Origin of the sequence: Chromohalobacter sp. 11-W (assembly GCF_029889905.1) — a bacterium.
Lineage (GTDB): Bacteria > Pseudomonadota > Gammaproteobacteria > Pseudomonadales > Halomonadaceae > Chromohalobacter.
In genome coordinates this window covers 115,343-160,731 of record NZ_JARANZ010000009.1, presented here as the reverse complement: position 1 = coordinate 160,731, position 45,389 = coordinate 115,343, and the positions used below count along the sequence as shown (strand labels likewise).

At 57.8% G+C, this 45,389-nt stretch carries 38 protein-coding genes and 1 rRNA gene; 26 read left to right on the top strand and 13 right to left on the bottom strand.

Annotated features, from left to right (window positions below; all coding sequences use genetic code 11):
• The 9 genes from rrf to tusA all read left to right on the top strand — a co-directional run.
• Positions 1-107: ribosomal RNA gene (rrf, locus tag OP494_RS13740) — 5S ribosomal RNA — on the top strand; the annotation flags it as partial.
• Positions 108-408: 301 nt separating this feature from the next.
• Positions 409-1,122 carry a response regulator gene (locus OP494_RS13735; RefSeq protein WP_280541543.1) on the top strand — a complete coding sequence of 238 codons (714 nt, stop codon included), beginning with the start codon at positions 409-411 and terminating at the stop codon, positions 1,120-1,122.
• Between the two features lie 47 nt (positions 1,123-1,169).
• Entirely contained in the window at positions 1,170-2,561 is a 1,392-nt protein-coding gene (locus tag OP494_RS13730; RefSeq protein WP_280541555.1) for an ATP-binding protein, read from the top strand.
• Positions 2,562-2,920: 359 nt separating this feature from the next.
• A complete protein-coding gene (locus tag OP494_RS13725) occupies positions 2,921-4,174 on the top strand; it encodes an ABC transporter substrate-binding protein (protein WP_280541541.1) in 1,254 nt (417 codons plus the stop codon).
• A 72-nt stretch (positions 4,175-4,246) separates the two neighbouring features.
• Complete coding sequence (locus tag OP494_RS13720) at positions 4,247-5,176, top strand: sugar ABC transporter permease (RefSeq protein WP_280541539.1); 930 nt, start codon at positions 4,247-4,249, stop codon at positions 5,174-5,176.
• Positions 5,169-6,047: a carbohydrate ABC transporter permease gene (locus OP494_RS13715; protein ID WP_280541538.1), complete on the top strand. Its 879-nt coding sequence runs from the start codon at positions 5,169-5,171 to the stop codon at positions 6,045-6,047. Before OP494_RS13720 ends, OP494_RS13715 begins: the two co-directional genes overlap by 8 nt.
• Before the next feature lie 14 nt (positions 6,048-6,061).
• Positions 6,062-7,189: an ABC transporter ATP-binding protein gene (locus OP494_RS13710; RefSeq protein WP_280541536.1), complete on the top strand. Its 1,128-nt coding sequence runs from the start codon at positions 6,062-6,064 to the stop codon at positions 7,187-7,189.
• Positions 7,190-7,305: 116 nt separating this feature from the next.
• Positions 7,306-8,379 (top strand): 23S rRNA (cytidine(2498)-2'-O)-methyltransferase RlmM, encoded by a 1,074-nt coding sequence (gene rlmM, locus OP494_RS13705; RefSeq protein ID WP_280541534.1) that lies wholly within the window; start codon positions 7,306-7,308, stop codon positions 8,377-8,379.
• Positions 8,380-8,436: 57 nt separating this feature from the next.
• Positions 8,437-8,688 (top strand): sulfurtransferase TusA, encoded by a 252-nt coding sequence (gene tusA / locus OP494_RS13700; RefSeq protein WP_280541533.1) that lies wholly within the window; start codon positions 8,437-8,439, stop codon positions 8,686-8,688.
• 12 nt (positions 8,689-8,700) lie between these two features.
• Here the strand turns inward: tusA and OP494_RS13695 are convergent, their stop codons facing one another.
• The 6 genes from OP494_RS13695 to OP494_RS13670 form a co-directional block, all read right to left on the bottom strand.
• Positions 8,701-9,402 carry a hypothetical protein gene (locus tag OP494_RS13695; RefSeq protein ID WP_280541531.1) on the bottom strand — a complete coding sequence of 234 codons (702 nt, stop codon included), beginning with the start codon at positions 9,400-9,402 and terminating at the stop codon, positions 8,701-8,703.
• Positions 9,403-9,569: 167 nt separating this feature from the next.
• Positions 9,570-11,747: a TRAP transporter fused permease subunit gene (locus OP494_RS13690; RefSeq protein WP_280541529.1), complete on the bottom strand. Its 2,178-nt coding sequence runs from the start codon at positions 11,745-11,747 to the stop codon at positions 9,570-9,572.
• 86 nt (positions 11,748-11,833) lie between these two features.
• The gene (locus tag OP494_RS13685) at positions 11,834-12,811 is read right to left on the bottom strand and encodes a TAXI family TRAP transporter solute-binding subunit (protein ID WP_280541527.1); all 978 of its coding nucleotides are present in this window, start codon (positions 12,809-12,811) and stop codon (positions 11,834-11,836) included.
• Between the two features lie 311 nt (positions 12,812-13,122).
• On the bottom strand, positions 13,123-14,508 hold the full coding sequence (locus OP494_RS13680; protein ID WP_280541525.1) for a sigma-54 dependent transcriptional regulator: 1,386 nt from the start codon (positions 14,506-14,508) through the stop codon (positions 13,123-13,125).
• On the bottom strand, positions 14,501-16,414 hold the full coding sequence (locus OP494_RS13675) for an ATP-binding protein (protein WP_280541524.1): 1,914 nt from the start codon (positions 16,412-16,414) through the stop codon (positions 14,501-14,503). The genes OP494_RS13680 and OP494_RS13675 overlap by 8 nt, the downstream gene beginning before the upstream one ends.
• A gap of 101 nt (positions 16,415-16,515) precedes the next feature.
• Positions 16,516-17,973, bottom strand: coding sequence for an MATE family efflux transporter (locus OP494_RS13670; RefSeq protein ID WP_280541522.1), 1,458 nt, complete (start codon positions 17,971-17,973; stop codon positions 16,516-16,518).
• A 160-nt stretch (positions 17,974-18,133) separates the two neighbouring features.
• Here OP494_RS13670 and OP494_RS13665 point away from each other — a divergent pair, with 160 nt between their 5' ends.
• Positions 18,134-18,676, top strand: a complete 543-nt coding sequence (locus OP494_RS13665) for an elongation factor P hydroxylase (protein WP_280541521.1) — start codon at positions 18,134-18,136, stop codon at positions 18,674-18,676.
• A gap of 54 nt (positions 18,677-18,730) precedes the next feature.
• On the opposite strand, the gene OP494_RS13660 is transcribed toward OP494_RS13665, so the two are convergent.
• Complete coding sequence (locus OP494_RS13660) at positions 18,731-19,207, bottom strand: hypothetical protein (RefSeq protein ID WP_280541519.1); 477 nt, start codon at positions 19,205-19,207, stop codon at positions 18,731-18,733.
• A gap of 1 nt (position 19,208) precedes the next feature.
• Positions 19,209-20,015 carry a TatD family hydrolase gene (locus OP494_RS13655; protein WP_280541553.1) on the bottom strand — a complete coding sequence of 269 codons (807 nt, stop codon included), beginning with the start codon at positions 20,013-20,015 and terminating at the stop codon, positions 19,209-19,211.
• Between the two features lie 162 nt (positions 20,016-20,177).
• On the opposite strand from OP494_RS13655, the gene OP494_RS13650 reads away from it, so the two are divergent.
• Positions 20,178-22,127 (top strand): ATP-binding cassette domain-containing protein, encoded by a 1,950-nt coding sequence (locus OP494_RS13650; protein ID WP_280541517.1) that lies wholly within the window; start codon positions 20,178-20,180, stop codon positions 22,125-22,127.
• A gap of 61 nt (positions 22,128-22,188) precedes the next feature.
• On the opposite strand, the gene OP494_RS13645 is transcribed toward OP494_RS13650, so the two are convergent.
• The gene (locus OP494_RS13645; RefSeq protein WP_280541516.1) at positions 22,189-22,644 is read right to left on the bottom strand and encodes a universal stress protein; all 456 of its coding nucleotides are present in this window, start codon (positions 22,642-22,644) and stop codon (positions 22,189-22,191) included.
• A 96-nt stretch (positions 22,645-22,740) separates the two neighbouring features.
• On the opposite strand from OP494_RS13645, the gene OP494_RS13640 reads away from it, so the two are divergent.
• The gene (locus OP494_RS13640) at positions 22,741-23,241 is read left to right on the top strand and encodes a preprotein translocase subunit YajC (protein WP_280541514.1); all 501 of its coding nucleotides are present in this window, start codon (positions 22,741-22,743) and stop codon (positions 23,239-23,241) included.
• A gap of 52 nt (positions 23,242-23,293) precedes the next feature.
• Here OP494_RS13640 and slyA read toward each other — a convergent pair whose 3' ends face one another.
• Positions 23,294-23,740, bottom strand: coding sequence for a transcriptional regulator SlyA (slyA, locus tag OP494_RS13635; protein ID WP_280541513.1), 447 nt, complete (start codon positions 23,738-23,740; stop codon positions 23,294-23,296).
• A 79-nt stretch (positions 23,741-23,819) separates the two neighbouring features.
• A complete protein-coding gene (locus OP494_RS13630; RefSeq protein WP_280541511.1) occupies positions 23,820-24,950 on the bottom strand; it encodes a DUF5924 family protein in 1,131 nt (376 codons plus the stop codon).
• A 327-nt stretch (positions 24,951-25,277) separates the two neighbouring features.
• Between OP494_RS13630 and fadB the strand changes: the two genes are divergently transcribed.
• From fadB to OP494_RS13615, 3 genes are all read left to right on the top strand, one after another.
• Positions 25,278-27,461, top strand: coding sequence for a fatty acid oxidation complex subunit alpha FadB (fadB, locus tag OP494_RS13625; RefSeq protein WP_280541509.1), 2,184 nt, complete (start codon positions 25,278-25,280; stop codon positions 27,459-27,461).
• A gap of 26 nt (positions 27,462-27,487) precedes the next feature.
• Positions 27,488-28,666 (top strand): acetyl-CoA C-acyltransferase FadA, encoded by a 1,179-nt coding sequence (fadA, locus tag OP494_RS13620; RefSeq protein WP_280541507.1) that lies wholly within the window; start codon positions 27,488-27,490, stop codon positions 28,664-28,666.
• Positions 28,667-28,873: 207 nt separating this feature from the next.
• A complete protein-coding gene (locus tag OP494_RS13615) occupies positions 28,874-29,476 on the top strand; it encodes a Yip1 family protein (protein WP_280541505.1) in 603 nt (200 codons plus the stop codon).
• A gap of 108 nt (positions 29,477-29,584) precedes the next feature.
• Here the strand turns inward: OP494_RS13615 and OP494_RS13610 are convergent, their stop codons facing one another.
• Positions 29,585-30,469, bottom strand: coding sequence for a LysR family transcriptional regulator (locus tag OP494_RS13610; protein ID WP_280541503.1), 885 nt, complete (start codon positions 30,467-30,469; stop codon positions 29,585-29,587).
• 121 nt (positions 30,470-30,590) lie between these two features.
• Between OP494_RS13610 and OP494_RS13605 the strand changes: the two genes are divergently transcribed.
• The 7 genes from OP494_RS13605 (at position 30,591) to OP494_RS13575 (ending at position 40,992) form a co-directional block, all read left to right on the top strand.
• Positions 30,591-31,472, top strand: coding sequence for a hypothetical protein (locus tag OP494_RS13605; protein WP_280541502.1), 882 nt, complete (start codon positions 30,591-30,593; stop codon positions 31,470-31,472).
• 124 nt (positions 31,473-31,596) lie between these two features.
• Entirely contained in the window at positions 31,597-32,880 is a 1,284-nt protein-coding gene (locus OP494_RS13600; protein ID WP_280541501.1) for a Xaa-Pro peptidase family protein, read from the top strand.
• 50 nt (positions 32,881-32,930) lie between these two features.
• Positions 32,931-34,418 carry a CoA-acylating methylmalonate-semialdehyde dehydrogenase gene (locus OP494_RS13595; RefSeq protein WP_280541500.1) on the top strand — a complete coding sequence of 496 codons (1,488 nt, stop codon included), beginning with the start codon at positions 32,931-32,933 and terminating at the stop codon, positions 34,416-34,418.
• Between the two features lie 399 nt (positions 34,419-34,817).
• Positions 34,818-36,086 carry a hypothetical protein gene (locus OP494_RS13590; RefSeq protein ID WP_280541498.1) on the top strand — a complete coding sequence of 423 codons (1,269 nt, stop codon included), beginning with the start codon at positions 34,818-34,820 and terminating at the stop codon, positions 36,084-36,086.
• Between the two features lie 172 nt (positions 36,087-36,258).
• Positions 36,259-38,439 (top strand): AAA family ATPase, encoded by a 2,181-nt coding sequence (locus OP494_RS13585; RefSeq protein ID WP_280541496.1) that lies wholly within the window; start codon positions 36,259-36,261, stop codon positions 38,437-38,439.
• Between the two features lie 9 nt (positions 38,440-38,448).
• Positions 38,449-40,371, top strand: a complete 1,923-nt coding sequence (locus OP494_RS13580; protein WP_280541495.1) for a UvrD-helicase domain-containing protein — start codon at positions 38,449-38,451, stop codon at positions 40,369-40,371.
• Positions 40,372-40,602: 231 nt separating this feature from the next.
• Positions 40,603-40,992, top strand: a complete 390-nt coding sequence (locus OP494_RS13575) for a VOC family protein (RefSeq protein ID WP_280541493.1) — start codon at positions 40,603-40,605, stop codon at positions 40,990-40,992.
• A gap of 238 nt (positions 40,993-41,230) precedes the next feature.
• Here OP494_RS13575 and OP494_RS13570 read toward each other — a convergent pair whose 3' ends face one another.
• Positions 41,231-41,965, bottom strand: coding sequence for an SDR family oxidoreductase (locus tag OP494_RS13570; protein ID WP_280541491.1), 735 nt, complete (start codon positions 41,963-41,965; stop codon positions 41,231-41,233).
• Between the two features lie 92 nt (positions 41,966-42,057).
• Here OP494_RS13570 and OP494_RS13565 point away from each other — a divergent pair, with 92 nt between their 5' ends.
• From OP494_RS13565 to OP494_RS13550, 4 genes are all read left to right on the top strand, one after another.
• Entirely contained in the window at positions 42,058-42,423 is a 366-nt protein-coding gene (locus tag OP494_RS13565; RefSeq protein ID WP_133697208.1) for a helix-turn-helix domain-containing protein, read from the top strand.
• Positions 42,424-43,070: 647 nt separating this feature from the next.
• Complete coding sequence (locus OP494_RS13560; RefSeq protein ID WP_280541487.1) at positions 43,071-43,496, top strand: hypothetical protein; 426 nt, start codon at positions 43,071-43,073, stop codon at positions 43,494-43,496.
• A gap of 97 nt (positions 43,497-43,593) precedes the next feature.
• Positions 43,594-44,205, top strand: coding sequence for a hypothetical protein (locus OP494_RS13555; RefSeq protein ID WP_280541486.1), 612 nt, complete (start codon positions 43,594-43,596; stop codon positions 44,203-44,205).
• Between the two features lie 475 nt (positions 44,206-44,680).
• The gene (locus OP494_RS13550) at positions 44,681-45,250 is read left to right on the top strand and encodes a hypothetical protein (RefSeq protein WP_280541484.1); all 570 of its coding nucleotides are present in this window, start codon (positions 44,681-44,683) and stop codon (positions 45,248-45,250) included.
• Positions 45,251-45,389 lie beyond the last annotated feature (139 nt).

Below are 45,389 nucleotides of genomic sequence, written 5' to 3'. Positions count from 1 at the left end.
CATAGCGAGCGTGTCCCACCTGATCCCATGCCGAACTCAGCAGTGAAACCGCTTAGCGCCGATGGTAGTGTGGGGCTTCCCCATGCGAGAGTAGGTCATCGTCAGGCATTTATTTCGACACCCCCGGCCAGTGGTCGGGGGTGTTGTCGTTTATGGGGCTGAAAAACAATGGGATTGACTTGGGTGAATGAAAAGCTACTACGTTGAAGAGCGTTCAGGCGCCCATAAAACCCACCCATATTGCGTATGTACGTTATATTCCTCCCCCTTTGGTCTTGTCGCTCCATGATTCGCTTGATGCTCAGGAAAGGCCATCGCATCATCGATAAAGAACCGTGACGATAACCAACAAATATCCGCAGTGCCTTCTGTCGAATTGGGAAGCAGCGGCAGGGAGCGTCTCCCACTATGACGATGAATCATACGACACTAGCTGTCATCGATGACGACGTCGAAATTCGTGAATTGTTGCAAACTTACCTTGAGCAACATGGTTTCAAGGTCGTGCTGGGGGGTGACGGCGACGCCTTACCTACCTTGATACGTGATGAAGATCCCGATTTGCTGATACTCGACATCATGATGCCGGGAGAAGATGGGTTGTCGCTTTGTCGCGACCTTCGTCGCCATAGCAGCCTGCCCATCATCATGTTGACCGCCAGTGTGGATGAGACCGACCGTATTCTCGGACTCGAACTAGGAGCCGACGACTATTTGGCCAAGCCGTTCAATCCGCGTGAACTGCTGGCGCGTGTCAAGGCGATATTGCGCCGCGTCAAGCCATTACCGGCTGCGGCCACACGTATCGTCCGGTTCGGGCCCTGGTCACTGGATAGGATTACGCGTGAGCTGATCGACGATGCGGGTAACCGAAGTCATCTATCGGGCGCGGATTATCAGTTACTCGGCGTGTTTCTTGATCATCCCGAACAGGTGTTGTCTCGCGAGCGCTTGTTCGATCTTAGTCGGGGACGCCGCGCGCCCCCCTTGGATCGTTCCATCGATGTACACGTCTGCCGCTTGCGTCAGCGTCTAGGAGAAGATGCCCAGCATTCGCAATTGATCCGTACCGTGCGTGGGGCAGGTTATGTTCTGGCCACTCCCGTGGAATCGGTGGTGTGAAGCGATGGTGGCGTCCGCGTACCCTTAGGGGACGTTTCGTATTGATCATGTTGCTGGGCGTGTTAGGCGCGCAGATTGCCAGCTACGGGATCTGGAGTTGGCAGGAAAATCGCGAGCGCATGGTGAGGCTCGATACCCTATCGCGTCATCTCGCCGAAAGCTTGGCTGCCACCGTACGTTACTTCAGTTCCTTGCCGTATGAGTACCGGCATATCGTGCTCGATCAATTGCGGGATATGGGGGGAACCCGCTTCTTCGTCAGCGTCAACGATCATCGCATTGCCTTGCCGAGTACCAGTGGAGGCAACGCGCGCGAGATGGTGGCCGCTAATTTGCAAGAGGGACTCGTGCAAGAGCTTGGGCAGCGAGAGATGTACATCGGGTTTTCACGGCCCAGCGACCTGCGTGTGTTCAATAATGAGGTTCCCCTCGCGGAACTCCCTGCCCATTGGGCGCACCGTAGCTTGGCTATCACACCGTTGTCGACGCCCATTCTCGTCGTGCAAATGCCTCTCGAAGGGGGCAATTGGTTGTTCGTCGCGACCTCCCTTCCCATGGCGGAGTCCCTGGAAGACGCCACGTGGCTATCCGGTGACCGGCTGTTCGTCTCCATAGCCGTATTGCTGACGGTCATCGCACTGTCGTTATGCGGAATACGCTGGTTGACGCGACCGCTCTCGATCCTGGCCAAGGCGGCCAGGCGTCTGGGGGACGATCTAGAATCGCCGCCGCTTGCCGAACGCGGGCCCCGTGAATTGCGTGATACTGCGATGGCGTTCAACCGCATGAGTGAGCGGATTCGCCATCAGGTCGAGGAGCGTGAGCGTTTGTTTTCTGCCATTTCGCATGATCTCAAAACCCCCATCACACGCTTACGCCTACGTGCCGAGATGCTCGACTCATCCGCTCAGCGTGAGGCTTTCATACGCTCCCTGGATGAAATGGATCAGTTGGTGAAGGGCGCCTTGGCCTCAGTGAAAGGGTTGGACCTTCACGAGACGACTTCAGCGATCGACGTAGACACGCTGATGAAAGACATCATAGAAGAGCTCGCCGTACATGAAGGTGCTTCGGTCCACCTTGAAGGGCGTGCGGGATGGTTGTCTGCGAAGCCATTGGCACTCAAGCGTTGCTTGGCCAACCTCATCGAGAACGCCATTTTTTATGCGCAGCATGTGAATATCGCACTTCACCGGAATTACGAGCATATTGTCATCGGGATCAGTGACGATGGGCCGGGCATTCCTCAGGCACAGCGGGAGCGTGTCTTCGAGCCTTTCGTGCGGCTCGAGCCCTCTCGGAGTCGCCACACCGGGGGGAGTGGTCTGGGGCTTTCCATTGCTCGGCATATCGTGAGAGCCCACGGGGGGGAGATCTACTTGAATGAGTCCACTGAAGGAGGACTGAGCATCCGGCTAAGCTTCCCCTTGGCACATTGAGTTTCCTGCGGTTGTAGCAGGGTTGGATATTACAGAGCTGCAATATGTCGCCAAGACTTCGTAAGACTCGGTAACCCAAACGCATGTTGGCATACGCTACGCTCGAAGCCAGGGATCGGGGGCGTTCGATCCGCTGGCTCATGGTCGCCACTAAGGGACTGACGTCATAACGATAACGGCCGCGGATGGCGCCATTCATTCGAGTGTGAACAGTGCTGGGCGACCGTCCTTCGGGCCTTTTTTCTCCCTTCCTCGCCCCGTCGACGCTTCGCTGGCCGCTCCCGAAACTGGTAAGACACGAGGCATACCCTCGTGATTGAGCGACCCATGTCGCGATAACAACCATAAGGAGTTACGCCATGAAAACGATCCATGCGCTCGCCGCAGGTGCTCTGCTGGCTGCTGCCGTGGGACAGGCCAATGCCGCTGAAATCGAAGTCCTCCATTGGTGGACCTCGGGGGGCGAAGCCAAGGCCGCCAACTTGCTCAAGGAAAAACTCGAAGCCAAAGGCCACACCTGGAAAGATTTCGCGGTTGCCGGCGGTGCGGGCGATAGTGCCATGACGGTACTCAAGTCGCGTGCGATCTCAGGGAATCCACCGGCGGTGGCGCAAATCAAAGGGCCCTTGATTAAAGAGTGGGGCGACATGGGGTTCCTCGGAAACATCGATAAAGCCGCCGAAGCCGATGGCTGGGACGACTTCCTTCCCCAGGAAATCGTCGCCGCCGATAAAGTCGACGGTCACTATGCCGCAGTCCCCGTCAATATTCATCGCATCAACTGGATCTGGGCCAACCCTGAGGTGCTGGAAGATTCAGGCGTCGATCACGTGCCGCAGACCTGGGACGAGTTCTTTGATGCTGCCGACAAGATTCGCGAAGCGGGCTACATTCCGCTCGCTCACGGTGGTCAGCCCTGGCAGGATGCGACCGTTTTCGAAGTGGTCATGATGGGGATCGGGGGGGGCGATTTCTATCGCAAGGCGTTCGTCGACCTGGACCCTGAAGCGTTGACCAGCGACACCATGATCAAGTCGCTCAAGACCTTCAAGAAGCTACGCGGCACGATGGACGAAAACATCGCCGGCCGTGACTGGAACATCGCTACCTCGATGGTCATCAATGGCAAGGCGGCCATGCAGATCATGGGCGACTGGGCCAAGGGCGAGTTCACTGCCGCGGGCATGACGCCGGGCGAAGACTACGAATGCGTTGCCCCGCCGATGACCGAAAGCATGTTCTCCTACAACACCGATAGCCTGGCCATGTTCGACGTCGACGACGAAGGTAAGCAACAGGCCCAACTGGACCTGGCGAGTATTGTGCTGTCGAAGGATTTCCAGGTCCAGTTCAACCAAGCCAAAGGGTCGATTCCAGTGCGCCTGGACGTCTCTCTCGACGATTTCGATGCCTGCGCCAAGGCTTCGCGTGAGGCCTTCGATGTCGCCATGGACGAAGGTGGGCTGGTGCCTAGTCTGGCACATGGAATGGCGGTGTCGGATAGCCAGCAAGGTGCGGTGTTCGATGTCATCACCAACTTCTTCAATGATCCTGACATGAAGGCCGAAACCGCCTCAGAGCGACTGGTTAGTGCCGTGCGCGCGGCCGAGTGAGGTGAGTCGTTGCTCGCTGCCGAGACGTGAGTCGGTAGCGAGCAATCGTGTCTTGTCAAAAGGATATCGTTGATGCCATCAAATGTATCTGCGCCTGCTTCCGGAGAGCGACGACACCGTCGCTCTCTGGCGGGCCATATCGAACGTGTATTGCCCCGTCTGGTCGTCGCGCCTTCGCTCGGGGTGGCGTTGTTTTTCGTCTATGGCTACATGCTCTGGACGTTTCTGCTGTCATTGACCAACTCGCGGATGTTGCCGCAATACGATTTCGTGGGATTCGCGCAGTACGCGCGACTTTTTGCCAATGAACGCTGGCACGTAGCGGCTACTAATCTGGTGGTGTTCGGTGGCTTGTTCATCGTGAGCTGTCTGGTGATAGGGCTACTGCTAGCGATTTTTCTCGATCAGCGTATCCGACAGGAAGGCGCTTTGCGCACGATTTACCTGTATCCGATGGCGCTTTCCTTGATCGTGACCGGGGTCGTCTGGCGCTGGTTGCTCAATCCAGGGTTGGGTATCCAGGCGATGGTGCGTGGCTGGGGATTCGAAGACTTCACCTTCAACTGGCTCGTCGATAGCGACATGGCGATTTACACCCTGGTGATTGCTGCCGTATGGCAAGCGTCCGGGTTCGTGATGGCCTTGTTCCTGGCCGGTCTCAGGAGTATCGACGACAGCCTCTTTCAGGCGGCGGCGCTGGATGGCGCCAGTTTACCGCGTATCTACACACGCATCGTCTTGCCGAGCCTGCGCCCCGTAGTGTTCAGTTCCGTGATGATTCTCGCCCATATCGCCATCAAGAGTTTCGATCTGGTCATGGCGCTGACGGGAGGCGGCCCCGGCTACGCGACCGACCTGCCCGCCACTTTCATGTATGCACACACTTTTACACGAGGGCAGATCGGCCTGGGGTCGGCGAGCGCGATCATGATGCTATGCGGCGTGTTGGCGATCTTGGTGCCGTATCTGTATTCCGAATTGCGAGGGCAGCGACATGGCTAACATGGTACGTCGACATACAACCTCGGCACGGCTATGGCGAGCCGGGCTATATACGCTGCTGATCGTGGCGGCGCTGGTGTATTTATTGCCACTCGTGGTCATGCTTCTGACATCGCTGAAGCCCTTGGATGACATTCGTGCCGGTGGCCTCTTGTCGCTGCCCAGCACGATTTCCTTCGAGGCCTGGAGCAAGGCATGGGGTTCGGCCTGCACCGGTATGCGCTGTAATGGCATGTCGGGCTACTTCCTCAACTCGATAGCCATCGTCGTGCCCGCCGTGGCGATTTCCTCTTTAGTGGGCGCGCTTAATGGTTACGTGTTGACCAAATGGCGTTTTCGTGGCGCGAACCTGTGTTTTGCACTGCTGCTATTCGGCTGCTTCGTGCCGTTCCAGGTGGTGCTCATGCCCATGGCGAGGACGTTGGGCTGGCTGGGGCTGGCCAGTTCCACCAGTGGCTTGGTGCTTGTGCATGTGGTGTATGGCATCGCGTTCACGACGCTTTTCTTCCGTAACTATTACGTGTCGATACCCGATGAAATGATCGCTGCCGCCAAGCTAGACGGCGCGGGTTTCTGGCGTATTTTCTGGCGCATTCTGCTGCCGGTATCGGGCCCCATCATCACCGTGACGGTCATCTGGCAATTCACTCAGATCTGGAATGATTTCTTGTTTGGGGTGTCGTTCGCGGGCTTTGACTCGCAGCCGGTGACGGTAGCACTCAACAATATGGTCAACACCTCCACCGGCGTTAAGGAGTACAACGTCGACATGGCAGCGGCCATGATCGCCGCCTTGCCGACACTGGTGGTGTATGTGTTGGCCGGAAAATATTTCGTGCGCGGGTTGACCGCGGGATCCGTCAAGGGTTGATTACAGAGGTCATTATGTCCGCTTTGAACGTCCGTCACGTCAACAAGACATTCGGTAGCACGCAGGTACTCAAGGATATCTCACTGGCGATTGACTCCGGGGAGTTCCTGATCCTGGTCGGCCCCTCGGGCTGCGGGAAGTCGACCTTGATGAATACCATCGCAGGGCTCGAGCCCGTTACCAGCGGTGAAATACGCATCGGTGATGAAGATGTGACCTGGCATACCCCGTCCGAGCGCGATATCGCCATGGTGTTTCAGTCCTATGCGCTTTATCCGAGCATGAACGTGCGGCAAAACATTTCCTTTGGGCTGGAGATGCGCAAGATGCCCAAGGCCCAGCGCGAAGAGGCGGTCTCGCGCGTGGCTGAGCTGTTGCAAATCACACCGCTGCTTGATCGCAAGCCTTCGCAACTATCGGGTGGGCAGCGCCAGCGCGTGGCCATGGGCCGCGCCTTGGCGCGTGAGCCGCAGATCTATCTGTTCGACGAACCGCTCTCGAACCTGGATGCCAAGTTGCGCGTGGAAATGCGCACCGAGATCAAGAAATTGCATCAGCGTCTTGGGACCACCATCGTCTATGTCACGCACGATCAGATCGAGGCCATGACGCTGGCCGATCGAATCGCGGTGATGCGCGATGGAGAAATCCTGCAACTAGGTACGCCCCACGAAGTGTATAACGACCCCGTGGACATGTTCGTGGCAGGCTTCATGGGATCGCCATCGATGAACTTCCTGCCCGTTACGCTCGTGAGTCAGGCAAGCGGTTATGCCTTGCAAGTCCACGATGAGGAACAAGGCGGGACGGCGTTGACGTTGCCATGGCCGGCGGAGCGTGACACTCAGGAACTATCGGCCCGCGTCGGCGATCGTCTGGTCCTGGGATTGCGGCCCGAGCATTTCCTCGAAGATGACGCCATACAAGAAACGTCAGGCGAGGGGACGCGGCTCGAGGTAACGGCAACGGTGGTCGAGCCGACCGGTGCGGATACCCTGCTGCAGGCGTGGCTGGGTGGCAACGAGGTGACGGCTCGCCTGGGTCCGAAGAGTCGCGTAGTGGCGGGAGATCGAGTGGCATTGCGCACCGACTTGAGTCGCGCCGTCTTGTTCGATGAAAAGACCCAGCGGCGTCTGGCGTAGCAAGGCGTCAGACGCGTGTGGCACGGCCGGTACTGGAATAAGGCGCGGGGCATGATGGCTTGCCTCGCGTACTGTCCGCTCGTTAGACTGCCGGCCCGCCGATTCTGGAGTCCAACATGGCCGTCTGTCCGCACGAGTGGCTACTCTATTGCCGTCCCGGTTTCGAGAAGGACCTGAGCGCCGAACTCTCGGACAAGGCCGCCCACATAGGGCAAGTGGGATACTCCATTGCAGCGCCGGGAAGCGGCCATGTGCGTTTCGTGCTCGACCCCGCCACGCCTGCCAATGACGTGCATCGAGGCCTACCGCTCGAGGCGCTGGTGTTCGCGCGGCAATCGCTGGTGGCGTTTCCGCCCCTGGAAGACTTGCCGCGCGACGACCGGCTGACGGCGATCGTCGAGCTCGTCGTCGCCAGTGGCTGGTCGTTCGAATCGGTCTGGCAGGAAACGCCGGATACCAACGAAGAGAAGGCGCTAGCCGGTTTGATGAAGGCCTTGCGCAAGCCGTTGGAAAGTACGCTCAAAAAGCGCGGCGCGCTGCGTCGCAAGGCCGGTGGCCGGCGCTTGCATCTATTCTGGACGGCAGGGGATCGTGTCCAACTGGCGATAAGCTTCCCCGGTAACCGTGCCGAGCATCTCGGCGGCATATGGCGCCTGAAGTTCCCGCGTGAAGCGCCGAGTCGCTCGACCCTCAAGCTCGAAGAAGCCTGGCATGTCTTCGTGCCACGTGACGCCTGGCCGGCGCGCCTCAACGATGCCATGCAGGCGGCCGATCTCGGCGCCGCCCCTGGGGGCTGGACCTATCAGCTCGTGCGCCAAGGCATGTATGTCTACGCCATCGACAACGGCCCCATGGACGCAACGCTGATGGCCACGGGGCAAGTCGAGCACTTACGCGAGGATGCTTTTGTCTGGGAGCCCCCGATGCGCCTCGACTGGTTAGTGTGCGACATCGTTGATAAACCCATGCGCGTCATCGACATGGTGGAGCGCTGGTTGATCCAGAAGTGGTGCCGTGAAGCGATCTTCAACCTGAAACTGCCCATGAAGAAGCGCTGGGAAGAAGTGGCACGTTGCCTGACACGTCTTGATGATAGTCTGCAGCGAGCCGGCGTGCGGGCACGGATACGCGCTCGACATCTTTATCACGATCGCGAGGAAGTGACCGTGCATGTGTACCTGCAGGATTGAGGTCACCACGGCGATAGCGCATCATCGAGTTTGAGCGAACACGAGGTTACGTCATTTATGTCCGATCCCGATACGTCCCTGCCCACACCGGATGCCGTGCTCGATACCACCGGCCTGTATTGTCCTGAACCGATCATGATGATGCACAACCAGGTGCGGGACATGAACGTTGGCCAACTTCTAGAGGTCATCGCCACGGACCCCGCCACGACACGCGACGTGCCTAAATTCTGCACCTTCCTGGGCCATGAACTCGTCGCGCAGTCGCAGGAAGAGGAACGCTACCGCTATGTCATTCGTCTAGCCTGACGCCTCTCTCCATCAAGGCGATGATGAGGGGGTCGTCATCACGGCGAGGGCCTCCATCGTGGTGGGGTCTTGCTGCTTGATCTGATTGGCGATATGACGCTGGAAGTAATACACCGTCGCATGGCGGCTGTGGCCGGTGTAGAGGCAGGCATCGCCCGCCACGATCGGCGTCTGCTCGACACGTTTCTCGTCGACGAGTAGCGATTCCACTTTGCCGTCGTTGTACAAGCGCCAGCCAAATACCTGCTTGAGTTGCCAGCTCTCCCCGTCGCTGGCGAGGCACAGCGCATGCGTACCCTGAGTATCGGGCAACTGCTGTATCAAGGTCGGGGCCGACGTTTCTTCATACTCGAAATACGCGGCGGCATGTTCCAGTTCATAGACTTTATGTTCGGGCGGCGCGTGGAAGATCTCTTCCGTCTCGGGGTCGCGATAGCCGAAAAAGCGCCCATGGTCGGGACTGTCCATTTCATGACAGGCGGTCAGGGCTTCCATCCAAGGTACCAGGCCAACCACCTCGCCGCTTTCGCGGAGCCCCCAGGCCAACAGCGGCATGCCATACAGCGTGTCTGGGTCCGAAGCCAGGTGATACAGCATCTCGAGGCCATCCAGTTCAGGCGCCAAGCGTAGAATGCGGCGCTGCGCCTGACGTCGCTGCCTCATGGTGTCCAGGTCAATGACCCGGGCGGTGCGTGGGGACGAAACGATACCCATGGCAACCTCCTTGCGCAGCAGTAATAGGCCAAGACCTCGCTTCACTATTAGCACAGGCCAACGTGGAAAGTTAAGCGCTGATGCAGTGTTTTTTTGAGTACCACGCGTTACGCCCCCGAACGGTCAGGCCGAACGAGGGCGTTTTGAGGTGAGGCGTTTCCAGGTGGTCAGCTCGGTGTGGCGGTAGACGTGCCATTACGAGTGCGTTGCATGGCATAAAGCCCCACGCCAATCATCAGGCCGATGATATCGGTGTAGATACCGCCATAAATCATGCACAGCGCGCCTATCAGCATCACGAGGCGCTGCCAGGCCTTGACCGGCCCGAAGAACCACGCCTGCACGGTGGCCGACAGCAGCACTATGCCGAGCGTGGCGGTGACGCCGACCCGCAGGATCTGCAGCCACGAGCCCTCCATCAGCATGGCCGGGCTGTAGAAGAACATGAACGGCACGATGAAGGCCGCCAGGCCGATCTTGAACGAGGCCATGGAGGTCCCCATGGCATTGTCGCCCGAGATCCCCGCTGCCGCGTAGGATGCCAGCGCCACTGGCGGCGTGATGGCCGAAACGACCGCGAAATAGAACACGAAGAAGTGCGCCACCAGCGGCTGAATACCGATGTCGATCAAGCCGGGCGCCACCACGGAGGCCGCGACGGCGTAAGCGGCGGTGGTCGGCATACCCATGCCCAGCAGAATGCTGATGCACATGGCGAAGACCAGCGCCAGCAATTGGCTGACCCCGGCCAGACCGAGCAGCAACGACGAGAAGCGTGCCCCGACGCCGGTCAGCGCGATCACGCCGACGATCAACCCGGCACAGGCGCACACGGCGATGATCTGAATCGACATCGTCCCGGCCAGTTGCAGTGCCCGGAGGATGGCGCGTATTCCCATCTTGTTCGGCGAGACCCAGCTCACCACGGCGGCGGATGCCGTCGCCAGCGTCCCCGCGCGAATTACCGAGTAACCCATGAACAGCGCGGCGATCAGAATGATGATCGGCGCGAACAGGTAGACTTGCTTGACGAGCTTCGAGAAACGCGGGATCTCGTCCTTGCGCATGCCACGCATGCCTTTGCGAGCGGCCTCGAAATCGACCATGAAATAGACCGAGGCGAAGTACAGGATAGCCGGAATCAGCGCCGCGATAGCGATCTCGGTGTAAGGAATGCCGGTGATCTCGGCCATGATGAAGGCCCCGGCGCCCATGATCGGGGGCATGATCTGTCCGCCGGTGGAAGCGGCCGCCTCGATGGCGCCGGCGCTGCGTGGCGGATAGCCGACCTTCTTCATCAATGGGATGGTCAGCGAACCGGTGGAAACCACGTTGCCGGCGGAGGTGCCATTGATCATGCCCATCAAGCCAGAGGCGAAAATAGAGACCTTGGCGGGTCCGCCACGCGCCCGCCCGGCGGCGGCGAAGGCGAAGTTGACGAAATAGTCACCGACCTTGGAAGCCTGCAGAAACGCCGCGAAGATGATGAACAAGATGATGTAGGTCGAGGAAACGGCGGTAGTCGGCCCGAGAATACCGGCATCGGTGTAGACCTGACTGAAGAAGCGACCCACCGAGAGGCCCGGGTAGCCGAGGAATCCTGGTAGATGAGGCCCGACAAAGACATAGACCAGAAAGATCGTGGAGATGACCACCAACGCGAGACCGGCGACGCGGCGCGTCAGTTCGAGAATCAGCAGCGAACCGGCAATGGCCGCGTAGGAAATTCCCATGGGAGCGAAGGGCGTGCCGGTGGAGGCGCGTAGTTGGCTGTTGAACATCACCAGCAGATAGCCGGCCACGGCCAGCGAGCAGACCATCAACACCGCATCCGCCGGCGACAGCCCATCGCGAACCTGACGATAGCTCCATGACAGTACGATGCCCGCGACGGTCGCCAGCAGCAACGGATAGCCGAAGTGCCAGGCCTCGATCTCGGGGGCGATGCGCATGGCGCCGTCGTTCATCGTTTGATACATCATCGCCACCCGGACCAAGGCGTAGAACGCAGGGATCAACATGGCATAGCTCAACCAACGCAGCCAGGCACTCGAGCGCGCTTGCGGGGTCTCGGCGAATTGGGTACCAGCGTAGAAGCCATAGCCCAATATCAGGGCGCCGGCGATGTGCAGAATACGAAACGACCAAGTCTCGAGAGGGTAGATGTTGAGCGAGACCAGATGAAACAGTGAATAGACGATGGCCAGGGCGCCGAACAGCCACCATTGCCATCCGTCGTAGAGACGTCGGTTGGATTCGACGGCGACCTCGTCGACACCGTCGGCATTGACGGATTGGACGACGTCGTCGGCTCCCTCGTCACGGGATTGAGAATGTTGAGACATGAAAACACCCTTAGGTGTGAATAGGATGGCATGCATGCCGCCCCGCATCGTGGCGACGCGGGGCGGCGTTTAGCTAGACGACCGACTTAGCGCTTCAGTTCTTCGGGGATCTCGTAGCCGTTTTCCTCGTACCAGCGCACCGCACCCGGATGGAAGGGCAGTACGGTGTTGTACTTGAGGTTCTCCGGAACGCTGAATTCGGCACTACGGTGGATATCGCGCATCTTGTCGTTGTTTTCCATGCTCAGCTTGGTGATCTCGTAGACGAAGTCCTCGGGGAGATCGCAGCCGGCGATGGTGAAGTTCCACATGGAGACCGCGCGCGCATCGTCTTCGAGAGTCTGGTAGGTATCGGCGGGAATCGAGAATGCCGAGACCGGGAATTCTTCCATCACCTTGGCCTGTTCCTCCTCGGTGAACTCGACGATATTGACGTCGGTTTGCACCTCGAGTTGGCTGACGGCGGGAATCGGAATACCGGCGGCGAAGGCGATGACGTCGATCAGACCGTCCTGCAATTGGCCGCCCAGATCATTCCAGCCGCCGTTACGACGGTCGAACTCGACGCCCAGCGTTTCAAGCATGGCCGGGAAGTAGGTATCCGAGGTGGAAGCCGCTGGGCCGAAACCGATGCTGGCGCCGTCGGGAATATCGGAGATCGACTCGATACCGCTGTCGGCGAGCGTGGTGATGGAGAACGGCGTCTCGTACATCGGGAACAGCGCGCAGACGTTGTCCATTTTCACACCCGGCGCCAGTGAGCTCTTGCCGGCCACGGCATCGGCCGCTGGGCCCATAGTCGTCAGGCCGAGCGCTACCTCACCCGTGTGTACCAAGGCCAGGTTCTGGTTGGGGCCACCGGTGACTTCGCCGCCCCCTGAAAGCCCTAGTTCGTCGGCGATCATGTTGGCCCAGCCGGAGCCATACACGAAGTAAGTACCGCCCTGGCTGGCGGTGCCCACGGTAAAGTTTTCCGGCCAATCCTCGCGGTCGGCTTGTGCCACGGTGGCGAGGCACATGGCCCCCGCGATAGTGGCGGTCAAGGCGTGTGTCTTGATAGACATGGCGAATTCTCCCGATATCGATTGTGGTTATGCGTATCCATTGCCGAGCGATGCTGGGCATCAAACTCGTTAAATACGTACTATCAAGGCAACCGCCATTCCATGTTTTGATTAATCTTTATTTTTCATTAAGTTACGCCACATCTATTCGACGAAGGTGGAAGAGGTGTCGACCTTTCATGGCTGGAAGTCCGCACAAAGTGGCCTACACCTTGTGCGGATTTCCGCACAGAGAGACTGATGCATAGAGGGAAGGAGGGCGATGGGGCTTATTCAAGCGCCGAGAATAGCGCCGCCTCAAGTAAGCGAGGTTACTCCGTCTCGACGATGTGGCGGTAATCCTCAGCCTTCAAGCCGTGTTTTTTCAGCTTGTCGTAAAGCGTCTTGCGAGGCACGCCCAGTCGATCGCATATATCGGTGACGCATCCCTGGTAGCGAACCAGTGCTTGATTGATCACGCTCTTTTCGAACACTTCGACCTGTTGGGCAAGCGGTAAATCGCCATTATCTTTATGCGCGCCTTGAAGTAGCGTCTCGAGGCTATAGTCACAGGTCGCCCCTAGCAACACGTAGCGCTCGGCGACATTGCGTAGCTCGCGGACATTGCCCGGCCAATCGTGGGCCAGCAAGGCAGAAACCCCCTGACTGTCGAGCGGCGGCGCTTCCAGCCCGCTGCGGCTGGCGGAGACGGCAACGAAGTGCTGAAAGAGCAAGGGAATATCCTCGCGGCGCTCGCGTAGCGAGGGAATCGGCAAAGTCACCACGTTGAGGCGATAATATAGATCTTCACGAAATTGTCCCGCCTCGGCGGCGAGCTTGAGATCCGTCTTGGTCGCGGCGATCACACGGATATCGAGCGCGACCAGGTCATTCGAGCCGAGCCGTTCCACGGCACGCTCTTGAAGCACGCGCAGCAGCTTGACCTGCAGCGACAGCGGCATCGACTCGATTTCGTCGAGAAACACGGTGCCGCCGTTGGCATGTTCGAATTTGCCCACGCGACGTTCCACGGCGCCGGTAAAGGCGCCTTTTTCATGCCCGAATAACTCGGATTCGATGGTGCTTTCCGGCACGGCCCCGCAATTGATGGCGACAAAGGGTTTGCCGCTGCGCGAACTGCGCTCGTGAATGGCACGTGCGACCAGATCCTTGCCCGTTCCCGTCTCACCGAAGAGCAACGCATCGGTTTCGACTTGGCTGATGCGCTGTACCATCGAGGCGAGTTGCTGAATGGCGGGCGCGCGCCCCACCAGGCGGGGTCCCGGAGTCGATTGCTGCGCCTCGAGCTCAGCCTTCAGGTGACGATTTTCCAGGCTCAGGCGACGCTTCTCGATGCCACGCCGAACGACCTCCACCAGGCGTTCTCCCGCGAAAGGCTTCTCCAAAAAGTCCCAGGCGCCATCGCGCATGGCTTCCACGGCGGTGGAAATATCGCCGTGCCCGGTGATCAATACCACCGGCAAGTCGGGGTCGCGATGGCGGACTTCGCGCAGCAAGGCCATGCCATCCATGCCGGGCATGCGGATGTCACTAACCAGCACGCCTGGGAAGTCCGTACTCAATGCCGCGAGCGCAGATTCCGCGCTTTCATGCACATCGGGCGCATAGCCCGCCAACTCCAATGTCTGGCTGGCGGTGATACGCAGATGGGCCTCGTCGTCGACGAGCATGACAGGAATGGCGGACGTTTCATGCATGAGAGCTTTCCTCGGGGCGCGCGGGATCATCGGGATCCGCGATGCGGGGAAGTGTGACACGGAAATGGGCGCCGCCGTCATTATGACCGCTGGCGTCGAGCTGGCCACCGAGATCTTCGATGATGCGTCGCGAGATCGAAAGCCCTAGCCCCAGCCCACTGCCCATGGTCTTCGTGGTATAGAAGGGCTCGAAAATGCGTGTCAAATGCGCTTCGGGAATGCCTGGACCATTATCGATGACATCCAGATGGACGCATGTAGCTTCGGCGACGATAGCGAGTGTCAGGCGGGGCTCGGGTATCTCGCTCATTGCCTGCAGGGCATTGCCGATGAGATTCACCAGCACCTGTTCGAGGCGTACCGGGTCGGCACGTACCCATGCCTCCTGCGTGGGCCAATGCTGCGCGATGGTGACCTGGCTTTCCTGAATGCGCGATTGAAACAGGCGCAGCGCGTACGCAAAGCAGGGCGTGACGGCCACTGCCGTGAGGTTGTCGCCGCTCTTGCGCGAGAACTGGCGGAGTTGGGCACTGATATCCGCCATACGCTCGGTGAGCTCGAGGACTTGGGCCAGATTGGCGTCGGCGCTCTCGACTCGTTGTCGAGCGATGAAGGCGCGCGCGTTCTCGGTATAGGCGCGAATGGCCGCCAGGGGTTGGTTGAGCTCATGATTGATGCCGGCGGCCAATTGCCCGAGGACGGCGAGCTTGGCGGCTTGAACCAACTCATCCCGCGTGGCACGTAGGCTATCCTCGGCACGTTGGCGCTCCTCGATCTCCGCCGACAGCCGACGGTTGGTGGCGACCAGGTCACGGGTTCTGCTTTCCACGTGGCGCTCGAGCTCGTCCCGTGCCTGGGCCAAGGTGCGTCGCTCGCGCTCGGCGAAGCGTTCCCGCTCGCGACGTAAGCGTAGGCGCTGCCAACCGATGCCGACGCCTAGTGCGATGAGCCCGTAAAGCCCACCGGCCAACACGGCGGCCAACCACTGAGCCTGATGGACGGGCGTCAGCGGCTTGAGGATATGAATATGCCAGTCGAAATCGGCCATGGGACGGGCCAGACTCAGATAGCGTTGGCCGGCGAGCGGGCCCGAGTCGAAACCTACGAGACGCGTACGGGTATCTCGGCGATGATGTTCACGCAGCCCCGAGGGCGGTAGTGCTGCGCCGCCGTAGCGTCGGGAAGCGGTCACGGCCTGGCGCTGAGCGGTCGTCAACGGTGCCATGGTCGTCAAGCGCAGCTCGGGATGGCTAGCCATGAAGATGACCCCATCATGGTCGGTGACCAGAAGTTCGGCATCCTGCTCGGCCCACCCCGCTTCCACCGTGTCGAGCAGAACCTTGAGCACCATGACGCCATCGGGGCGAGCCTCGGCAGCGGTCTCGTCGAGCCACACCGGTGCCGAGAAATAGTAACCGCGGTCTTGGGATTGCGTGCCCAGCCCATAGAAACTGCCATTTTCGCCGTTCATCGCTTGTTGATAATAGGGGCGAAAACGATAGTTCTGGCCGATGAACGTATCGGGCCGATGCCAATTACTGGCGGCGATGGTTTCACCGGTGTGGTCGAGCAGATAGATATCCGACACATTGGCGGTGGCCCGAAAACGATCCAGCATACGGTTCAGCGGCATCGGGTCCTGCGCGTCGGGATCGCTCAGGAAGCGCTTGACCATTTCGCGCGACGCCAGCAGTTCCGGTAAGTAATCGTGCCGCGACAAATGGCCGACGAGGCTCGCCGCCGACAGGCGCAATTCGTTCTCGGCATCTTGGCGTAGTGCCTGAAGCGCTTGCTCGCGTGCCAGGCGCGACGTTTGCCACATACAGAGGATCAAACCGGCGATGACGCCCAGCACCAAGAGTGTGCGCGGGCGTAGCGGGATTGGAAAGCGGCGCTGAAAGGGCATGAAAAAGGGCTGACTCGTGGCAAATGACGTGGCGTATCGCGGGGCCACATGGCCACGTTCACATGATGAGCGGCGGTTTGCCTAAAGTTAAGCGCCAGCGCTTAGTCTTTAGTCGCGGTCCCGAGCGAGGAGTCGTCGCTTACCGCCAGGCTACGCCGGGCGCGATGATGCAGACGCCAGCCGAGCAGCAAGGCGGCCACCGTCAGCCCGGCGCACAGCCCTAGCCAGTAGCCGTGGATGCCGAAGGGCGCGAAATGCCCTTCCCAGCCGCGACCCAGCCAATGGCCACCCGCCAGTCCGATCAGCCAATATGACAACACCGTGATCAACATGATGATGCGGGTGTCCTTGTAGCCGCGTAGCGCGCCGGCCAGGTTGACCTGGAGTGAGTCGGATATCTGATAGAGCATCGCCAGGGTGACCAGCGACATGGCCAGCGCATGTACCTCCGCGTTCGACGTATAGAGGGCGAGGATGGGCGAGGCCGTCGCCCACAAGATGGCGTCATTGAACAACGCGACCAGCAGACACACGACGATGCCGTTCCAGGCCACGAAGCGTGCCTCGTGCATATCACCGCGCCCCAGCGTGTTACCCACCCTCACGGTGAGTGCCATGCTCAGCGACAACGGCAGCATGAACAGGATCGACGTATAATTGAGTGCTATCTGATGGGCGGAGACAACGACTTCCCCCAGGCGCGCGACGAAAAGCGCGATCAGAGTGAACAACGTGACCTCGACGAAGATCGCCACGCCGATGGGCACGCCGACATGCAGCAGCTCGAATATGTCGCGACGCCGGGGCGGTACCGGCGAGTGCCATAAGGTGACGCTGCCATAGGCTCGGGCGCGATGCGTATAAACCATCATCGCCAGGCACATCACCCACATGGAAATTGCCGTGGCGATACCGCAGCCCACGGCGCCCAGGGCAGGCAACGCGGCGACCCATTCGGGGGTGAGATCGCCCAGCAGCGAGACGATGCCGGGGCCACCGTAGATCAGCGCGTAGTTGCAGGGAATGTTGATGCCCAGCCCCAAGAGGCTGATCCACAAGGCAGGACGGGTATGATTCATGCCGTCGGAGAAGGCGCGCAAGGCTTGATAGAGGCCGACCCCTGGCATGCCGAACGCCACGGCGGCTAGATAACCGGCGGACAGCTCGGCCACATGCTCAGGAACCCCCATGAACCGGAAAACCGGGCCGACGCCGAACCACAGCAGCAACGCCGACAGGGTGCCCAGGAGTAGGGCGATCCATAGCGCCTGATGCACGTAAGGGCGAATAGCCGTCTGGCGCTGGCCTCCCAACAACTGCGCCACGATGGGCGTGAGCCCCATCAGGGCGCCCGTCATGAAGAGCATCAGCGGTAGCCACAGGCTTGAACCGACCGAGACGGCAGCCAGATCGGTGGCACTGGCACGCCCTGCCATGATGATGTCGACCGCGCTCATGCCCGATTGCGCCAATTGCGCACCGCAGATGGGCAACGTCAGGCGCATCAAGAGGCGTGATTCACGAAGGCTGTGGGCGAACAGGGCTTGTGGCGCGTTCAAACCGATCCTCCCGGATAGGCAAAAGCGGCATTCTAGCAAGGGTGCGCCGGGGATGCCTTCTATCATGCGGCCCGGGAATGCCTTTAGCGTGCGACCCGAGAATGCCTTTCATCGTGTAGCAGAGTGCCTATAATGTGCCTCCGCTTTCGAAGGAGGTCGCGTGATTCACCGTATCGACGATGTCATCGCCGTGTTCGACGGTATCTTTGCCGTGCCATATAGAACATGCCTGATCAGCGGTGATGACGAGCCCTTGTACTGTCCCGCCGACAGCGAGCACGCCCTGCATCGGATCATCTTCGCGCATGGCTTCTTCGCCAGTGCACTGCATGAAGTCAGCCATTGGTGCATCGCCGGGGAGCGCCGCCGTCAGCTAGAGGACTATGGCTACTGGTACGCGCCGGACGGTCGCGACGCAGCGCGGCAACGCGAGTTCGAAAGCGTCGAGATCGCCCCGCAGGCGCTCGAATCGCTGTTCAGCGAGGCCTGCGATCGACGTTTTAACGTCAGTGTCGATAACTTGGGCGGCATCGAGGTCGACCGACACGCCTTCGCCGCGCGTGTCGATGCCCGCGCGGCCCGTTATCGCGAGACCGGTCTGCCTCTGCGAGCGGCAGCGTTTCGCGAGGCACTACATGCCTTCTACCGGCGTGGGTTATCGCGCGAGGCGGCGATCGACATAGGGCGGGAAGGATTGCAATAAGCATGACCGAGGGGCTGGCCGGCCCCTCGTGACACGACAGTCGTCTCGCCTGCGTTATTCTTCGCCGCTCAGACGCTGGTGAAGGTACAACATGACCTGCACTTCGTGTTCGGCGCGCATGGGCTCGAGCCCGAGATCGCCGAACAGTTCTCCGCGGGCGCGCGTCCACTCCCCGGGGCCGAGGTCGGGGTAGAGCGTTTCCGCCGGCGCCAGCTCGACGAAAGGCGTCACCGCGAAGTCCTCGAACAGGCGTGACAGTGCGGCTTCGTCATCGCCGATTCCGGCCGTATAGAGCGTAACGTTGAAGTGATCGGCCTCCAACTCGCGCAATACGTCCAGGGGGCTGAGGCCCAGGCTGCGTAGTTCGTCCAGGCTGTAATCGCCGAGTTTGAGGAGATCCTCGTCGAGCCAGTCGTCGTCGGGCTGAATGAGCGCGTGCTTGATCTGTCCATCGGGCAAGGCCCAGGAAATGGCGACGGGAAGCGCGTCCTCGTCGCCGGTTTCGATGGTAATGAAACCGGGAAAGTCCATGTCATTGCTCCTCGTCGAGTTGAAAGAACCGGCGTGCCGTGGCGGTCGTCGCGGCGGCCAGTGTCGTCTCGCTTTCACCGCGCCAATGGGCGATCTCGCGGACGATCCAGGGCAGCAGCGCCGGTTCGTGGCGGCGTCCCTTGAGCTTGGCCGGCAGGTTGCGTGGTAACAAGTACGGGCAGTCGGTTTCGACCATCAAGCGCTCGGTGGGGATGTCGCCGACGATCTCGCGCAGATGATGGCCGCGACGCTCATCACACAGCCAGCCAGTCAGGCCGATATGCACATCGAGATCCAGATAGCCATGCAGGGTCTCGCGATCGGCGGTGAAACAATGGACGACGGCATTACCGATAGCGTCGCGCCAGTGACGCAGAATTTCGCGCATCCGCGGACCGGCGTCGCGCTCATGGAGAAACAGCGGCAGGCCGCTTTCGGCAGCCAGGCCGAGCTGGGCTTCGAGGGCGCGTTCCTGCTCGGCAGGGGTGGAAAAGTTGCGATTGAAATCCAACCCGCATTCGCCCACGGCGACGACCTTGGGGTCGGCGTGCAGCGCACGCATGGCGGTTTCCAGCGTGGAATCCCAGTGGCTGGCCATATGCGGGTGCAGCCCTGCCGTGGCGTAGAGGCCGTCGTGGCGATGCGCCAGGGCGGCGGCTTGTTCACTGTGCGCCATGTCGGTGCCGGTGAGGATCAGGGTCGCTACTCGGGCCGCTTGGGCGCGCGCGAGTACGGCGTCGAGATCCTTGGCGAAGCTTTCGTGCGTCAGGTTCGCGCCGATGTCGACCAGGGGCGCGGGCGACGTCATGCGCAGCGCGTCAGGTAGCGGATTGGCGTCGTCGTGTGTCACGGAAGTTCTCTCCAGCCCAATGAGTCGCGAAAACCCACCATTCTACCCCCGGACCTAGGAGGCGACCATGCGTTACACTAGCGTCTTTACTACGAATGTCTGTCAACGAGGTGGTTACGCGTGACGCTGTTACGTCTGGAACAGTTGCAATTGGCTTACGGCACCCAGGTTCTGCTGGATAACGCCGAGCTGACGCTGGAAAAAGGGGAGCGCTTGGCGCTGGTGGGGCGCAACGGCACGGGCAAATCGACGCTGCTCAAGTTGATTTCCGGTGAGACGTTGCCCGATGGAGGACACATCTGGCGTGCACCGGGGTTGAAGGTGGGCGTGCTGGCGCAGGAACTGCCGGATGCCAGCGGTAACACCATTTTCGATGTGGTCGCCCAGGGCCTCCCCGAGGCGGGCGCCTTGCTGAGCGCTTATCACCATCTAGTGATGAGCGATGCGCCCGACATGGACGAGCTCGAGCGGCTTCAAACCCAGCTCGAATCGGTGGATGGCTGGTCGTTTCATCAACGCATCGACACCATCCTCTCGCGTCTGGGGCTGCCGGAAGATACCGAAATGGCAAGCCTCTCCGGGGGCTGGCGGCGGCGTGTGGCGCTAGCGCGTGCCCTGGTGGCCGATCCCGATGTACTGCTGCTCGACGAGCCCACCAACCATCTCGATCTGGATACCATTGGTTGGCTGGAAGAACAGTTGCTTGCCTTCAATGGCTCGGTGCTGTTCATCACCCACGACAGGGCCTTCCTATCGCGGCTGGCGACCAACATCCTCGAGCTCGACCGTGGCTTGCTGGGGCGTTATCCCGGTAACTACGCGGCCTATCAGGAGCAAAAGCAGCACGAGCTCGAAGTCGAAGCGCGCGAGCGCGCCGAGTTCGACAAGAAACTCGCCAAAGAAGAGGCCTGGATCCGTCAGGGCATCAAGGCGCGCCGCACACGCAACGAGGGCCGAGTGCGCGCGCTCGAGAAGATGCGTGGTGAGCGCGCCGAGCGTCGTGAGCGCGTGGGCCGTGCACAGCTCAGCGTCGACAGCGGTGAGCGTACCGGCAAGCGCGTCGTCGAGCTCACTAATGTCAGCCAGCGTTTCGGCGACGACTGGGTGGTGCGCGATCTGTCCCTGGAAATTCAGCGTGGCGATCGTATCGGCTTCATCGGCCGTAACGGTGCCGGCAAGACCACGCTGCTGAAGATCCTGCTGGGAGAGCTCGAGCCCAGCGAAGGGAAAGTTCGGATGGGCACCAACCTCAGCGTGGCCTACTTCGATCAGCTGCGCGCCGGGCTCGAACTCGAGAAGACGGTCTACGACAACGTGGCCCAGGGCAGCGATCGCGTGGAAGTGGGTGGCAAGGACAGGCATGTCATGAGCTACCTGCAAGACTTCCTGTTCTCGCCCGACCGCGTGCGTCAGCCGGTCAAGGCCCTCTCGGGCGGGGAGTCCAATCGCTTATTGCTGGCCAAGCTGTTCACCCAGCCGGCCAACGTCCTGGTGCTCGACGAGCCGACCAACGATCTGGACGTCGAGACCCTCGAACTGCTCGAGGAGTTGCTGCTGGACTTCGACGGCACCCTGCTGCTGGTCTCGCACGACCGTGCCTTCATGGACAACGTGGTCACCAGCGTGCTGGCCTTCGAGGGCGAGGGGCGCGTTCAGGAATACGTCGGCGGGTATAGCGACTGGGTGCGTCAGGGTGGCAAGTTGCCCCCGGCGCCGGGCGAGTTCGGCACTGCCGCGAACGTGCTGCCGGCTCGCGAGGCCGAGCCTACGACGCCTGAGCCCGCCAGCGCTGATACCGGCAAGAGCAAGGCCTCAACGGCGCCGGCTACGTCCAAGCGGGCCAAGCTTTCCTACAAGTTGCAGCGCGAGCTGGATCAGTTGCCGGCCACCATCGAGACACTGGAAGCCGACATCGCCGACTTCGAAGCGGAAGTGGGTGCACCTGAGTTCTACCAGCAAGACGCCGAGACAGTTACCCAGCGTCTGGACGCGCTGGAGGCGAAGCAAGCCGAGCTGGATGCGGCGATGTCGCGCTGGATGGAACTGGAAGCCATGGCCGAGGGCGAGTAAGTGGCCGAGGAAAAGTAGATGGCGTCGCGCCGGGCACTTTGATCGTGCCCGGCGCATACGGTCACTCGTCGACTTCCCCGTCTTGCCCCACGCGTACCGCGAGCACGTCGCATTGCGCGCCGTGCAGCACGCCGGTGGAGGTCGAGCCGAGCAGCAAGGCGAAACCGTGGCGCCCGTGCGAACCCACTACGATCAAGTCGACACCATGCTCGGCGGCGAAACGATGGATTTCGGTATCCGGCATGCCGACCACGACGTACTGGTTGTCCGCCGAGATCCCGTGAGGATCGGCGATTTCCGCGAGCCGCTGCTTGGCATGATCGTCGAGTTGGTCCTGGATGCTGGTCAGATCCATGGGGATATCACCGCCATAGGCGAATCCCAGTGGCTCGAGCGTATGCATGATCGATAGCTTGGCATGGTTGCGTTCGGCGATGGGAATCGCACGCTCGAGTACCTTACGGGAATCCTTGGTCAGGTCGACGGCGACTAAAACGTGTGTGTACTCGTTACTCATGGGGCATCTCCCACCTTGTCGATGAACGCTTCCACTTTAGGCGTGCCGAATCGACGAGACAATGCTTTAGATCAATCAGCGCCTACGGAGGCAGGCTTGGAGATCTTTCTATTCTTGGGGCTGGCGGTATTTCTCATTCTCTCGCCAGCTTTGTGGCTCAGGCCAGGACTGCATGAAAAGCGCCGCAGTGCGTTGCGGGTGGCGGCGCGCGAATCGGGCGCGGCGATCCGTGCCGACAAGCCGCCGCTGCAAGCGGCGGATGGCTTGGTGGGGTATCGCTGGCGTTATCCGCAAGCCGCGCCGGGGAGTGACTTCACGCTGGTGCGCGACGACCACGCCAGTGATCGGTTGCAGGAAGCCATGGCGGGATGGCGTTGGCGTCAGGCACCGTTGCCGCCTTTGAGCGAAGAGAATGATCGCCGCCTGAAAGAGGTACTGCTTGCTTTGCCCGACGACGCGCTGGTCGTGGAATCGGCGCCGCAAGGCTTGACGCTATGGTGGGAGGAATCTCGCGAGGCTCAGGCGTTCGAGCCATCACTGCGCGCATTGGTCGATCTCGCCGACCAACTGGCGGGCAGTGGCCGCCATCGCAAATAGCATGAGCGCCGCGTGATGACTCACGCGGCGCTAGGCGACACCAAGCGAGCGCTCACTCCTCGCAATACGAGCGTGATAGCAGCTGCTGCCCGTTCTGCTCGATGCGCGTCAGTATAGCGTCCAGTTGGTCGATGTCTTCATCGCTCAACCCTGCGATCATTTCGACACGCGCTTGCTCGACGACGGTCTCGATTTTCTTGAGCAGTGGCGTCGCCTTGTCGGTGAGGTAGACGCGCTTGGTACGGCGGTCTTCATCACTCGGGCGGCGCTCGATGAGCCCCTGCTCGGTTAGTTGATCGAGTGTCCTGACCAAGGAGGGAGCTTCCACGCCGATGGAGCGAGCCAGGTCGCATTGCGGCTGGCCATCACCCATTTTCGACAGGTGGTAAAGCGTCACCCAACGCGTTTGCGTCAGCTCCAGAGGAGCCAGGCGTTCGTCGAGCATGGCGCGCCACAGGCGTGGTACGCGCGACAGTTTGAGTCCGATATCCTGATGCATGGGCCTTGTATTGGTTAGGAACCTAACGGGATTGTCCCGAGTGGGACGTGCTATTGCAAGTCACACTATCGTCGACCTTTCATTCATCGTCCTGGGTCGCACCAGCGACCAGGTGACGGATGTTCCAGCCAGGCAACCCCGGAGGTGAGTGGATGTCGCTATCGGCATGCGTGGCCTTCGAGGCATCCTCATCGACACGAAAACGCAGTGTACCGATCCGCTGGTCGGTGGCCGTCATTACATCGATCTGCCAGCTGCCTTGCGATGCCGAGGGAAAGTTCTGCTTGTGCGTCCAGGCGCGATAGCCCTGCTCGCGTCCCCCGCGGATGACCAACGGTATGCGATCGACCACTTCGCCATTGTGCCGCCACACGTGATAGATCTTCTCGCGTAGGCCACGTGGCGCGCGAATTGCGGTGTAAGCGTACAAGCCTTGCCCCGAGAGTGTCGATGGGGTCAGCACGCTTTCGCCGCGCGGCTCGCGGGCCCCGACATCGAAGCTCGGCGAGAGGGCGTTGCCAGAGAGCCACAGCGTAGCCGGCGGAATCCATACCCGTCCTATCCAGGCCGCCGAGGCCAGCACCACGATCAGCCCGATCATCGCCAGCCAGCGCCAGAGACCTTGAGGCTGCATCAGGTTGATCAGGCTGGGCACGCTGAAAATCGCCATGGCGACGATCGCCAGTATCAGGCTCTGCCCGGTGGTCAGATGCAGCATGATCGGCAATGTCACCAGCACCACCACGAACACACACAATGCGTGGAACATGAAGTACAGCCAACGATGGCGTTGCGCGAGGCCGAAATACAAGGGGTCGAGAATCGCCAGTAGGCCACAGCCGATCAGCAGCAACGTGAAGATGGCTTGGCCGCTTGCCCATACCGTGGTGGCCAGAAAGAAGGGCAGCGTGAAGAACAACGTCTCCTGGTGAATGAGCTGCGCGATGAAGGTCGTCACCATGCGAGGCAGGCCGGGTTGGCCGCGAAAGTTGAGCAACCGGGTCAAGAGACTTTCGGCCAGCAGCAGGCACCAGGCGAACAGCAGCCCCAGGGCCAGCACTGCGCCCAGCCACTGCTGGCGATTGACCAAGAAAAATCCCAGCAAGCCGATGACGAAGGCGGTGGGCGGCCACAACCAGGCATAGCGTTTGAGCTTTTCGACAAGCGGCGTGATGCGAGCGAGCAGTGTCGCGCTAGCGGGTAAGGGCATGAGGCGTATGGATGTTCCGATGCAGCGTTTATAAAAAGGGCGCGCGTAAAAAAAGCGACGCGATGGTTGGCGGATCGCAAAGATGCCTATCCTATCAGGAGTCCATCGCGACCGGGAGTTGTCCCGTCGGATGTATCTCGATAAGACGTGTTTCAACGCGACCATTCGCTAATGGCGGAAGACTTGACGCCACCGCTTGGCTGGCGCAAGCTGATCTACATTCAAACGACTGTATGAAAGTGTGCGAGGAGCAGCGCCACGCCTGAGCTCGGCGCATGTCTCCTTCGTGAATCGTGAGGTCCAGGCTAACAGCAGGGAGAGCCCTGAATGATTTATCAAGGTAACGCCATCACGGTGGTGCAGCGCGATGACGGCATCGCCATGCTGACCTTCGATGCGCAAGACGAGTCCGTCAACACGCTCTCGAGCAAGATGATCGAAGAGTTCGAAGCGGCTCTGGCGGCGCTCGGCGAGGCAGCGAATGTCAAAGGTCTGGTCATCACCAGCGCCAAGGACGCCTTCATCGTCGGGGCCGACATTACCGAGTTCCACGGCATGTTCCGCCGCGACGAAGACTTCCTGGTCGACATGAACACGCGCGTGCACGGCATCTTCAACACCCTGGAGGATCTGCCGTTTCCCAGCGTGGCGGCGATCAACGGCCTGGCACTCGGCGGTGGCTGCGAAATCACCCTAGCGTGCGATTTCCGAGTGATGAGCGACAGCGCCAAGTTAGGGCTGCCCGAGACCAAGCTGGGGATCCTGCCGGGCTGGGGCGGTTGCGTGCGTCTGCCACGCTTGATCGGCGCCGACAACGCCATCGAGTGGATTTCTGGCGGGACGGAAAACCGTGCCGATGCCGCCTTGAAAGTCGGCGCGGTGGATGCCGTCGTCTCCGGTGACGCTCTGGAAGCCGCCGCGCTGGATATTCTGGGCCGTGCCAACGCCGGTGAACTCGACCACCAGGCACGCCGCAGCGTCAAACAGTCCCCGCTGATGCTCAACGCCATCGAGCAGATGATGGTGTTCGAGACCGCCAAGGGCTATGTGGCAGGCAAGGCCGGGCCGCATTACCCGGCCCCCATCGAGGCGATCAAGGTCATCCAGAAGGGCGCCGGCGAAGGCCGTGAACGCGCCCAGGCCATCGAAGCCAAGGCGTTCGCCAAACTCGCCAAGACCGATGTCTGCTATCACCTGGTCGGCTTGTTCCTGAGCGATCAACTGGTCAAGAAAAAGGGCAAGCAGTACGCCAACCAGGCGGCTGCCGTGAACAAGACGGCGGTGCTGGGTGCGGGGATCATGGGCGGCGGTATCGCCTATCAGAGCGCGTACAAGGGCACGCCGATCCTGATGAAGGACATCAAGGAGGAAGCGCTGCAACTGGGCCTGCAAGAAGCCCGCAAACTGCTTGGCAAGCAACTCGAACGTGGCCGCCTGAGTAGCGATCAAGTCGCCGAGGCGCTATCTAACATTCGCCCCACGCTCTCCTATGGTGACTTCGGCGATGTCGATCTAGTGGTCGAGGCCGTGGTCGAGAACCCCAAGGTCAAGGAAGCCGTGCTGGCCGAGGTCGAAGGGCTACTCGACGACAACGCCACGCTGACCTCGAATACCTCGACGATCTCCATCGACCGCCTGGCGGCCAATCTCAAGCGTCCCGAAAACTTCTGCGGCATGCACTTCTTCAACCCCGTGCATCGCATGCCGTTGGTCGAGGTCATCCGTGGCGAGAAAACCAGCGATGCCGCCGTGGCCGCGACCGTGGCGTATGCCCGGCAGATGGGCAAGACACCGGTCGTGGTCAACGATTGCCCGGGCTTTCTGGTCAACCGCGTACTGTTCCCCTATTTCGGTGGCTTCAGCCTCCTGGTCGAGCAGGGCGCCGACTTCGAACGCGTCGACAAGGTCATGGAAAAGTTCGGCTGGCCCATGGGCCCCGCTTACCTGCTGGACGTTGTGGGCATGGACACCGCCGTGCACGCGCAGGCGGTGATGGCGGAAGGCTTCCCCGACCGCATGGCGCAGGAAGCCAAGAACGGTGGCAAGACAGCGATTCAACGCATGTACGACGAGGATCGCCTGGGCCAGAAGAACGGCAAAGGCTTCTATCGCTACGAAGAAGACAAGAAGGGCAAGCCCAAGAAGGTCTCCGACGAGCAGGCGCATGCGCTGGTCGAAGAAGCCGTCGACACGCGTGGCGAGTTCAGCGACGACGATATCGTCGCGCGCATGATGGTCCCGCTGTGCATGGAAGCCGTACGCTGCCTGGAAGACGGCATCGTGGCGACGCCCGCCGAGGCGGACATGGCATTGATCTACGGCATCGGTTTTCCGCCGTTCCGGGGTGGGGCATTGCGTTACATCGATGCGCTGGGCGTCGAGACGTTCGTCGCTCAGGCCGAAACGCTGGCCGAGGAACTCGGACCGCTTTATCGCCCCACCGAACGGCTGCGTGACATGGCCGCCAAGGGCGAGCGTTTCTATCCCGACACGTCCGAATCCGATCAATGAGCCACCACGCAACGAGGAGCGCGAAAATGAGTTTGAATCCTAGAGATATCGTGGTGGTCGATGCCGTTCGGACCGCCATGGCCAAGGCCAAGCACGGTGCCTTCCGCAACGTGCGCGCCGAAAACCTCTCCGCCTCGGTGATGCAGGCACTGTTCGATCGCAACGCCAACCTGGTGCCCGCCGAGGTCGACGACGTGATCTGGGGGTGCGTCAACCAGACCCTCGAGCAGTCCATGAACATCGCGCGCAATGCCGCGATCATGACCGGTATCCCGCGCAGCGTGCCGGCGCAGACGGTCAATCGCTTGTGTGGCTCGTCGATGAGCGCGCTGCATATCGCCACGGCCAACATCAAGGCCGGCATGGGCGACTTCTACATCATCGGCGGTGTCGAGCACATGGAACACGTGCCGATGGACCATGGCGTCGACGTCAATCCCGCGGCCAGCAAGTACGCCGCCAAGGCCGCCATGATGATGGGCCTGACCGCCGAGCTGCTGGGCAAAATGCACGGCGTGGGCCGTGAAGAACAGGACGCGTTCGGTGTGCGCTCGCATCAACGCGCGGTGGCCGCCAACGAAAACGGCTACTTCGATAACGAGATCGTCGGTGTCGAAGGGCACGACGCCAATGGCTTCCGGCGTTTGATCGACCGCGACGAGGTGATCCGCCACGACGCCAATCTGGAAGACATGGGCAAGCTCAAGCCGGTTTTCGATCCCAAGGGCGGCACGGTCACGGCGGGCACATCCTCGGCGCTCTCGGTCGGCGCCTCGGCGCTGGCGGTGATGAGCTACGAGCGCGCGCAAGCGCTGGGACTCGAGCCGCTGGCGCGGGTAGTCTCCACCGGTGTCGCCGGCTGCGATGCCTCGATCATGGGCTACGGCCCGGTACCGGCAACGCAGAAGGCCCTCAAAAGTGCGGGCCTGGCCATCGACGACATCCAGACCGTCGAACTCAACGAAGCCTTCGCCGCGCAGTCGATTCCCGTACTCAAGGATCTCGGCCTGCGCGAGCGCATGGACGAGGTCGTCAACCTCAATGGCGGCGCCATCGCCCTGGGCCATCCGCTGGGCTGCTCCGGGGCACGCATCTGCACCACGCTGCTCAACGTCATGCGTCAGCAAGACACCACCCTAGGCCTGGCGACCATGTGCATCGGTATGGGCCAAGGCGTGGCGACCGTCTTCGAACGCTTGAAGTAACGCACTACTCGCATCTCGCCTGAAATACAGCGATAGCAAAGCGACACCCGCCTTGGGTGTCGCTTTATTACGTGCATGCCGTTTCAAGCGGTAAATCTGATATTGCTGAGCAAAATACTGACTACACTGATAAAAACGTCGGGGCACATCGATCATGAAGCGCGCCGCGACGTGATGCGCATATCGGCGATGGAGGAGGTGTTTTCTATGCTCACGCATGTCTGGGGACTCTTGGTGCACCCGAACCGTGAATGGAAGCAGATCCACGACGAAAAGGAGACGATTACCCACCTCTACAGTCACCACGTTCTGGAAATGGCATTGATCCCGGTGGTGTGTGCATTCATTGGCACCACCCAAGTCGGCTGGGATTTCGGGGGTGGGCATACCATCCAACTCAACTATCTTGACGCCTTCTTCGCGGGTGTCGCCTTCTATGTGGCGATCTTGATAGCGGTGGGCTTCATGGGTTCGGTAATCCACTGGATGGCGCAGCGTTATTCCAACCCTCCGAGTCGTCGACGCTGCATCATCTTTGCGGGGTATGTCGCCACGCCGATGTTCGTCGGCGGCGGCGTCGCTCTCTACCCATTGGTGTGGCTGTGCATGCTGGCAACCATCGTCGGGCTCTGTTACAGCGCCTATCTGCTGTATCTGGGGATTCCCAACTTCCTCGACATCGGCGCGGAAGAGGGGTTCATCGTCACCGGCTCGACGCTGGGTATCGGCGTGCTGGTGCTCGAAGCGTTGCTAGCTGTGACCGTACTGTTGTGGGGCTACGGCGCCAAGTTGTTGGGCATCGACTTGTAGCGAATCGCCGGGAAGGGGTATCGAGTCGTAAGTCTCTATTAGTGAAGCACTCTGGACTGCACGTTCGAAGCAAACGCCAACGGCGCCTCCCGGGGCGCCGTTTCGCGTTCAGCCTTGGGCCGCCACGTATTCCAGCGATTCCAGCGAGTCGGTCGCAGTGACGATGGCTTCCAGTTCGTCGCAGAAGGCGACGAAGGCGTCGCTGGAGTGGCCGGGCGTGCGGTGCATTTCGATCTCGACGTGCCCAAGGGGTGGCAGGCCTTCTTCCTCGCCGACGATGCGGCAGCCCTCGGGGACGCTGCGCGGGGTCTTGACCGTGGCGGCCAGCCCGGCTTGAACCGGCAGATTGATGCCGGTGGGGGAGCGACTGGAGTAGCGCACGTCCCAGCGCCGGTCGGTGGGCCCCAGCGCGGCGAACGCATGGGCGCGGAAGATGCAGCCCTCGGGGTTCAGCGCCAGGGGCAGAATCTCCCAGTCGTCGATGGCGCGGTCCTCGGCCACCACCCACACCATGGGCTCGCGGCCCAGCAGGCGGCCGGTCTGCGTGGGGCCATGGCGCACCACCAGCGCGACGTCCAGCAGCCCCTCCTGGAAATCATGCACCAGCGAGCCGCTGATGCTGCAGCTCACTTCGAGGCGCACCTCGGGAAAGCGGGCGGCGAACCGCGGCAGCAGCTCGGGCAAGTAGGTGCTTGCCTGTTCCTCCGAGGTACCCAGGCGGATCAGTTCGCCCTGGCGGTCCACCCCCATCACCCGGCGTGCCTCGTCCTGAAGCTTGAGCATGTGTCGCGCGTAGGGCAGCAAGCGCCCGCCTGGCGGCGTCAGTACCACGCTGCGGCTGGTGCGCTCGAACAGTGACTCGCCCATCTGATCCTCGAGCCGCTTGATCTGCAGGCTGACCGCTGACTGCGTGCGATGCAGCACCTTGCCGGCGGCGCTGAAGCCCTCGCACTCGGCGACGGTGACGAAGGCGCGGAGCAGGTCGGTGTCCATGATCTATGAGCCTTTGCAATCTTTTTGATCTTAACCATTCATTTCTATTATTGAACCTGCCTCTCTACCCTGTCCATACGTTACTGGAAACGTCTTTGCAAAAAGTCAGGAGCAGATCCGCATGCCAGCCAACGCTACGCAGGCAGACGACAACGCACTCCACGGTCTGATCGATCTCGAGCGCTATCCCATCGACCAGCTGGATGGCGAACGCGGCCGGGCCCTCCTCGAAGAGTGCCGTGCCCAACTCGGCCAGGACGGTTGTGTGGTACTCAAGGGCTTCGTGCCCGACGAGGCCCTGACACGGCTGGAACGCGAAACCGAGCGGCTCTCGCCGGAAGCGCATTACAACCAGACCGAGACCAACCCCTACAATAGCGACGGCGACCCCAGCCTGCCGGCCTCGCATCCCAAGAACCGCTTCGGCGACCGTACCAACGGCTTCGTCGCCGGGGACCGCATCGGCGCCGACACCATCATTCGTCAGGTCTACTCCGATCCCGGTTTCCAGCGCTTCATCGCCAGCGTGGTGGGCATGGAAGAGATCCACCAGTACGCCGATCCGCTGGCCGACCTGGTCGTCAACGTGCTGCGCGAGGGCTGTCAGCATCCGTGGCATTACGACACCAACGAATTCATCGTCACCATGATGACGCGCCAGTCCCACGGCGGCGGCCGGTTCGAGTACGCACCGGGCATCCGCAGCCCCGAGGGCGAGAACTTCGACGGGGTGGAAAAGGTCATCGACGGCGACCGCTCGCAGATCAAGTCGCTGGATCTCCAGCCGGGCGACTTGCAGGTCTTCTTCGGCCGCTACTCGCTGCACCGCGTGACCCCGGTGGAAGGCGACCGCGAGCGCCACACGGTGATCTTCGCCTACGCCAAGGAGCCGGGCTTCATCGGCCGCCCCGAGCGCGCCAAGCGCATCTTCGGGCGCATGGCGCCGGTGCACGAGCGTCTGCTGGAAGAGGGCATGCAGCGCAGCGACAGCCTCGCCGACTGACAATACCGGATCACCGGCCGCCGACCCCGGCCCACGCTCGCCGTCGCGGAGACAGTTCCCGCGACGGCGAGCGTGCCTCATCACGAAGCGCGCCCCATAACGAACAGATACAGAGAGCTTGATCATGAGCATCGTCGACTTCGAAAACCTGACCGACAACGAACCCGACGCCATCCCAGTCGTGCCCTCCGCCCCCATGGCCAACGGCGACAGCATTCCCACCGCCTTCGATCCGGTACAGCTGCGCGGCGGGCGCCTCAAGCGCCTACGCGCGATGATGGCCGAGCAGGGCTACGCCGCGCTGGTATTGTTCGACCCGTACAACCAGCGCTACGCCACCGGCTCGCGCAACATGTTCGGCTACTTCCTGCGCAACTCCACGCGCTACATCTACGTGCCGCTCGAAGGGCCGGTGATCCTGTTCGAATACCCGGGCAGCGCGCACGTCTCCACTTGGCTGGAGACCATCGACGAAGCGCGCACCTCCAAGGTGGTGTGGTCCGCCGTCAACCAGCGCGACAACATGTCCTCCGACCCGTTTGGCATCGAGATCGCCGAGCTGATGAAAGAACACGGCAAGGGCAACAAGAAGATCGGCATGGACCGCTGCACAATGAATCTGGCCCGCTCGCTGGAAGCCCAGGGGCTGGATGTCTATGACTGCATGCAGGATACCCTGCATTGCCGGCGCATCAAGACGCCCGAAGAAATCGCCTGCCTGGCCCAGTCGATGGCCGGCAGCGAGGCCGCCGTGGCCGAAGTGGAAGCCGCGATCAAGCCCGGCATCACCGAAAACGAGCTGTTCGCCATCATGTACGGCGATGTCATCCGCCAGGGCGGCGAGTTCATCGAGACACGGCTGCTGTCCTCCGGCCCGCGCACCAACCCCTGGTTCAACGAAGCCAGCAACCGGGTGATTCGCCCCGGCGAACTGGTCGCGCTGGATACCGACACCATCGGCTGCCACGGCTACTACTCCGATTTCTCACGCACCTTCCATGTTGGCCCCGGCAAGCCCACCGCCTATCAGCAGAGCCTCTACCGGATGGCCTATGACCAGGTGCACCACAACATGGGCATCCTCAAGCCGGGCATGAGCTACCGCGAGATCGCCGAAAACGCCTGGAAGATTCCCGAGCGCTTTCTCGATCGCCGCTACCCCTCGATCATCCACGGCGTCGGCATGCACGGCGAGACCCCGCTGGTCGCCCACCACATGGACTTCGACCGCTTCTCCAAGGACGGCATTCTCGAGCCCGGCATGGTGGTCTCGGTGGAAAGCTACATCGGCGAGGTCGGCGGCGCCGACGGCGTCAAGCTCGAAGAGGAAGTGCTGGTGACCGACACCGGCATCGAAAAGCTCTCGCGTTATCCGTTCGATGAGGCTCTGCTCGGCCGGGAATTTTAAGACGGCCCGTATCCCGACATGACGCCCATATTCGATAGAGAAGAGATGTTATGACAGACGTATACCACCGGATCGCTGGCGAGCGACTGACAAGCGAGCGCACCATCGACGTGCTCAACCCGGCCACCGCCGCTCCGGTTCGCCGCCTGGCGATGGCCGATACCGCCACCGTGCAACGCGCCATCGATGCCGCCCGTGAAGTCCAGCCCGCCTGGCGCGACATGCCGCCGGCCAAGCGCGCCCAGGTGATGTACCGCTTCAAGACCCTGCTCGAGCGCGACGCCGACGAGATCTGCGCGCTGGTCAGCGAGGAACACGGCAAGGTGCTCGAGGACGCCATGGGCGAACTCAAGCGCGGCATCGAGAACGTCGAGTACGCCTGCGGCGTGCCGGAACTCTTGAAGGGCGAGTACTCCCACAACGCCGGGCCGGGCATCGATACCTGGTCCAACCATCAGCCGCTGGGCGTGGTCGCCGGCATCACGCCGTTCAACTTCCCGGCCATGGTGCCGTTGTGGATGTACCCCATGGCGCTGGCCTGCGGCAACGCCTTCATCCTGAAGCCTTCTGAGCAGACGCCCTCGGCCGCCGTGAAGATGGCCGAACTGCTCGACGAAGCCGGATTGCCCAAGGGGCTGTTCAGCGTCGTCCACGGTGATCGCGAGGCCGTCGACGCGTTGATCGAAGCGCCCGAGGTGCGTGCGCTGTCGTTTGTCGGCTCCACTCCCGTTGCCCGCAAGATTTACGAGGGCGGCACCCGGCAAGGCAAGCGCGTGCAGGCCCTCGGCGGCGCCAAGAACCACGCCGTGGTGCTGCCGGATGCCGATCTCGACAACGCCGCAAGCACCCTGATCGGCGCCGCTTACGGCAGTGCCGGCGAGCGCTGCATGGCGATCTCCGTCGCTGTGTGCGTGGGTGACGCCACCGCCGACGCCCTGGTCGAGCGTCTCGCTGCCCAGGCCCGCGAGCTCAAGATCGGCCCGGGCACTGAGCGCGGTCTCGACATGGGCGCGTTGATCAACGAAGGCCAGCGCGACAAGGTCGCCGACTACATCGGGCAGGGCGAACGCGCCGGCGCCGACCTGGTGGTCGACGGTCGTGAGCACCCGCTGGTGGAAGGCTCGCCCGGCTACTTCCTCGGCGCCACGCTGTTCGACCGTGTCACGCCGGAGATGAGCATCTACCGCGACGAGATCTTCGGCCCGGTGCTGTGCGTGGTGCGCGTCGAGACTTTCGAGGACGCCATCGCCCTGATCAACGCCCACCAGTACGGCAACGGCACCTGCGTGTTCACCCGTGACGGTGAAGCCGGGCGCCGCTTCGCCGACGCCATCGAAGTCGGCATGGTCGGCATCAACGTCCCGCTGCCGGTCCCGGTCGCCTTCCACAGCTTCGGCGGCTGGAAGGACTCGCTGTTCGGCGACCTGCACGCCTACGGCCCCGACGCCGTGCGCTTCTACACCCGCCGCAAGGCCATCTCCCAACGCTGGCCGAAGCGCTCCGCCCAGGAAACTGCCCAGTTCAGCTTCCCCTCCTGAACCACCCCCACGGCTGAACCCCACGCCCGCGCCGCTCACACGGCGCGGGCGTTTTTGTGCCTACGCCTTTCGTGTAGCGCTATGTTAATCGACGTTAAATTAAGCTAGGTTAAGTATTGTTTGGTATTGCCGATACAACCTGATGAACCGGGTGGTGGAGCGTTCAGTGCTTTGCTTAGCGGTAGCGTGGCCGAAACGGCAGCGAGGTAGGGGGCCGTGTTGGTTCCAAGGTGATAGAGCCTGCAATTCTGCATAACGCGCCGAGCTTTTCTTAGTGTGTTTAAAATCAAAAGCTTAAGAGCGACAAAGCGGGCTTGATAAGATTGTTGAATGCGCCTGCTCATTCAAGTGGAAAACGAGCGCGCCGTCTAATACCTGTTACGCAAGAAGGGAGAACCCGTGAAACAAGACTTGGAATATTATTATCAATCAATATTTGATGAGGCTGAACGTTACTCTAGATTAAGGGTTTGCTTTTTATTCGGAATTCTATTCCTTATTTCTCTGTCAGTCTACGCAGGCGAAAGGTATCTCTACTTTCTTGCTCTTGGGATATTCGTAATTCAATTTTCTTTGTGGGGTCTAGCGCAAAAAATAACGGCTCTATACAATTTAGGTAATAGCTTTCAAAAGCAACTTATGCTGTCGGATCTTTCTGTCAAAACCATGGATGTTGCGATGATAGAGAACCAAAAGCAAAAAACCAGTAATTACGTTAGGAGAAAGGTCGAAGGAAAAAAGGAAAAGCATTCAAGAAACGCTGAAATCCCCAAAAATAAGACAGTATTGCATGCTGCAAAATTGCGCAGGTTGATACATGAAAATGCTTACTTCAATTATCATCTGTTTGATAAGTCCTATCGACGAAATCTTGCCATTTTAGGCGCCTGTTCTGCATTTATTTTGATCTCCATACTTCTATTCATTCCATATGTGAAGGTCAACTCAGATTTATTGCCAATTCGGTTAGTCTACAGTCTTCTTTCATTGGGGTTGCTTTATGAATTCTTAACCTCAACATTGCGATACAGAGCCACTACAGAAGATATGAAAAATATTGACAGCTATCTTTCTCAAGCGCCAGCAGCAAAAGAAAGTGTTTTGTTAGAAGCTTTCACTAGATATAGCGAAGCAAAAGCACTTACTCCAAATATTCCAAATGGGGTTTGGGAGAAGAATAAAGACTATCTAAAAGAAGGGTGGAGATCTAAGCAAATACAAATTATTTCTGAGCTTTGCGATAAGCTATATGATGTTGATGAGCCGTGGGCTATTACGGGGGGAGCAAACCATTACATACGAGGAATCGTTGCCGAATTGAATGATGTTGACATAATTACAACAGAAAGAGGTGGTGAGCTAATTTCAGAGCTTCTCAAAGAATGTACCGCGAGAGAATATAGTTTTAGCGAATGTGGTACGATTAAGTCCTATTTTTGTGTGCTTGATTATCGATCAATCCAAATTGAAATAATGGCTGATCCTGTCAATTTAATAAAAGGTTGTTGGGAGGATAATAATGAGTGGAAATGTGAGATTGAAGATTTTTTTGTTAATGGGCATACGCTTCCTTTGACTACGCTTGAATATGAAATATCCATCTATAGAAAGTTAGGGAACTCAGAGAGGCTAAAAAAACTAACCGCATTTAAAGAGACTAAGGAATAATAATTCGCTTAAAGCGGACGTCCCTGGCGGGCCGCCGCTTCGCTTCGCGTCATACGGCATCGAACGAGAGGTGGTTTTCGACTCTAAGCGGGCATTGGCAGAAAAGTAGCGAAAATTAATATTAAATGCGACCCCCTGTTTTTTTGACCCACAGTTTTTAAGGTTTTGATCAATGAAAATTTCCTCCTTCGCTTTGAAAAATTACAGACGGCTGGCCGATGTAACTTTGGTTCTTGATGACAAAACAACTGTGCTTGTCGGCGCTAATAATAGTGGAAAAACGTCCTGTATTGGAGCGCTACACACCTTCTTGAAAAGTCCAGACAACTTAAGAATTCGAGATATGTCGAAGCGGAATTGGAAGGAAATCAACAGACTGGGCGAGCAAGTAGAGCAGGAATTTCCTGCTAGTGAGAAAATGGAGGAAATATCGGATGTACTGGTTAGTTTATTGCCGAGTTTAGACGTCGAGATCACAGCGGAAGCTAGTGAGGCATATAAAGTTCGTGACATTCTCCCAGATTTGGAATGGCGCGGTGGCGCTCTATTCGTTCGCATAACTTACGAGGCGGTCGATATATCCCAACTATGTCGTGAGTTCGTTGATACGAGAGGTGTAGTTTCCAAACACACAGGGGATGTAAGTCTGTGGCCTAAAGACTTATGCGATTTTTTGGAGAAGGGTCGGAATTTTAGTAAGTTTATTAAACAAAAGCACTATATTTTGAGCAAAGAGACAGGGCCTACTGAAGAAGCGAAGACTACTGCTAAAGAAATTCTTCAGCCTCTCAAACCCGAATCATTGAAAAAATTAATTCGTGTAGACGTTATATCCGAGCAACGCGGTCTAGGAGCTGAAGATCACACAGACCAAAAAGGGCCATATTCGGAAAAACAGCGACTCAATAAGTTACTTCGTGAGTATTATGAACGTATATTGAACCCAGAAGATTTCCCTGAGGCCGGCGACCTTAATGTTTTAGGGCAACAACAAAAGTTAGAAAAGGACTTCACCGATAGGTTGAATACTCAGTTTGAAGCACCTTTCGAAGAGCTAAAAAGTATGGGCTACCCTGGTATCGGGGGAAACCCAATTGTTGAAATTTCTGCGAAAATTAGCGGCACAGATGCGCTGCAAAAATCTTCATCTGTTCGATATCGTTTTGATAAAATGGAAGAGGAATTTCTTCCTGAAAGCTACTTGGGGTTGGGCTACCAGAATTTAATATATCTGACCTTCAGACTCCTTGAATTCCGCGATAAATGGATGCGCGTTGGTAAATCGGCTTCTTTAGAAGGTAATGTCGAAGAGCAGATTGAGCCAATTCATATTGTATTGCTCGAAGAACCGGAAGTTAACCTTCACGCGCAAGTCCAGCGCGTATTTGTATCGAAAGCTTATGATACATTGCGAAACCATGCCGATTTACGCGATAAGGAAACCAGAAAAGATAAGTCTGAATACCAGACTCAGCTCGTGATTAGCACTCACTCAAGTCATATTATCAACGATATTGACTTCAAAGACTTACGTTATTTCCGGCGCAATAGTGCGAATACGTCCATTGAAATGGACCATACATCAATTGCAAACATGTCAGAGCTTTTTTCAAAGCCGAAAGAGGAGCTTCTATTTGTTAGAAAACATTTGAAGCTTACTCATTGCGACATTTTCTTCGCCGATGGCGTAATTTTTGTTGAAGGCCAAGCCGAGAGTCTTCTCGTGCCTGAGTTTATTTCTAAGAGCTTCCCGAATTTGTCGAGTCGGTACATCTCTATACTTGAGGTGAACGGTGCACACACGCATAAGTACAGAGATTTAGTTGAGAAGCTTGGGGTGGCAACTCTAGTGCTGACAGACCTTGACTCAGTTGATAACACGGAGAAATCGTGTTTCCCGAAAAAGAATGATGGTCAGAGGACAAACAATGATACTTTGAAGAAATGGCACCCAAAGAAAGAAGCGTTAGATGACTTGGTGGCCTTAACAAAAGAGGAGCTTGAAACAACAAGCAACGGTGCACCACTTCACATTGCTTATCAAAAGCCAACACAGGTTTTTGGGGAGGAGGTTTTATCTAGAACTTTTGAAGATGCATTGATTTTAGCGAATTTTGAGGATGATTTTTTTCATAAAAAAACGAGGATAAAAGACGCGAAAACGGAATTTGAAAACGGCACTAAATCATTATCTGAGTCACTTTATGAATATCTGCAAGGCCTAAATAAGGGAGACTTTGCCTTCAATTGCCTCTTCCATCTCGCGGATAACGAGGCGAATAGCTTCAACCCCCCCGGATATATGATCGATGGGCTTAGCTGGTTGGAAGCCCAACTTTCACCAAAAGCGTAGGGGAACATTATGTCAGAAGATTTTTACCTGGCGGAAACTAAACCTATCGATTATGACAGTACTGTTGACGCAGGTATCCAAGAGTGCCTTCGCATAGGATCGGAAAAAAGCTTTATTACCTTCGCGGGGGCGGGGTCAGGCAAAACCTTCTCCCTTAAGGAGGCTCTTGAATTTCTAAAAGAAAAGCATTCTGATAGCTTTGTTCGACAAGGAAAGCAAATTGCCGTTGTAACCTTTACTAACAATGCAGCCGATGAAATCGCAGACCGGGTTGAGAAAAGTCCGGTATTCTCGGTTTCCACGATTCATAGTTTTTGTTGGTCAGCTATTGCTGGTTTTAATGAGGACATACGTAAGTGGTACTTGGAAAAAATTCCAGCTGATTTGGAAGATCTCGCGGAAAAAGAAAGGAAAGGCCGCGAAGGCAAGGCTTCCGATGCTCGAAAAAGAGATATTATCCGTCTGAATAAGAAGATTGAATGGTTGGCGCAACCTCGCTCATTCATTTACGATCCAAACGGCGTAAACTCTTCACAGAATGCATTGTCGCATGCAGATGTTATTAAGATTTTTTCAAGCTTATTGATCACTAAGCCGATGATGGCGGAAGTTATAGTAAGCAAATTTCCTTTCATGTTTATCGATGAAAGCCAGGATACAAATAAAGACGTAGTTAACGCATTCTTTGAGCTGAATACAGGCAAATCGGATAAAGTAGTTATCGGTCTATTTGGAGATACGATGCAGCGTATCTTTGGCGGGGGTGAGCCTGCGTTGGGTAAGACTAAGCCAAGCGGTTGGACTACTTTCGGCAAGAAGATGAACCATCGCTCAGCGCGGCGCATCGTTGGTTTGGCTAATCAAATTCGTAGTGAGGATGATAAGCGTAACCAGTTTGCCCGAGATGGGGCTGCGGAAGGTTACGTTCGATATTTCTTACTGCCGCACGGTGTTCCAGACAAAGACCAAGTCGAAGAGAATATACGTGAGATCATGGCGGGAGTTACGGGTGACGCGGGCTGGAAAGATACTAAATCTAAAGAAACCGCTATCTTGCTTTTGGAACATAAAATGGCTGGGCGTCGGCTTGGTTTTGATGATCTTTGGGACAATCTATCAAGATCAGAAAAAATTAAAGAGCGGATTGCTGAAGGTGAAAATACCGAACTGAATTTTTTCTCTAGCATTGTTTTTCCTTTGGCTAAGGCGAGCCGGAAGCAAAGACGAGCAGAGTTGATGTATATCTTGAGAGAAGGCAAGTCTCCACTGCTGGAAGCCAGTGTACTTGACGCAGACAAGGATGACCCGCTCGCTAATGCCCGAGCTGCGGAACATGCATTTAGAGACGTGGTTTCAAATGATAAGGTTAGCTTTCGCGAAGTTCTAGAGGTACTTGCTGAGCACAAACTACTGAGAATTCCAGAAAAGCTGCAGTCGTTTGTGGCGAATTTGAAAGAAACTGATACTGAGTCAAAGTCAGACCAAAAGGCAAGATCAGAGGTTGGCCTCGAACCTGAAGAGCGGGATGACAGCGAGATTGCTGCTTGGGCTGACGCCTTGGAGAGCGACTTCTTCCAGATTCAGAACTATAAGGACTACATTGATGAGAACTCAATATTTCGAACCCACCAAGGCGTCAAGGGTAACGAATTCGAGCGTGTAATGGTCGTGATGGATGACGATGAAGCTGGCGGGTTCTTATTTTCCTACGAACAGTATTTTGGTGCAAAGAAGCTTTCTCAAGCAAGCCAAAAAAAACAGGATGCTGGTGAAGAAACCGGTTTGGATCGCACTCGGAGATTGTTCTATGTTACATCAACTCGGGCAAAGAATAGTTTACTTCATGTGATTTACACGTCTGATGTGAGTAAGGTTAGAGAAAATCTTATTGAAAGGAAGTTTGCGCGAGATGAAGAGATTTTTGAGTTATAAAAATGCTGTAGAGTTCGGATTTAATATCGAGTCAATATTTAATTGAATATTAGAATTGTTATGTTAAGGGGGTTAAGTTAATATCAGTTTCTGGTCGAATGGGGACAGTTTAAGGCTGGTTAAATTTACGTATTACAATGCTTCTGTCGGGCAGTTTCTCCGCTGCGTTCCAAAATTGCCACAAAGTTTTGCGTTGAGCATCGAGAACTAATCAAACCAAGCGGGTAAACTATGACTGAAGGCACCGCCGTTACGAGGCTGCTACCAAACATTTGTACTGACAAGATGGAAGAGACCCGCGACTTTTACAAAGAGTTGCTGGGTTTTGTCGTTGGATTCGAGCATCAGGGCTGGTACATCCAGATGGCGTCGCCCGAAAAGCCGGAACTGCAAATCGGTATCATGCGCCTCGACCATGAGTTTACCCCTCGGCCTTTCCAATACCCTGCACAGGGCGTCATCATATCGGTGCAGGTCGAAGATGTTGAGGCGACATACGCTGCAGTGAAGGCCCGTGGTTTCGAATTGTCACACGACCTATGCGATGAGGAATTCGGGATGAGGCGGTTTATGGTAGCGGACCCGAACGGGCTACTTGTCAACCTGTTCTCGTTTCCATGAGCGCGCGCCCGACAAATGCATTAAATTTTTTCCGGCCCGACGGGCCTCCACCGGACGCCCCTGACGGGTCGCTGTATATGCAAGGCGTTATGTGTAAGGAAAGCCCAAATTAAAGGGGCAGATCGATTCTATGTCGATCAATGTAAATGCGGCAGGTTGATTTGTTTTTACCAAGCTGACCGGTTTTAAATCTATCTGACCCCTTTTGCTTCAATGCCTCCCGTTCTTCGCCTAGCCCCTAAACCTGCGCGTAGCCCCCGTCAACGAACACCTCGCTCCCCGTCATGAAGCTGCTGTCGTCGGACGCCAGGAACGCCACCGCGCCTGCGGTTTCCTTGGGATCGCCCAGACGCTCAAGCGGTACGGTCCGGTTCATCTCGCTCAGGGCTTCGGATGGGAGCAGTTCCATCAGCTTGTCTGTTTTGGTCGGGCCAGGAGACATGACGTTCACGCGAATGCCGGTGCCCCTGAGATCATGGGCCCAACTGCGCACCAGATTTCGGACGGCCGCCTTGGAGGCGCTGTAGATGCTCATCGCGGGGGTGCCCATGCTGCCCACCGTGGAACCGGTGAGGATGATGGAGCCGCCGTTCTTCATCAGGGGCAGGGCCTTCTGGACGGTGAAGAGGGTGCCTTTGACGTTGATGTCGAAGATGTAGTCGTAGTGCGCCTCGGTGATCTGTCCCAGGCTGGCGAATTCGCCGACGCCCGCGTTGGCCACCAGAACGTCCAGGTGGCCTTTTTCTTTCTGGATCGTTTCGAATACGTGATCGAGATCCTCCGGCTTCGTTACATCCGCCTGGACGGCCCGGGCGTTGGATCCCAGTGCCTCAACCGCGTTGTTGAGGACGTCCTGGCGCCGTCCGGTAATGAAGACAAAGGCGCCTTCTTCGATAAGGCGTTGGGCCGAGGCCAAGCCGATGCCGCTGGCTCCGCCTGTGATCATTGCGATTTTACCGTGTAGCCGACTCATGGTTGGATCTCCGTGTATTGACTCGATTCGCTTTAACGATATATAAGCCGCTTACAAATGTTCAAGTATGCACCTTTTGGTAAGTACCCGTTATGGCGAAAGAAAACTCAGAAAACCCACGTTTCATTTGCGGCCTGCATGCGACGCTGCACGTGATCTCCGGGAAGTGGAAGCCGTTGATTCTGTTCTTTTTAGACAAGGGGCCGACGCGTTACGGCGAGCTCAAGCGAAGCGTCCGGGGCGTGAGCGACAAAATGTTGATCCAGCAGTTGAAGGAGCTCGAGTCCGACGGCATCGTCCAGCGAACTGACTATGGAGAGATCCCGCTGCGCGTCGACTACTCGCTGACGCCCTTCGGGGCAAGTCTGGTGCGGGCCATGGAGCCGCTTTGCGGCTGGGGCGAAGAGCACGAAGAAGACATTGCCGCGGCGATGGACCGCCGGAAAACCAGCCGGTAGAAAGCGAAGTGCTCCGCCCAGAAAGCCGCCCTGTTCAGTTTCCCCTCCTGAACCACCCGCACGCCTGAACCACCCGCACGCCTGAACCCTACGCCTGCGCCGCTCACACCGGCGTGGGCGTTTCTGCGTCTACGCCTTTCGTGTAACGCTATGTTAATCGACGTTAAATCGCGCTAGGTTAAGTATTGTTCGATGTCGCCGATACAACCTGATGAACCGGGTGGTGAAGCGTTCAGTGCTTTGCATGGCGGTAGCGTGGCTCACACGGCAGCGGGGTAGGAGATCGTGCTGGTTCCAAGGTGATAGAGCCGGCAAAGGTAGCAGACACGCGAATTCTGCGTAACGCGCCGAACTGTTCTTAGTATGTTTTAAAATCAACAACTTAAGAGCGAAAGGGTGGGATAGATAAGATTGTTGAACGCGGCTGCTCGTTCAAGTGGGAAAACGAGCGCGCTGTCTAATACCTGTTAAAAATAGAGAGAGGCTATGGCATCAGTAACTTACACATGCACAAATTGCGATAAGCTAGCCACGTTTGAGACGGAAGGCGCAACTATGTTTTTGATGGACGATAATGTTCCGAGGCCACCTACGTACGTTGTCAATTGTCCAAATTGTGGCACAAGAAACTCGGTCACAGTTGACCAATGACAGACGATAAAATCGTTCAAGGTAAAGCTCGGGCCGTCACCGAGGATGAGGCCTTTTACATTCAGTGGGGCTACGAAACGGTAAAAGCCAACATTGGAACAGCTAATGAAGTTCTGAAGTTGCTGATAACCATCAATGTGGCTCTGCTTGGTGGTGGCGCTGCTTTTCTATATAAATCAGATGTGCCTGAAGGCTTCCGTATAGTGATACTGTCCGCCTTCTTCATCGGTCTTGTGCTGGCATTTACGGGCGTATTTCCGAGAAAGTCGGCAATCGATATCCGGATTCCGGATAAAATTAAGACACATAAAAACCGTGTGCTTGATAGCAAACGCAGGTATCTATGGGCTGGATCCGCATTTACAGTTTTCGGGCTATTGGCGTCAGCGCTGGCTGTAAGCGGAATCCGCATCTGTTTTTAACAAGGCAATTAAATTCGTTCCGGCCCGATGGGCCTCTACCGGACGCCCTTGTCAGGGCGCCGTTTATTGCTGGCGTTAGCTGCGTAAGGAGGCATTCATGTACTCAGACAAAGATGGATTTTCCAAGGATCCTTTCGGTTATAGCGCTCTGGCGTGGCATAAATGGGGAGCACTTGCGACTGCGAACGGCTTCGAAATAGATATCACCAAACCGCCAACGGTTAAAGATTTGAAGAATCCAGTTCTTTGGTTAAGCCATGCTAATGCGCTAAGCGAAGCAGCTGTTTGCCTGGCGCGGAGTTCCCCAACCTTTGAAAGTATGCCTCCGAGTATTCGAACCATATGTCACAGTCAATATCATGCTGTGGTTTTAATGTTGGTTGGCTATAGCCTTGAGGTTTGCTTGAAAGCCATGATCTTAATGCGGCTTGGAGCGGAAGAGTTTACAAGACAGGAAAAGAAACACTTCCACCATCGACTTGATGATCTGGCCAAGTTTATTCCGGACTTGAGTGAGAAAGAACTAGCAATATTGAAGGGGCTTACTCACTTTGTACTATGGGCTGGTCGCTATCCTGATCCAGGGTCACGGCGAGTGAATGATGCTGAAGGTGTATTCGAAATATCTGAAGCGTATGAAATAAGCGCTAAAGATCTTTTTGAGTTATCAGAAAAAGTGATGAAGCATGTTCAAACTGTTGTCGATTAGGCAGCTGGCAAGTAAATGCAGCCGACCGCTAACGCGTCGGTTGATTTAAGTGTTAGGTGTGAAAACGTACAAAACATATTTCAAGGAATAAGAATGGGAACAAGCAAGGCGGATTACCGATACATTCTGAAAGAATTACCCCATGGCGATGGTGCCGTATGGGCTTTGGAGTGCTATCCCGAAAGCCAGCAATTACCATTCGTTAGCAACACTGGTGCAATGTATATCGAACTAAAACCCGGGGTGAGAGAGAGCGAAGCTAACGAGCTACGTGAAATTCTTAACTCAAGGGCAGCTTGTATCAAGGTCGTAAACCCTTGAATGCTGGACTTGAAGCTGTGCTTCAGCACCTTAACAAGGCGTTCCAGCGGACCTTGGACTTCCCCAGCGCTAGCGGAGCTGGTGCCTCTGCTAGAGGCGTTGGGCCGCACAAAAAAGTGCCCAAGTCATGCCTAACTAAAATAGCTCTTACGCCATGAAAATTTCAGTAGTGATTGATAGCAATGCTTGGAATTTCCTCTTCGATAGAAATATCGATCTCAGAAGTGAATTACCACCCGAAGACTTCGCACTGTACATAATGCGTGAAGTGGAGATTGAAATCAGTGCGATACCGGACCTCGGGAAAGATGGCTCTGAAAAAAGATCGCTGAAACAATACATCCATGAAAGCATCGCACAAAATCAAGTCGTCACAACCGCAACATTTGGGTTTGCCGAAGCCAACCCAGCAGATGGGCCAGCCACATACGCTGGCTTCGGGCGAGGCACGTTTCAGTCGGATAAGGAGCACCATTGGTATGCTCGAGAAGAAATCCAATCCTCCCTTCTCGGAAAGCCTAAGAAGGGATCGGGCCTCTCAGCAAACCAAGCCGATACCGCAGTTTCAGCTGCCTCGTTTGACAGCATCGTGCTCACTTGTGACAAGAAGAATGGACCTATTTCAAAGGCAAAAGAAAACGGAGGGATGGTCGTATTCCTCTCGGATGAGCTCTTGTCGTTGGAATCGCTGCAACAGGTCTTGCGCTCCGTCGCAGGAAAGTGAAGTGCAGCCCGACCCATCATTTCATCGGACCTGCGCAAAAGCCGCACAGTCCGGTAAATTCGCACATTATACCGCCCTGGTAGGTGGCAGCATTGAAGATCATAGAAAATGACTGAAGTCCAGATTCAAGAACTGTTCA

Coding starts and splice junctions, on each gene's coding strand:
- OP494_RS13735 (WP_280541543.1), top strand. CDS start 409: ATGACGATGAATCATACGACACTAGCTGTCATCGATGACGACGTCGAA.
- OP494_RS13730 (WP_280541555.1), top strand. CDS start 1,170: ATGTTGCTGGGCGTGTTAGGCGCGCAGATTGCCAGCTACGGGATCTGG.
- OP494_RS13725 (WP_280541541.1), top strand. CDS start 2,921: ATGAAAACGATCCATGCGCTCGCCGCAGGTGCTCTGCTGGCTGCTGCC.
- OP494_RS13720 (WP_280541539.1), top strand. CDS start 4,247: ATGCCATCAAATGTATCTGCGCCTGCTTCCGGAGAGCGACGACACCGT.
- OP494_RS13715 (WP_280541538.1), top strand. CDS start 5,169: ATGGCTAACATGGTACGTCGACATACAACCTCGGCACGGCTATGGCGA.
- OP494_RS13710 (WP_280541536.1), top strand. CDS start 6,062: ATGTCCGCTTTGAACGTCCGTCACGTCAACAAGACATTCGGTAGCACG.
- rlmM (WP_280541534.1), top strand. CDS start 7,306: ATGGCCGTCTGTCCGCACGAGTGGCTACTCTATTGCCGTCCCGGTTTC.
- tusA (WP_280541533.1), top strand. CDS start 8,437: ATGTCCGATCCCGATACGTCCCTGCCCACACCGGATGCCGTGCTCGAT.
- OP494_RS13695 (WP_280541531.1), bottom strand. CDS start 9,402: ATGGGTATCGTTTCGTCCCCACGCACCGCCCGGGTCATTGACCTGGAC.
- OP494_RS13690 (WP_280541529.1), bottom strand. CDS start 11,747: ATGTCTCAACATTCTCAATCCCGTGACGAGGGAGCCGACGACGTCGTC.
- OP494_RS13685 (WP_280541527.1), bottom strand. CDS start 12,811: ATGTCTATCAAGACACACGCCTTGACCGCCACTATCGCGGGGGCCATG.
- OP494_RS13680 (WP_280541525.1), bottom strand. CDS start 14,508: ATGCATGAAACGTCCGCCATTCCTGTCATGCTCGTCGACGACGAGGCC.
- OP494_RS13675 (WP_280541524.1), bottom strand. CDS start 16,414: ATGCCCTTTCAGCGCCGCTTTCCAATCCCGCTACGCCCGCGCACACTC.
- OP494_RS13660 (WP_280541519.1), bottom strand. CDS start 19,207: ATGGACTTTCCCGGTTTCATTACCATCGAAACCGGCGACGAGGACGCG.
- OP494_RS13655 (WP_280541553.1), bottom strand. CDS start 20,015: ATGACGTCGCCCGCGCCCCTGGTCGACATCGGCGCGAACCTGACGCAC.
- OP494_RS13645 (WP_280541516.1), bottom strand. CDS start 22,644: ATGAGTAACGAGTACACACACGTTTTAGTCGCCGTCGACCTGACCAAG.
- slyA (WP_280541513.1), bottom strand. CDS start 23,740: ATGCATCAGGATATCGGACTCAAACTGTCGCGCGTACCACGCCTGTGG.
- OP494_RS13630 (WP_280541511.1), bottom strand. CDS start 24,950: ATGCCCTTACCCGCTAGCGCGACACTGCTCGCTCGCATCACGCCGCTT.
- fadB (WP_280541509.1), top strand. CDS start 25,278: ATGATTTATCAAGGTAACGCCATCACGGTGGTGCAGCGCGATGACGGC.
- fadA (WP_280541507.1), top strand. CDS start 27,488: ATGAGTTTGAATCCTAGAGATATCGTGGTGGTCGATGCCGTTCGGACC.
- OP494_RS13615 (WP_280541505.1), top strand. CDS start 28,874: ATGCTCACGCATGTCTGGGGACTCTTGGTGCACCCGAACCGTGAATGG.
- OP494_RS13610 (WP_280541503.1), bottom strand. CDS start 30,469: ATGGACACCGACCTGCTCCGCGCCTTCGTCACCGTCGCCGAGTGCGAG.
- OP494_RS13605 (WP_280541502.1), top strand. CDS start 30,591: ATGCCAGCCAACGCTACGCAGGCAGACGACAACGCACTCCACGGTCTG.
- OP494_RS13600 (WP_280541501.1), top strand. CDS start 31,597: ATGAGCATCGTCGACTTCGAAAACCTGACCGACAACGAACCCGACGCC.
- OP494_RS13595 (WP_280541500.1), top strand. CDS start 32,931: ATGACAGACGTATACCACCGGATCGCTGGCGAGCGACTGACAAGCGAG.
- OP494_RS13585 (WP_280541496.1), top strand. CDS start 36,259: ATGAAAATTTCCTCCTTCGCTTTGAAAAATTACAGACGGCTGGCCGAT.
- OP494_RS13580 (WP_280541495.1), top strand. CDS start 38,449: ATGTCAGAAGATTTTTACCTGGCGGAAACTAAACCTATCGATTATGAC.
- OP494_RS13575 (WP_280541493.1), top strand. CDS start 40,603: ATGACTGAAGGCACCGCCGTTACGAGGCTGCTACCAAACATTTGTACT.
- OP494_RS13570 (WP_280541491.1), bottom strand. CDS start 41,965: ATGAGTCGGCTACACGGTAAAATCGCAATGATCACAGGCGGAGCCAGC.
- OP494_RS13565 (WP_133697208.1), top strand. CDS start 42,058: ATGGCGAAAGAAAACTCAGAAAACCCACGTTTCATTTGCGGCCTGCAT.
- OP494_RS13560 (WP_280541487.1), top strand. CDS start 43,071: ATGACAGACGATAAAATCGTTCAAGGTAAAGCTCGGGCCGTCACCGAG.
- OP494_RS13555 (WP_280541486.1), top strand. CDS start 43,594: ATGTACTCAGACAAAGATGGATTTTCCAAGGATCCTTTCGGTTATAGC.
- OP494_RS13550 (WP_280541484.1), top strand. CDS start 44,681: ATGAAAATTTCAGTAGTGATTGATAGCAATGCTTGGAATTTCCTCTTC.